The 57671-nt window shown below is 62.2% G+C and carries 47 protein-coding genes, 1 tRNA gene and 1 pseudogene (2 of these 49 cut by a window edge); 22 read left to right on the top strand and 27 right to left on the bottom strand.

Annotated elements, in window-relative coordinates; genetic code table 11:
• A protein-coding gene (locus IB238_RS20540) for an O-antigen ligase (protein ID WP_192251479.1) crosses the window boundary here: on the top strand, positions 1 to 134 show its 3' end. The gene continues 1201 nt to the left of window position 1, outside the view; only the last 134 of its 1335 coding nucleotides appear in the window; the start codon falls outside the window, past its left edge; its stop codon occupies positions 132 to 134.
• Between the two features lie 135 nt (positions 135 to 269).
• Here the strand turns inward: IB238_RS20540 and IB238_RS20545 are convergent, their stop codons facing one another.
• The 3 genes from IB238_RS20545 to IB238_RS20555 all read right to left on the bottom strand — a co-directional run bounded on the left by IB238_RS20545 (position 270) and on the right by IB238_RS20555 (position 2487).
• Positions 270 to 506, bottom strand: coding sequence for a hypothetical protein (locus tag IB238_RS20545; RefSeq protein WP_192251482.1), 237 nt, complete (start codon positions 504 to 506; stop codon positions 270 to 272).
• A 49-nt stretch (positions 507 to 555) separates the two neighbouring features.
• Entirely contained in the window at positions 556 to 1461 is a 906-nt protein-coding gene (locus IB238_RS20550; RefSeq protein WP_281414485.1) for a WecB/TagA/CpsF family glycosyltransferase, read from the bottom strand.
• A 108-nt stretch (positions 1462 to 1569) separates the two neighbouring features.
• A complete protein-coding gene (locus IB238_RS20555) occupies positions 1570 to 2487 on the bottom strand; it encodes a glycosyltransferase (RefSeq protein WP_192251485.1) in 918 nt (305 codons plus the stop codon).
• Between the two features lie 442 nt (positions 2488 to 2929).
• Here IB238_RS20555 and IB238_RS20560 point away from each other — a divergent pair, with 442 nt between their 5' ends.
• Entirely contained in the window at positions 2930 to 3874 is a 945-nt protein-coding gene (locus tag IB238_RS20560) for a glycosyltransferase family 2 protein (RefSeq protein WP_192251487.1), read from the top strand.
• 165 nt (positions 3875 to 4039) lie between these two features.
• Here the strand turns inward: IB238_RS20560 and IB238_RS20565 are convergent, their stop codons facing one another.
• The 5 genes from IB238_RS20565 to IB238_RS20585 all read right to left on the bottom strand — a co-directional run bounded on the left by IB238_RS20565 (position 4040) and on the right by IB238_RS20585 (position 9689).
• The gene (locus IB238_RS20565; protein ID WP_192251490.1) at positions 4040 to 5671 is read right to left on the bottom strand and encodes an FGGY-family carbohydrate kinase; all 1632 of its coding nucleotides are present in this window, start codon (positions 5669 to 5671) and stop codon (positions 4040 to 4042) included.
• Between the two features lie 64 nt (positions 5672 to 5735).
• Positions 5736 to 6464 (bottom strand): SDR family oxidoreductase, encoded by a 729-nt coding sequence (locus IB238_RS20570; RefSeq protein WP_192251493.1) that lies wholly within the window; start codon positions 6462 to 6464, stop codon positions 5736 to 5738.
• A 28-nt stretch (positions 6465 to 6492) separates the two neighbouring features.
• Positions 6493 to 7755, bottom strand: coding sequence for a sugar ABC transporter permease (locus IB238_RS20575; protein WP_192251496.1), 1263 nt, complete (start codon positions 7753 to 7755; stop codon positions 6493 to 6495).
• Positions 7752 to 8573: an ATP-binding cassette domain-containing protein gene (locus IB238_RS20580; RefSeq protein ID WP_192251499.1), complete on the bottom strand. Its 822-nt coding sequence runs from the start codon at positions 8571 to 8573 to the stop codon at positions 7752 to 7754. The genes IB238_RS20575 and IB238_RS20580 overlap by 4 nt, the downstream gene beginning before the upstream one ends.
• A 69-nt stretch (positions 8574 to 8642) precedes the next feature.
• Positions 8643 to 9689: a sugar ABC transporter substrate-binding protein gene (locus tag IB238_RS20585; RefSeq protein ID WP_192251502.1), complete on the bottom strand. Its 1047-nt coding sequence runs from the start codon at positions 9687 to 9689 to the stop codon at positions 8643 to 8645.
• A gap of 292 nt (positions 9690 to 9981) precedes the next feature.
• On the opposite strand from IB238_RS20585, the gene IB238_RS20590 reads away from it, so the two are divergent.
• Positions 9982 to 11001, top strand: coding sequence for a LacI family DNA-binding transcriptional regulator (locus IB238_RS20590; protein ID WP_192251505.1), 1020 nt, complete (start codon positions 9982 to 9984; stop codon positions 10999 to 11001).
• A 38-nt stretch (positions 11002 to 11039) separates the two neighbouring features.
• On the opposite strand, the gene IB238_RS20595 is transcribed toward IB238_RS20590, so the two are convergent.
• Positions 11040 to 12398, bottom strand: a complete 1359-nt coding sequence (locus tag IB238_RS20595; protein ID WP_192251508.1) for an ATP-binding protein — start codon at positions 12396 to 12398, stop codon at positions 11040 to 11042.
• Positions 12398 to 13057 carry a response regulator transcription factor gene (locus IB238_RS20600; protein WP_192251511.1) on the bottom strand — a complete coding sequence of 220 codons (660 nt, stop codon included), beginning with the start codon at positions 13055 to 13057 and terminating at the stop codon, positions 12398 to 12400. The genes IB238_RS20595 and IB238_RS20600 overlap by 1 nt, the downstream gene beginning before the upstream one ends.
• Positions 13058 to 13204: 147 nt before the next feature.
• Here IB238_RS20600 and IB238_RS20605 point away from each other — a divergent pair, with 147 nt between their 5' ends.
• The 10 genes from IB238_RS20605 to IB238_RS20650 all read left to right on the top strand — a co-directional run bounded on the left by IB238_RS20605 (position 13205) and on the right by IB238_RS20650 (position 23578).
• Positions 13205 to 13606, top strand: a complete 402-nt coding sequence (locus tag IB238_RS20605; RefSeq protein ID WP_192251514.1) for a PepSY domain-containing protein — start codon at positions 13205 to 13207, stop codon at positions 13604 to 13606.
• 176 nt (positions 13607 to 13782) lie between these two features.
• Positions 13783 to 14253: a DUF2271 domain-containing protein gene (locus IB238_RS20610; protein ID WP_192252430.1), complete on the top strand. Its 471-nt coding sequence runs from the start codon at positions 13783 to 13785 to the stop codon at positions 14251 to 14253.
• A gap of 23 nt (positions 14254 to 14276) precedes the next feature.
• Positions 14277 to 16478 carry a PepSY domain-containing protein gene (locus tag IB238_RS20615; protein ID WP_192251517.1) on the top strand — a complete coding sequence of 734 codons (2202 nt, stop codon included), beginning with the start codon at positions 14277 to 14279 and terminating at the stop codon, positions 16476 to 16478.
• Complete coding sequence (locus IB238_RS20620; RefSeq protein WP_281414486.1) at positions 16468 to 17418, top strand: FAD:protein FMN transferase; 951 nt, start codon at positions 16468 to 16470, stop codon at positions 17416 to 17418. Before IB238_RS20615 ends, IB238_RS20620 begins: the two co-directional genes overlap by 11 nt.
• Before the next feature lie 166 nt (positions 17419 to 17584).
• On the top strand, positions 17585 to 18253 hold the full coding sequence (locus tag IB238_RS20625) for a GntR family transcriptional regulator (RefSeq protein ID WP_192251523.1): 669 nt from the start codon (positions 17585 to 17587) through the stop codon (positions 18251 to 18253).
• 337 nt (positions 18254 to 18590) lie between these two features.
• The gene (bioB, locus tag IB238_RS20630) at positions 18591 to 19550 is read left to right on the top strand and encodes a biotin synthase BioB (protein WP_246723770.1); all 960 of its coding nucleotides are present in this window, start codon (positions 18591 to 18593) and stop codon (positions 19548 to 19550) included.
• On the top strand, positions 19547 to 20692 hold the full coding sequence (locus tag IB238_RS20635; RefSeq protein WP_192251528.1) for an 8-amino-7-oxononanoate synthase: 1146 nt from the start codon (positions 19547 to 19549) through the stop codon (positions 20690 to 20692). The genes bioB and IB238_RS20635 overlap by 4 nt, the downstream gene beginning before the upstream one ends.
• Complete coding sequence (bioD, locus tag IB238_RS20640) at positions 20689 to 21327, top strand: dethiobiotin synthase (protein ID WP_192251532.1); 639 nt, start codon at positions 20689 to 20691, stop codon at positions 21325 to 21327. The genes IB238_RS20635 and bioD overlap by 4 nt, the downstream gene beginning before the upstream one ends.
• A complete protein-coding gene (locus IB238_RS20645; RefSeq protein WP_192251535.1) occupies positions 21324 to 22592 on the top strand; it encodes an adenosylmethionine--8-amino-7-oxononanoate transaminase in 1269 nt (422 codons plus the stop codon). The genes bioD and IB238_RS20645 overlap by 4 nt, the downstream gene beginning before the upstream one ends.
• Positions 22589 to 23578, top strand: coding sequence for a beta-ketoacyl-ACP synthase III (locus IB238_RS20650; RefSeq protein ID WP_192251538.1), 990 nt, complete (start codon positions 22589 to 22591; stop codon positions 23576 to 23578). Before IB238_RS20645 ends, IB238_RS20650 begins: the two co-directional genes overlap by 4 nt.
• A 42-nt stretch (positions 23579 to 23620) precedes the next feature.
• On the opposite strand, the gene IB238_RS20655 is transcribed toward IB238_RS20650, so the two are convergent.
• The 9 genes from IB238_RS20655 to IB238_RS20695 all read right to left on the bottom strand — a co-directional run bounded on the left by IB238_RS20655 (position 23621) and on the right by IB238_RS20695 (position 35996).
• A complete protein-coding gene (locus tag IB238_RS20655; RefSeq protein ID WP_192251542.1) occupies positions 23621 to 26767 on the bottom strand; it encodes an efflux RND transporter permease subunit in 3147 nt (1048 codons plus the stop codon).
• A 28-nt stretch (positions 26768 to 26795) separates the two neighbouring features.
• Positions 26796 to 27935 (bottom strand): efflux RND transporter periplasmic adaptor subunit, encoded by a 1140-nt coding sequence (locus IB238_RS20660; RefSeq protein WP_192251544.1) that lies wholly within the window; start codon positions 27933 to 27935, stop codon positions 26796 to 26798.
• A gap of 51 nt (positions 27936 to 27986) precedes the next feature.
• A complete protein-coding gene (locus IB238_RS20665) occupies positions 27987 to 28592 on the bottom strand; it encodes a TetR/AcrR family transcriptional regulator (protein ID WP_192251547.1) in 606 nt (201 codons plus the stop codon).
• A gap of 160 nt (positions 28593 to 28752) precedes the next feature.
• Complete coding sequence (locus IB238_RS20670) at positions 28753 to 29379, bottom strand: dual specificity protein phosphatase (protein WP_192251550.1); 627 nt, start codon at positions 29377 to 29379, stop codon at positions 28753 to 28755.
• A gap of 113 nt (positions 29380 to 29492) precedes the next feature.
• On the bottom strand, positions 29493 to 30416 hold the full coding sequence (locus IB238_RS20675; RefSeq protein ID WP_192251553.1) for an inositol monophosphatase family protein: 924 nt from the start codon (positions 30414 to 30416) through the stop codon (positions 29493 to 29495).
• A 66-nt stretch (positions 30417 to 30482) separates the two neighbouring features.
• Positions 30483 to 31562: an ABC transporter substrate-binding protein gene (locus tag IB238_RS20680; RefSeq protein WP_246723771.1), complete on the bottom strand. Its 1080-nt coding sequence runs from the start codon at positions 31560 to 31562 to the stop codon at positions 30483 to 30485.
• A 278-nt stretch (positions 31563 to 31840) separates the two neighbouring features.
• Entirely contained in the window at positions 31841 to 32968 is a 1128-nt protein-coding gene (locus IB238_RS20685) for an ABC transporter substrate-binding protein (protein WP_192251559.1), read from the bottom strand.
• 41 nt (positions 32969 to 33009) lie between these two features.
• Complete coding sequence (locus IB238_RS20690; protein ID WP_192251562.1) at positions 33010 to 34143, bottom strand: ABC transporter ATP-binding protein; 1134 nt, start codon at positions 34141 to 34143, stop codon at positions 33010 to 33012.
• A complete protein-coding gene (locus IB238_RS20695) occupies positions 34143 to 35996 on the bottom strand; it encodes an iron ABC transporter permease (protein ID WP_192251565.1) in 1854 nt (617 codons plus the stop codon). The genes IB238_RS20690 and IB238_RS20695 overlap by 1 nt, the downstream gene beginning before the upstream one ends.
• Before the next feature lie 603 nt (positions 35997 to 36599).
• On the opposite strand from IB238_RS20695, the gene IB238_RS20700 reads away from it, so the two are divergent.
• Positions 36600 to 37586: a LacI family DNA-binding transcriptional regulator gene (locus IB238_RS20700; protein WP_192251568.1), complete on the top strand. Its 987-nt coding sequence runs from the start codon at positions 36600 to 36602 to the stop codon at positions 37584 to 37586.
• A gap of 17 nt (positions 37587 to 37603) precedes the next feature.
• On the opposite strand, the gene IB238_RS20705 is transcribed toward IB238_RS20700, so the two are convergent.
• From IB238_RS20705 to selD, 4 genes are all read right to left on the bottom strand, one after another.
• A complete protein-coding gene (locus IB238_RS20705) occupies positions 37604 to 39322 on the bottom strand; it encodes a metallophosphoesterase (protein ID WP_192252433.1) in 1719 nt (572 codons plus the stop codon).
• The gene (locus IB238_RS20710; protein WP_192251571.1) at positions 39319 to 39930 is read right to left on the bottom strand and encodes a dual specificity protein phosphatase; all 612 of its coding nucleotides are present in this window, start codon (positions 39928 to 39930) and stop codon (positions 39319 to 39321) included. Before IB238_RS20710 ends, IB238_RS20705 begins: the two co-directional genes overlap by 4 nt.
• Positions 39931 to 40053: 123 nt before the next feature.
• Complete coding sequence (locus IB238_RS20715) at positions 40054 to 40893, bottom strand: inositol monophosphatase (RefSeq protein WP_192251574.1); 840 nt, start codon at positions 40891 to 40893, stop codon at positions 40054 to 40056.
• A gap of 210 nt (positions 40894 to 41103) precedes the next feature.
• Positions 41104 to 42156, bottom strand: a complete 1053-nt coding sequence (gene selD, locus IB238_RS20720; RefSeq protein WP_192251576.1) for a selenide, water dikinase SelD — start codon at positions 42154 to 42156, stop codon at positions 41104 to 41106.
• A gap of 298 nt (positions 42157 to 42454) precedes the next feature.
• On the opposite strand from selD, the gene fdnG reads away from it, so the two are divergent.
• The 8 genes and pseudogenes from fdnG to IB238_RS20760 all read left to right on the top strand — a co-directional run bounded on the left by fdnG (position 42455) and on the right by IB238_RS20760 (position 52474).
• Entirely contained in the window at positions 42455 to 45541 is a 3087-nt protein-coding gene (gene fdnG, locus IB238_RS20725) for a formate dehydrogenase-N subunit alpha (protein ID WP_192251578.1), read from the top strand.
• Positions 45542 to 45553: 12 nt separating this feature from the next.
• Positions 45554 to 46495 carry a formate dehydrogenase subunit beta gene (fdxH, locus tag IB238_RS20730; RefSeq protein WP_192251580.1) on the top strand — a complete coding sequence of 314 codons (942 nt, stop codon included), beginning with the start codon at positions 45554 to 45556 and terminating at the stop codon, positions 46493 to 46495.
• Positions 46492 to 47196 carry a formate dehydrogenase subunit gamma gene (locus IB238_RS20735; RefSeq protein WP_192251582.1) on the top strand — a complete coding sequence of 235 codons (705 nt, stop codon included), beginning with the start codon at positions 46492 to 46494 and terminating at the stop codon, positions 47194 to 47196. The genes fdxH and IB238_RS20735 overlap by 4 nt, the downstream gene beginning before the upstream one ends.
• Before the next feature lie 104 nt (positions 47197 to 47300).
• Complete coding sequence (gene fdhE / locus IB238_RS20740; protein ID WP_192251583.1) at positions 47301 to 48209, top strand: formate dehydrogenase accessory protein FdhE; 909 nt, start codon at positions 47301 to 47303, stop codon at positions 48207 to 48209.
• 8 nt (positions 48210 to 48217) lie between these two features.
• Positions 48218 to 49666 carry an L-seryl-tRNA(Sec) selenium transferase gene (gene selA / locus IB238_RS20745; protein WP_192251585.1) on the top strand — a complete coding sequence of 483 codons (1449 nt, stop codon included), beginning with the start codon at positions 48218 to 48220 and terminating at the stop codon, positions 49664 to 49666.
• Positions 49653 to 50432, top strand: coding sequence for a tetratricopeptide repeat protein (locus IB238_RS20750; protein ID WP_192252436.1), 780 nt, complete (start codon positions 49653 to 49655; stop codon positions 50430 to 50432). The genes selA and IB238_RS20750 overlap by 14 nt, the downstream gene beginning before the upstream one ends.
• Positions 50429 to 52264: pseudogene (selB, locus tag IB238_RS20755) on the top strand (selenocysteine-specific translation elongation factor); the annotation flags it as partial. The gene IB238_RS20750 and the pseudogene selB, both read left to right, overlap by 4 nt.
• A 114-nt stretch (positions 52265 to 52378) precedes the next feature.
• Positions 52379 to 52474 (top strand) — tRNA-Sec (locus IB238_RS20760).
• A gap of 44 nt (positions 52475 to 52518) precedes the next feature.
• Here IB238_RS20760 and IB238_RS20765 read toward each other — a convergent pair.
• From IB238_RS20765 to IB238_RS20785, 4 genes are all read right to left on the bottom strand, one after another.
• Positions 52519 to 53904: a coniferyl aldehyde dehydrogenase gene (locus IB238_RS20765; protein WP_192251587.1), complete on the bottom strand. Its 1386-nt coding sequence runs from the start codon at positions 53902 to 53904 to the stop codon at positions 52519 to 52521.
• Between the two features lie 159 nt (positions 53905 to 54063).
• The gene (locus tag IB238_RS20770) at positions 54064 to 55344 is read right to left on the bottom strand and encodes an alanine racemase (RefSeq protein ID WP_192251589.1); all 1281 of its coding nucleotides are present in this window, start codon (positions 55342 to 55344) and stop codon (positions 54064 to 54066) included.
• Positions 55337 to 56815 carry a D-arabinono-1,4-lactone oxidase gene (locus IB238_RS20775; protein ID WP_348648276.1) on the bottom strand — a complete coding sequence of 493 codons (1479 nt, stop codon included), beginning with the start codon at positions 56813 to 56815 and terminating at the stop codon, positions 55337 to 55339. Before IB238_RS20775 ends, IB238_RS20770 begins: the two co-directional genes overlap by 8 nt.
• 556 nt (positions 56816 to 57371) lie before the next feature.
• Positions 57372 to 57671: the end of a TetR/AcrR family transcriptional regulator gene (locus tag IB238_RS20785; protein ID WP_192251596.1), read on the bottom strand. 339 nt of this gene lie beyond the right edge of the window; the window shows 300 of its 639 coding nt (coding positions 340-639); its start codon lies off the right edge, out of view — the gene reads right to left on this strand; it ends in the stop codon at positions 57372 to 57374.

Genomic DNA, 57671 nt, shown 5'->3' on the forward strand with positions numbered 1-57671 from the left:
ACAACAGCGGCCCAATCTGGTTCACGATGCTGATTTCCGTATTCGGCCTCAGACTTCAAGCCTATGCCTACCTCACAAAGGCCCCTTCGCTTGGCACGATAAAACGCGCCCCGCTCAATCTGGCGACGACTTGAATTGTGCTGTGTGATCTGTGTTCAGGAAGAGTGAAAGCGAAACGCGTGATACGCATGACCGCTCTACCGGCCTAGTCTTGATCAGCGATCAAGCGTCAGCATCAAGCACGGTTCACGGCATTGAGCTATCGAGAACTATTTCTCGCCGCCGATAACGTCGGCTGCATACGCGCGACCAGATACGGCCGTGCCTTCTGCACGAAATATCCAGACGTAGGCGATCACGAGCGGCCAGATGGTCGAAGCGGCCAGCCCGATTACGCGGTGAAGGTCCCACGCAGGAATGCGCCGCGTTCCTTCGAAATAGGTGCAGACAAAGAAAAAAAGCGCAACGGCAAAGTATACGGTGAATACCAAGGGCAACCAAAGCATCCTTGCTTCCTTGCAGGTCAGCCGGGCTGTCACACCCGAACCGGCCTCACTAATTCGAGTTCAAAAGGATCTGCCGCAGCGCCGCCGGATTGGTCGTCAGATATCGAAGCGCCAATCTGCGCGGCTCCAGGATCGTGCGGTATACCCATTCCAGGCCGACGCTTTGCATCCATTTCGGCGCGCGACTATTCTTGCCTGCGAGGAAATCGAACAGCCCGCCCGCTGTTTTGATCACACCGACCCCGCGCAGCTTTTCGCGGTTCCGCGCCACAAACTTCTGTTCATAGGGCACACCCATGCCAATCCAGAGGATATCAGGCTTTAGTCGGGCGATTTCAGCCACGACTTCCCGCTCCTGCTGCTCGGACAGATACCCGTGGGAGGCGCCGGCAAAGCTCAGCTTCGGATATTTCTCGCGCATCCTTGCAACGGCACGCTTATTGATCTCGGCAGTTGCGCCGAGGAAATAGAAACTGAGGCCTTCTTTCTCGGACGCCTCCGCCACGGCATGCACGAGATCGGTAGTCGCAACGCGTTCGCTTAGCGGATTGCGCGTCAGCATTCGTGACAGCAATACCATCGGCATGCCGTCCGCATGAATCTGATCGGCTGCAAGCAAGAGGTCCCGGAATTCCGGATCGCGGGAAGCCAAGGCAATGACTTGGCCGTTTGCCGAGGTCGAGTAGTAGGGAATCTCGTCGCGCCCTCTGGCTTCAAGGGTTATCCTGACGAATTCGTCCGCAGACTGCTGCATGCCGATGACCGTGATCGGAAGCCCCCCAAGCAAAGTAGTCGACCAGGCGCCGTCCCCCTCCTTCTTGGAGGGTTCGTCGATCTGCGCAGACATCGCGGAATTCTCCCAGCACGCAATACTCATGGGAGGCCTATGCACCTTAAGGGGGAATAATGTCAAACTTGGAGTGGCATCGTCGTTAAAAAACAGCAGCAATTTCAATTGCTTCTGTAATATTTGACTCAAATTTTAACAATTTCTAATTGCCGTTTGGAAATTGCCGTCAAAGCGTCCGAGATCTGCACGAAGGCGGCTTTGGAAAGCTGTTGGCTACTTCTGAACCGCGTCGAGCCGTTCGACGATCCTCTTCCACAAATCGTCGAGCTGGCCTTCGAAATCAAGCATTCCAGCCTTGCTTTCGAAGGCCAGACCGATTTCGCTCGCCATGGTACACGGATCCGCATCGGTTGCAGCCAGACGGATATTGCCATTGGCGATCATCGCCCGGAACAGGTCGTGATGGGCCAAGGATGAAGCATCCCGCGGGGCATTGGTCACGACACACCTGCCGGACATGGCAGCGGCCAGCACGCTGCCGCGGCGGGATGTCAGCCCCTCGGTGAATTTGTAGCAAACCACATCGAGTTCGCGCAGCGCTGCGAAAACATGGTTGTCCTCGGCAATGTATCCGGTGACCAGCACGCGCCCTTCCAGCCCATGTTGCCGCACCTGCGCATGAAACTCCTCCTCGACATTGTCCATCGCCTTGATGAACGATCCGATGAATGCGACGGCGATATCCTGTCCTGCTTTGCGCAGCTCGGCTGCGATGGCGAACAGTTCGGCGCAGTTTTTTTTCGGATAAATGGAGCCGAACTGGCCGATGATCTTGGTTCCATCCCGCCGAAGCGCCCGGATTGAGTGGGCGGCTGGGGCATCGGAGATGGACGACGATGGAAGGAGATTTGGAGGGATTGGAATTAGCCCGAGCCTGGCGCGGTTGGCGCCAGCGCCTTGCAGCCATTCATCTCTGATCTCGGGAGCCGAAAACAGGATCGCATCGGCGAGCTTGATGACCGGAAGGAGGACAAGCCGACGCTTCCAGTCGAGGCTCGCCCATTCATGAAGGACGACCGTTAGCCGTTTGCTCCGAAGCTTTGTAAGCACCGCCACGACCAAAGGCTCGATGAGCCGCTTTTTCCAAGCGACGATCGGAAAGTTGAGGACGACGCCGTCGCACTGTCCCAAAGCCTTCGCCAGTCGCCGGGGACCCGCGCCAATGGATAGCACGTCACCCCGAGTTCCAAGGCGCGTTGCCAAGTGCCTGGTGAAAGCTTCGACTCCACACGGATTGGCCGCTTCGGAAATGAGGACTAGATAGCGTTTCATTGGGGCAGTTTCGTCGCGCTGGCCGCGGCCGCCCCGCTGTGGCGGTTAGCTGTATCCATCTGGCTGGTCGCTCCTTTGGGCTTTTGAAGAAGCGAGCTTTCCCCGCGGTTTGAGAGTGATCCGGCATGGGACGCAATTCAGGACCCGATACGCGGCGACAATAGCGGGGCAGGTGTTTTCGGACGGTTAAAGAGCGCCATTAACTCGTCTTTTAAGTTGCAGCACTAGTGTGCGCAGGCCCGGTCTGACCCGCGGTGAGTACCCGATTGCGCAAGCAATCGCCAAATTGCGGTAGGATGCGATGAACGAGCCCACCCGTGATGCAGCGATCGAAGCGGTTGTCTGCATACCGACCTTCCGCCGGCCGGAGTGGCTGCGGAAGACCCTTTTGTCAGTGCTGGCGCAGAAGACCGATTTTCCGTTCGCGCTCGTTGTGATCGACAATGATGGTGCCAGTCCCGCTGGTGCCCTGGTGGCGCGCGAAATTTTAGGCGAGCGCAGCATTGCCCATGTGGTCGAAGTCGAGCACGAGCAGGGGAATTGCCATGCCATCAACACCGCATTCCGGCTTGCGCTCGAGCGCTATTCGAGCGCCCGCTACCTGCTCATGATCGACGATGACGAGACAGCGGATGGCGCATGGCTGCAGAACATGGTCCATGCCGCGCGAGAGAACGGAGCCGACATCGTCGGCGGGCCGGTCTTCCGCACATTCGAAACCCCGGCATCGTCAGCAATACGCAATCACAGTCTGTTCAGCTCGATCGACGGCATTAGCCGCGCCGTGCCGATGATCCACGGGTCTGGGAACTGCCTCATTGGCCGCCATGTCTTCGAGCGCACGTCTTTTCCCTTCTTCGACCTGCGCTTCAACTTCCTTGGCGGCGGCGATATGGAATTCTTCACCCGCTGCCGCCTGGCCGGTTATCGTTTCTGGTGGTGCGCCGAAGCGCTAATCGATGAGATTGTGCCGGCGGATCGCGCCAATGCGAAATGGCTGATGACACGCTCCATCCGGACAGGCAGCATCAATTGCGTCATCGACCGCTTGCACATGGGCAGGTATGTAGCACCGAAGGTGATCGCCAAGAACCTCGTCAGCCTCAGCCTCGGCCTTGTGCGCTCGCTGACGATCCTGGCGAGCACGGGCCAATTTCTGCCCGCCACTCATCCCTTCCTCATGTCGGTCGGACGGATGGCCCCTCTGCTCGGGCTCCTACCGAAACCGTATCAGGCAAAAAGCTAGCTTAAGGGATATTGATTACGGGGACCAAGCAGTTGGGTGGTGCTGCCCCCAAGGAGCAGCGTGGCTCGCCTCCTTGACCTACCGCAATAATGAGGTCAGGCTCAACATCACGAAGTGCTCAGTCAGGCGCAGCAGCCGAACTGCTCGATCCGATCATTTGCGGACTTATCGAATTTCCCGGGCGAGCGCTTGAAGCTTCTTGAAGGCTTCGTATCTTCGCGCATGCAGCCCGGCGATTTCACTCTCTGCGGGCTTGTAGACACGATCGGTGCGGGAGAGCTTTGCCATCGCCAACCGAGCGTCCGGGAACACGCCAGACGCCACACTTCCAAGAATCGCCGCGCCCAGCAGAACCGGCTCCTCCGATTGCGTGGCAAGCACCGGCTTTCCGGTTGCGTCAGCAAGAAGCTGGCGGACGAGGTCGAGTTGCCCCGCGCCCCCGCTGATGACGATCTTATCGATCGGCGCACCGGACAATGCCTGCACCTCGATGATCTGGCGCAATCCGTATCCGATGCCAGAGAGGCCGGCGATATAGAGCGAGACGAGATTGCCGATATCGCGCTCCATGCCGAGCCCGGCAACGACAGCGCGCGCATGTGGATCGGCGAAAGGAGCACGGTTGCCGAGGAATTCCGGCACGACATGAAGACCGTCCGCAAGTTCGACCGACTGGGAAAGGTCTTCAACTTTCTCCGCGGCCAGTTCGGCAAGCAGCACCGGAAGTGATACGCCCCGCGCCTTTGCCTGTTCCTCTGCTTCGCCAGCGGCCGGGTGGAATGACAGCAGTTGTTCGACTGCGGCCCCCGCCGCCGACTGGCCTCCCTCGTTCAGCCACATCCCCGGCACCATGGCGGAATAGTAAGGGCCCCAGACCCCCGGCACGAAGACGGGCTCCGAGGTCGAGGTCATGGTGCAGGAAGACGTGCCGAAGACGTATCCGAGGTTGCTCTCAGGCGACCCGTCGATACCCACCGTGCCGATCCCGCCGGCGTGGGCGTCGATCATGCCGGCGCCAACCGGCGTGCCGACGGGAAGGCCGAGTTCCATGGCCGCACGCTCGGTCAGACCGTTCCCGACCGGCGTTCCGGGCTCAACCACGTTCTGGCCGATGCGGGCAAAATCCTCATCCGCGAGTACGCCGAGGCCGATTTGGTGGAAATAGCTCGGATCCCAGCGCTTCTCATGCGCCAGATAGGTCCATTTGCAGGTTACCGTGCAGGTCGAACGGGCAAGATCGCCGGTCGCGCGCCAGGTGAGAAAATCGGCGAGATCGAAGAATTGCCAGGCGGCATCGAACACCTGTGGCCGGTTCTCGCGCAGCCAGAGTAGCTTTGGCGTTTCCATCTCCGGCGAGATGCGGCCACCGACGTAGCGCAGCACGTCGTGACCTTGGGCATTGATGCGCTCCGCCTGCTCAACGGCGCGGTGGTCCATCCACACGATGATGTCGCGTTGCGGATCCTCCGAGGGGCCAACGGGCAGCGAGGAACCATTTTCGCCCAGAACCACCAATGAGCAGGTCGCGTCGAAGCCGATACCGGCGACGCTATGCGGATCGACGCCGGCCTTCGTGACAGCCTCGCGGACCGAGGCACAAACTGCTGACCAGATCTCCGTGCTCGACTGCTCGACGATCGAACCGGCCTCGCGATACAGCGAGATGTCGCGCTTGCCCGATGCCAACATATGGCCGTTCAGGTCGAAAATGCCTGCTCTGGCGCTTCCGGTTCCGACATCGACGCCGATGAGATACCGTTCGCCGCGCGCGGGGCGTGCGGGGGAGGTGTTGGTCATGGTTCTACCGCCTGCTGACAGGAGCTTGGTTGAGCGCAAGGCCGCAGCCTTGCGCCGGTGCACATCAGAGATCGACGCTGTTGGGCAGGATCACCAGGTCCCGGATCGTGACGTTGCGCGGACGCGTCAGCATGAACAGCACCGCGTCGGCCACTTCCTTCGGCTGCATCAAGCTGCCGTTGGCGAGCGCCTCGTCCATCTTCTCCTTCGGCCAATCGTCGAGCAGTGCCGTGACAACGGGGCCTGGCAGGACCGCGCCGACGCGAACGCCATGCGGGGCGACTTGCCGGCGCGTGCTGTGCACAAAGGCTTGAACGGCGAACTTCGATGCCGTGTAGATCGGCTCCCAGATGACCGGGACGACGCCGGCGATCGAGCTGGTGAAGAGGATGTCGCCCGACTTCTGCTCGATCATGTAGGGCAACACCGCGTGGACCGAGCGGAAGGCCGCGTTGATGTTGAGGTTCAACATCCGGTCCCACGCATCCGGATCGCCTTCGGCAACAGGGCCGCCGATATAAGCGCCGGCATTTACATGAAACACATCGAGCTTGCCTGCGATTTCGAGGATGCGCGGCAGCATGCCGGAGACTTCGGCCGGCTTCAGCAGATCGACGACCAGCGGCAGGGCGTTCGGCCCCAGCTCCTTGCAAAGTTGCTCCAGCTTGTCCTGCGCGCGGTCGACGAGAACGACCTTTGCACCTTCGGAAAGAAGCGTGCGGGCGCACTCAAGTCCGATGCCGGAGGCCGCGCCGGTGATGGCGGCGACTTTACCCTTCATGAGGTCTGCCATTTTGAGAACTCCATTCCGATGTGTTGGATCAGGCGCGACCGTGGCTGACGCGCGAGCGCCGGGCCAGCGAGTCGACGATGACCGCGATGGCGAGCACGCCGCCCGTGATCATGTAGCGCAGCGACGAACTGAGGTTCAGTAGCGTCAGGCCGTTCGAGATCGCCTGGATCACGATGATGCCGAGAAGGGCCGAATAGGCGCTTCCGCGTCCGCCGAAAAGGCTGGTACCGCCGATGACCGCGGCTGCGATCGCGTTGAGGTTGATGTCGCCAGTACCCGCCTGCTGGCTTGACGAGGCGAGGCGCGAGGCCGACAGAATACCGCCAAGCGCTGCAAGCGTGGAGCAGAGCACGAAGGCGCTCATATAGATCCGCTTCACGTTGATGCCCGAGCGGCGCGCGGCTTCCTTGTTGCCGCCGACCGCAAACATCGAGCGGCCCCATTTTGTCCGTGTCAGCGCGTAGTTCAGGATAACGGCAAGGGCGACGAACAGGGCAAACATCCACGGCACGCCGCGGCCGAGATTCAGATAGAACACGGCTAGCTCAAGAGCGACCGTCAACACCACCGCCTTCAGAACCAAAGCGCGAAGTGGTTGCGCGGAGAGGTTCGCGTCCTGGCGCTGGCGCATTGTCCGCAACCCCTTGCCGATCATCACGAGGCCCGGCACGAGTGCCAACCCGTGCGACAGCCAGTCAGGCATGATCAGGACCTGGCCGAAGCGAACGAGCGGGGATGCATAGGGAAGGTTGATCGAGCCGCTCGGACCGAGGATGTAAAGCTGCAGGCCCAACAGCGCCAAAAGGCCGGCAAGCGTCGCGATGAAGCTCGGCATCCCAAGACGGTTGTAGAGTGTTGCGTAGAGCAACCCGACTAGGGCACCAACAACAAGTGCCACGATGATCGCACCGGCGACCGGCCAGCCCATATTGACCCACAGCACACCGACGATGGCCGAGGCCAGGCCACTCATCGAGCCGACCGACAGGTCAATTTCACCGAGCACCAGCACGCAGATGATCCCGAGCGAAATCACGCCGACGGTGGCGCAATCGAAAAGCAGGTTGACCAAGTTGTTGGGCGCAAGGAAGACCGGGTTCAGGGTCGAGAAGACCACGGAGATGACAATGAGACCGACAGCGACCGGCAGCATGCCGAGATCGCCGGAGCGAACGCGATCGATGAACCCGCGCACCATGCCGAGGATCCCCTCGTCGTGGCGCACGCGTTCATCGCTGCGGTCCAGCTTCTGCTGGCCTTGGGAGGAGGTGTTCGAAAGGTTCTGGCTCATGCGGCTCCCCCGCTTGTCTCGTTGACCAGGCCGGCCTTGCGGTCGAGGCGGCGCGAAACGGAGTTATCCGTCGCGCCGGTGATTGCCGAAACCAGTTCCTGGTTCGATGAATCCGGTGAAAAGACACCATTGTTGCGACCGAGGCGCAACACGACGATGCGGTCCGCAACGGCGCGCACGTCTTCCATGTTGTGACTGATGATGATGACGCCGAGACCGCGATCTTTAACGCGCTCGATGAGGTTGAGAACCTCGGCGGTCTGTGCCACGCCCAAGGCCGCCGTCGGCTCGTCAAGCATGATGACCTTCGGGTCGAGTAACAGCGAACGCGCGATCGCCACCGTCTGGCGCTGGCCGCCGGATAGCGAGGCGATCGGCTCACGGACGGATGGGATCCGGGCAGCAAGCTCGCGCAGCAGCGTCCAGGCGCGCACTTCCATGGCGACTTCGTCGAGGTGCCACGGCGACAGCTCGTGCCCGAGGAAGAGATTGGCGACGACATCGAGGTTTTCGCACAGGGCGAGATCCTGGAATACCGTGGCGATTCCAAGGTCGAGTGCCTTGGCCGGATTGTCGAGCGTCACGCCTTTTCCGCAGAATTCGATCGTGCCCGAGGACGGCTGGTGCACGCCGGCAAGCACCTTTACGAGCGTCGACTTGCCGGCGCCGTTATCGCCCACAAGGGCAACGACCTCGCCGGCATTGACGTCGAGATCGATATCGGTGAGCGCGGAGACGGCGCCGAAATTTTTGGAGATGCCGCGAAGCCGCAGCACTGGCTCGCCGTTAGCGGGGATATTCTGGTTGCTAGCTGTCATGGTCTTGTGACCTCTCGACCGAAAAGGGCGCCCGGCCGCAAATCACGCGGCCGGACGCAATAGTAGGCGTCAGTTCATGATGCCAAGTTTGCGGCAGCCTTCAACATACTCGCCGGTGCAAACTTCTTCCGGCTTGTTGATGCCCTTGTCGAAGATTTCCGCCTTGATGTTTTCGGCCGTAACAACTGCCGGGACGAACAGCTGGGAAGGTGTGTTGTAGAGCGTGTTGGGCGCTTCCGGCGTTTCACCCTTCAGCAGCTTCACGGCAACGTTGGCAGCAGCGGCAGCCACGATTTCGGAGGGCTTCGAGATCGTGTTGTACTGGTCGCCGGAAATGATCAGTTGTAACGCCGCGATCGTCGCGTCGTTGCCGGTGACCGGCGGAACCGGCTTGACGCCAGCAGCCTTCAATGCGGCGACCGCGCCACCACCCGTGCCGTCGTTCGCAGCGACGATGCCCTTGATCTGGTCGCCAAAGCGAGTGATCTGGCCGGCAGCCCATTCCTGTGCCTTCGGCGGCGCCCAATCCGGCGTGTCGAATTCGGCAAGCGTCTTGTAGGCGGATGCGTCGAGGGCGGAATCGATGCCGTCGCGGATCAGGCCAGCAGCCGCATCGGTTGGCGAACCGTTGATCTGGAGCACGCCGGCGCCATCGGCAACGCCAGTAGCCTTCAGGTGATCGACAAGCGACTGAGCAATTGCGCGGCCGATGCCTTCATTGTCGAAGGATACGTAGTAGTCAGCCGGCTTGTCCGGGATCGGACGGTCATAGGCAATGACCTTGACGTCCTGGGACTGAGCGATTTCAACGAGCGCTGCGGCTGCAGCGGAATCGACCGGATCAAGGACGATGACCTTGGCGCCCTGGGCGATAACGGAGTTGAACTGCTGCTGCTGTAGCGCCACGTCGGCATTGGCGTTCTGGTAGATGACCGTGCAGCTCGGGCAGAGCTTCTCCATTTCCGCCTTGAAGCCGGGATAGTCATGCTGCTCGTAGCGGGTCGAAGCCTGGTCCGGCATGAGGAAGGCCACGGTGGCCGCGTCCTGCGCAAAAGCAGCGCCGCCGAGTGACACGGCCAGTCCGGTCGAGGCAAGCAAGTAAGTAAGCGTCTTCATAAGTTCCTCCACAAATGATTTGCGCCCGCGAACTGAAGCTTCTGAAGGGTAAATGTCCCCCAATCCAGAGAGGTTGCTCCAGGTCTTGCCGCACACCTTTTGGACGCACGAAATCGCTCGTTGCAGCTCGCGCCGCCGCGTCGAAAGTCTCGGAACCTGTTTCGACTTCTCCCTGTGTCAGCTTGGCTTTGCTGGCAACTTCATCGATTGTGCAACGTTGCTCAATCGATGAAGCAGAATTGCCACTTATCCTCATTGATGTCAAGGTGACGCGCAAAGCGGAGACCAAACTGTGAAGCGTGCGATTCAAACGAAAAGGACAACGATCTACGACCTGGCCGAACTGGCCGGGACCTCGGCGAGTGCGGTCAGCGCCGTTTTGAACGGCAACTGGAAGAAGCGCCGCATCAGCAGCCAGCTGGCGGAAAGGATTACACGCCTGGCCGAGGAGCAGGGCTACGCACTGAACATGCAGGCAAGCGTCCTGCGGCGCGAGCGATCAAAGATCATCGGCATGATCGTCCCGAAGTACGACAATCGTTACTTCGGCTCCATCGTCGAACAGTTCGAAGCCATGGCTCGCGAGAGGGGGCTGTTTCCGATCGTCACCTGCACGCGGCGTGACCCCGCGCTGGAGATTGAAGCGGCGCGCGCGATGCTTTCCTACCAGGTCGACTGCCTGATCGCGACAGGCGCAACCGATCCGGACCGGATTGTGGAATTGTGCTCAGCGGCGGGCGTGCGGACCGTGAACCTCGACCTGCCGGGGTCACTTGCGCCGTCGGTGATTTCCGACAACTTCGGCGGGGCACTCGAACTCACGCGGCGCGTCCTCGCAAATTGCCAGAGGGAATTTGGCGAGAGGACACCGCTTCTATTCGTGGGCGGCCGCGGAACGGACCACAATACGTCCGAGCGCGTCAGGGGGTTCCGCGCTGCCCATGCCGAAGCCGGTATCGAAGTGGACGAAACGCTGGTGCTGACTTGCGGCTACGCTCCTGAAAAGGCGGAGAATGCCATGCGGCAGCTTGCGGACAGAGCCGGCGCTCTGCCGCGGGGCATGTTCGTCAATTCGACCATTTCGCTTGAAGGCGTGATGCGTTGGATCCGCCGCTCCGGCCAGTATGCTGACCGCATGCCGCACCTCGGTTGCTTCGACTGGGATCCCTTTGTCGCGATGCTTGGCGACCACATCGAGATGGTTCGCCAGGATGTTCCGGGCATGCTTCACGCCGTCTTCGAGATCATCGACTCCGGCAGCTCGGAGCTCAAAGTTGTTGAGATTCCGCCGGTCGTCGAGAAAATCGGGTAATGACCGTGCTGGCGGGCGACGTGCCGACAGCAGCCAAGTCACCGTGCATCTTCCAGTTTTCCCGGGTGTTTCAGCGCGGAATTTTCGAACTTCGCTTCGAAGCCACTTGTCTGCCCCGGCAGCGGCGAGACGAGCGTTAGACTCCCGCCGACGCCGGAAGCAATGGCATTTGCGATGGCCAGACCAAGCCCGGAGCCGCTGGCGTGCGTATCCCCCCGTTCGAATGGCCGGGCGAGGCGCGCCAGCGTTTCCGGCGGCACCGCTTCACCAGCATTGGCCACCGCGAGCCCGCCGTCTTCCGACAGGATAACCCGGACAGCTTCATCGGGCGCTCCGTGTTTCAAGGCATTCTCGATCAGGTTTCGCGCCAGAATGGCAAAGGCATCGGGGTCGATCCTGGACATGACCGGTCGGGGCGGGAGAGTCAGTTCGATCCGGTCAGCGCCATCCTTGGCCATTTCCCTGACAATCATTCGAAGCACCGGTGCAACATCGACCGCCTGTTCCGCTTGAAGCCGCCCGCCCTCCGCCTTTGCCAGTTGCATCAGTTTTTCCGACAGGCGCGCAAGCCGCCGCAAGGCCGTCTCGATCTGCGTTGCCCGCTCCAGCGTCGAGGCATCGGTCGTCTCGGAAATCAGCCGCTGAGTCTGGGCAAGGGCTGCGGCCACCGGTGTGCGCAGCTCATGGGCGGAACTCGCCGTGAAGCTGCGTTCGGCTTCCAGGGTGCGCCGCAGCCGATCGAGAAGACTGTTCAGCGCGCCTGCGATCGGCTCGATTTCTGAGGGAAGTGCCGCGGCCGATATCGGTGTGAGATCTCCGCCGCCGCGCTGTTCGATCCCCGAGCGAAAGGCCCGAATGGGTACCATCGACAGCCGTACGATGACCCAGACGCCCAGGAAGCTGAGCAGCACGAGTGGACCGAAGGCGAGCATGAGCCCGAAGAACGCCTTACTGCCGACCGCCCGACGGTGCGCCAGCGGTTCGGCGACTGCAATCGTCACCGTGCCCTGCAAGGCGGCATCGAAATAGAGGCGATGGGTGGGCGAACTGGCAAAGCCCATCTGACTGAAGGGTGGGAACACGGAATCGTCGGCGCCGTGCGAGCGCAAAAGAACAGCGCCCTTGTCGTCCCGGACCACGTAGGTGAAATACTCGTCATGCGTGCGCAGCGTGGCCATGTCCTGGCTGGCGATGCCATCGTCTTCGCGACCGATGATTTCGAGGACGGCAAGGGGCAGGATTCGCTGTGCCGTCTCTTCCAGGGAGCTGTCAAAGACCGCATCCAACTCATGCCGCAGATTGTTCATCGTGACCAGCGCCGTCGCCAGCCACAGAAGCGCCATACCTGACCCGAGCCAAAGGGAAAGACGCCATTGCAGACTGCGGGGTGCCGTCATCAGGCGGTCCCAAGCCGGTAGCCCACACCCCGGACCGTGTCGATGGCGCCATGCCCCAGTTTCTTGCGCAACCGGCTGACATGCACTTCAATCGTATTGCTATCCACGTCGTCATTGAAGGAATAGAGACGCTCCTCCAGTTGCGACTTCGACATCAGTTGCCCCGGTCGCTGCAGGAAGGCCTCATAGAGAACCCATTCACGCGCCGTCAGGCCGACGTTCTTGCCGTTCCGCCTGATCGAGCGTGCGGCCAGGTCGATTTGCAGATCACCGATCTCGATCAGCGGGTTTGGGTTGCCGGCATAGCGGCGCGCAACCGCCTTGAGCCGGGAGGAGAGCTCAGACAGATCGAAGGGCTTGACCATGTAGTCGTCGGCCCCGGCGTCCAGCCCCTCGATGCGGTCGGAGACCTGGTCGAGCGCACTCAAGATGATCACCGGGGTGGTATCACCCCTTGCGCGGAGATTTCGAAGGAAGCCGATTCCCCGCCCGTCCGGCAGCATCAGGTCCAACAGAACGAGGTCGTAGACCGCGTTTCTGGCGTGGTCGGCCGCAGCGTCGAGCCGTGTCACCCAGTCCACGCAGTGGCCGTCCGCATTGATCTGGTCGCGTACAGCCGCCCCCAGGATAGTATCGTCTTCGATCAGCAGAATCCGCATCGGGCATTTCCATTGGTCTGTCGTGCAGCCTTACCACTACATCGCGAAGCTGACGCCCTGCTGAAGTGGAAATTCCACCAACTTCAGCTGTTCGTAAGGATGTGGCCTCAAAACAAGGCCACGACAAGCCTTTTGCGGAGCATAATCATGAAGAAAGCCATCCTGCTTGCTGCCATTCTCCTGGGCGGTTTGAGTGCCGGAGCCGCCATGGCGGATCACGACGACTGCAATGTGCCGATGACCAACTGGCAACCACGTGAGGCTGTGCAGAAAATGGCGGAGGCGCGCGGCTGGAAAATACAACGGATCAAGACCGATGACGGATGCTACAAGATCCGTGCCCAGGACAAGGATGGCCGCAATATCAAGGCCAAGATCGATCCCGGCACGCTCGCCGTCGTCAGCATGAAATTTGCCGACGATCGCGACAGAAAGGATCATCACCACCGTGATCGCGGCGGCAAACCGACGCAGTCAGGAACCACTACTCCACCCGACAACGGACTCTTCAACAACAAAGGCACCCCGCCGAAGGTCGAGGTCCAGTAATCCTCCGAGTGTCATGTCTTAGAGACCTTTCGCGCCCCGCCCTGTGCGGGGCGTTCTGCTGTCTGGGAGCTGGAAGCTGACGGCGAACTGAAGCAGATTTGCCCGAACCTTCAGCGAAACGTCAGTCCGCAGCCACAGTCTCCGAGGCACAACAACGACAAACGGAGATACCCATGCTGAAGTCACTTCTCGCCGGTCTGGTGCTGACCACATCGCTGACGCTGCCCGGACTGGCCATGGCCCGGCCGGTCACCTTGACGACGACGCTCGACAGTTACGGCGGCGATGGAGCCTATCTGGCGCTCTATGTCACCGACACGGCCGGCGCTTACAAGGGCACCCTGTGGATGGCCGGCGGCAAATCCAAGTACTACAACCATCTCAGCGACTGGGCACGCCTTTCGGGCGGAGACACGGGCCAGATCAGCGGCATCACCGGCGCAAGCGTTGGGGCTGGTCGAACGCTGAAGATCACCCTGGATCTCGCCGACGCCCTGTTCGACGCCGGCTATGAATTGCACATCGACGCGGCCGTCGAGGATATGCGCGACAGTCCCTCCGAGGTCGTCGTGCCCCTGACCACCGGCGGCAACAGGCAGGCGGCACCAGGTCGCCGCTATGTCCGCTCGTTCACCTACGACATGTAATGCGTGCATTTAGGATCGGCCCCATGTTGCGTCAGTTACACAAGTTTTCAGGGCTCGTTGCGGCCCTTCTCGTCAGCGTCCTCGCTATAAGCGGAGCGATACTGTCGGTATACCCGTCTCTCGATCGGGCCGGAGCAGTCAGCATTGCCGAAGGTCAGACAACCGTCGGTGAACTGGCTGGCCGGGTCGCCGAAGCGTTTCCGGGCGTGGAGCAGATCAGGAGAACGGCCTCGGGTCAGATCATCGTCTCTCACCTCGAGAACGACCGCCCGGTCACAGTCACCGTCGATCCCGTCAGCGGGCAGTATCTTGGCGGCTATGAGCGGTCGGGCTTCGAGCGATGGGTGAAAAACCTGCACCGTTCGCTCTTTCTCGGTGACGGCGGGCGGATTGTCACCGCTCTAGGCGCGCTGGCCATGCTCCTGCTGGTCCTAACGGGCCTGCAGATGACGGCGCGGCGTTTGGGCGGATGGCGCTACCTGTTCGGCCGTGTGCGCGGCAGCCGATCCCAGCGCCTGCATGTCGAGATGGGACGGCTTGCGGCTGCCGGCCTGTTCCTGTCCGCCCTCACCGCGCTCTACATGTCGGCAGGCACATTCGGGTTCGTCCCCAGCAAAGGCGCGAACACCCTTGATCCGACTGTCGAATTGAATGGCGGCCCGCACATGCCGGTCGAGCAGAATTCGGCGCTGCAGGAAGTTGATCTCTCTCGCTTGCGTGAACTGACCTTCCCCAATGCGGGTGATCCGAAAGGCACATTCGAGCTTAAGACCGATGGCGGCGCGGGGCTTATCGACCCGGCAACCGGCGATTTGGTCGCCTGGCAGGATCGCCCACTGCCACAGCAGATCTATGGTTTCATTCGCATGCTGCACACCGGCCAGGGCCTCTGGTGGCTCGGGCTGGCTCTCGGCGCAAGTTCGCTCTCAGTACCAGCCTTCAGCGTCACCGGCGTAATCGTCTGGTGGCGCTCCCGTCAGGCACGTCCGCGGATTGCGGCGAACTCCACAGCAGCGGCGGCCGATACGATCATTCTGGTCGGCAGCGAAGGCGGAAGCACCTGGGGCTTTGCCGCGACACTGCACAAGGCGTTGGTTGCGGCTGGGCACAAGGTTCACACTGGCGTGATGGACGACCTGGCACCAACCTATCCGGCCTGCCGACGAATGTTTATCTTTGCGGCCACATACGGCAATGGCGAGGCTCCCGCCAATGCCCGCTCGTTTCTCAAGCGGCTAGAAACAATGGGAGCTCCGCCCACATTTCCGGTCGCCGTTCTAGGTTTCGGTGATCGACAGTTCCCGAAATTCTGCCAATTCTCACGTGACGTCGAGGCGGCACTCGCCCGCAAAGGCTGGACTTCGCTGATGCCAGCGGAAACGATCAATCGGCAGTGCCCGCAGGAATTTGCCCGCTGGGGACAGGCTGCCGTTGGCGAGGAGGTGGTCCTGGACCATAGGCCCGCGACACCGTCCACCCATACGCTGACGCTGATCTCGCGCCGCGACTACGGCGCAGAAGTACAGGCGCCGACTGCCATCCTCCGCTTTGCAATTCCGCAGCGGAGCTGGCTCGACCGCCTCAGCCGGCGGGGATGGCCGAGGTTTCACGCCGGCGATCTCGTCGGCATCGTCCCGCCCGGCAGCGCCGTGCCGCGCTACTATTCGCTGGCCTCGTCGACGTCTGACGGTTTCCTCGAGATCTGCGTGCGCAAGCATCCCGGCGGCCTGTGCTCAGGTTACCTTTACGCACTGCGGCCAGGCGACACGGTTGCGGGCTTCCTCAAGCCCAATCCGGAATTCCGGCCTCGGCGCGGGAAGGTCCCGGTCATCCTGATCGGGGCGGGCACCGGTGTCGGACCGCTCGCCGGAACCATCCGTGCCAATGCCGACACGCGGCCGATGCATCTCTATTTCGGCGGTCGTGATCCGCAATCGGATTTCCTCTATCAGGATGAAATCGAGCGCTGGCTCGGCGATAAGCGGCTGACAAGCCTGCGGACGGCCTTTTCGCGGGTTTCTGGTCGCAGCTACGTGCAGGATCGTCTTCGGGACGACGCCGGGCGCCTCCGGGGCATGGTTGCCGGTGGCGCGCAGATCATGGTGTGCGGCGGACGTGAGATGGCAGCGGGTGTCATGGCTGCACTTGCCGACATTCTCGCGCCAACAAACCTCGATCCCGTCGTGCTGAAGGCTCAAGGGAGATATGTCGAAGATGTCTTCTGACCTGTGCCGTCACGCCCTGAACGGGCCGACCATGGGAACACGTTGGTCGGCGCTGTTCTACGCGCCTCCAGGTCTGGATGTTACAGCCCTGGAGGTGGCACTGGCCGAATCCGTCGATCGCGTCGATCGCCAGATGTCCACATGGAAGCCGGAGAGCGACCTGATGCGCTTCAATTCGGCTCGGCCAGAAGACTGGGTATCCCTGCCCGCCGAGCTCATGCGGGTCCTTGGGCGGGGGCTGGAGATCGGGCGCGCCTCAGGCGGAGCCTTTGACATTGGCCTTGGCTCGCTGGTCAATGCCTGGGGCTTCGGACCAAGCGGCTCCGAGCCTGATGTGGAGGCGATCCGGCAATCGCTTCGCATGCGGCTTTCGCCAACTCATGACGTGCTGGAATTGGACCAGCCGCGGGGCCGGGCGCGCAAGCATGCCGCCATCTCACTCGATTTGTCCGGGATCGCCAAGGGCTTCGCGGTTGACGAGATGATGCGGACGGTCGAGGCATTCGGCGTCTCGGCTGCCCTGGTAAGCCTCGACGGAGAGGTGAAGGCGTGCGGCGCCACGGCGGACGGAACGCCTTGGCTCGTGGCGGTGGAAAAGCCCGACTTCGAAACGCGCAGCCCGCTTGGTGTGATTGCGTTGCGCGATGCTGCTGTCGCCACCTCGGGTGACTACCGGCACTGGGTCGATGTCGGCGAAAAGCGTCTGTCACACACCATGGACCGGATGCGTGGAGGCCCGGCCGACAATGGAACTGCCTCCGTCTCGGTTATCACCGAGAGCTGCATGGATGCCGACGCCTGGGCTACGGCGCTCATGGTCCTGGGGTCGGCGGCGGGAAAAGAGCTCGCGCTGAGACAGGGGCTTGACGCATTGTTCGTTCAACGCAGCGGCGATGAACTCACCCGGATCCAGGTTGGCGAGGTATTCCAGGTTGCTTAGGCGGAATGGACGGGAATGTGTTCCAAGATCCGACACATCGGGTGAAGGAACCAAGGATCTTTGCGTTGCAGGACTCGCCCCGGCCGTGACAATCTGGCATCAAGGCAGTGTACAGGTTCGAGACGAGTGTGCTGGAACCTATCCACAAGTCGCTGATCAATAGACCATGGCCGCACCGAACGACGACACAATTGCCAGCCGCATCAGCCGCATCCTCGCCGACCGGATCGTCACCGGCCAGCTTGCGCCGGGGATGAAGCTGCGGCAGGACCATTTTGCCGAGGAATTCGGTGCGAGCCACGTGCCGGTGCGCGAGGCCTTCCGCCGGCTCGAAGCGCAGGGTCTGGTCGTCAGCGAACCTCGTCGCGGCGTCCGCGTTGCTTCCTTCGACCTGAAGGAAGTCCGGGAAGTGGCAGAAATGCGCGCGGCTCTCGAGGGGCTTGCGCTCCGACATGCAGCGCCGCACCTGACACCGTCCATTCTCGATGAGGCCGAGCAGGCGACCGTTGCCGGCGACAATTCGCGCGACGTCCGTTCCTGGGAAGACGCAAACCGGCGCTTTCACAGGCTGATCCTCACCCCTTGCGGCATGCCGCGCCTGCTCGCCGCCATCGACGACCTTCATGCCGCGAGTGCGCGTTTTCTGTTTGCGACCTGGCGGTCCGAGTGGGAAGTGCGGACCGATCACGACCATCGAGCGATCCTTGCATTTCTGCGTCAGGGAAAGATCGACAACGCCGTGGCGGTGCTGGAGCGTCACGTGCAGTGGATCGGGCAACGACCCGTCAAGAGCGCCTCCGGCGTGACGCGCGATGTCTTTGCCATCGTCGGCTGACCACTCTTCCCCCGACTTTTTCTGACGATCAAGCATGCCTCCCGATTATGGAAAGCCATCTCGGGAAGAGACTTATGCAAAACGTCCCGAAGCTTGGAACGCGTGCCTGAAGATCGCGGTTTAGCGCGACGATCTTGCGTCTCCGGCCCGTTCGTCAAGTCCTGCCAACTCCTCCGATAGTTGAATTGTGAGAGCCGTTCGCGAGATGGGCGCTTGCGCGCTCCCACGCGGCAAGAAATTATAGATAAAGTGAGTTTTTATCGATATCAACTCCACGCAGAAAGGGAGAGGCATGCCGAAACAGCCTGATGGAACCGTTGAAAGCAACCAGACGTCGATGGGAACTGTGGAACCCTGCAGTTTTTCAGCGGCAAAAATTATCTATAATTTGCCGTTCAATGATCTGCTGTTTCGTGCGCACAGCGCCCACCGGGCGCATTTTGATCCCAATGCCGTGCAGATGAGCCGGCTGCTTTCGATCAAGACCGGTGGCTGTGCAGAGGACTGCGGCTATTGCAGCCAGTCGGCGCACTACCCGACCGGGCTGAAGGCTTCGAAGCTGATGGAGGTCGACAGGGTCGTTTCCGAGGCGCAGAAGGCCAAGGATGGCGGCGCGACGCGCTACTGCATGGGCGCGGCCTGGCGCAGCCCGAAGGACCGCGACATGGAGACAATTATTGCCATGGTTCGCGGCGTAAAGGCGCTCGGCATGGAGACCTGCATGACGCTCGGTATGCTGTCGCCGGCGCAGAGCGCCGCACTCGCCGATGCCGGCCTCGACTACTACAACCACAACATCGATACCTCGGAGCGCTTCTACAGCGAGATCATCACGACCCGGACCTTTGCCGACCGGCTGGAGACGCTCTCGAACGTGCGCGACGCGGGAATCAAGGTCTGCGCCGGCGGCATCCTCGGCATGGGAGAAACGGCCGATGACCGTATCTCGATGCTGGTGACCCTCGCCAATCTGCCTTACCCTCCCGAAAGCGTGCCCATCAACATGCTCATTCCGATCCCCGGGTCGAAATTGGCCGACGCAGCTCCGGTCGATCCTGTAGATTTCGTTCGCACGATTGCGCTTGCCCGGATCCTGATGCCGCGATCCCATGTTCGCCTGTCGGCCGGGCGAACGGAGATGAGCGACGAGATGCAGGCGCTCTGTTTCTTTGCCGGCGCCAATTCGATTTTCGTCGGCGAAACGCTACTGACAGCGGAAAACCCGGGAGAGGATCATGATACCACCCTCTTCCGTCGCCTCGGCCTGAAGCCGATGGAGTTGGAGCCACACGCATGATCCGCGACGGTCTGGCCCGCTACGAGCGGACATTGGCCGGGCTGGAGCGCAAGGGAAGGCGCCGTGGGCTGCTGCCACAGGGCGGCGTCGACTTCACCTCAAACGACTACCTCGCCCTTGCCGAGGCGCCGCGCCTCAAAGCTGCCATTACCTCGGCCATCGAACGGGGCGTGCCGCCAGGCGCCGGCGGCTCGCGGCTCTTGCGCGGCAATCATCCGGAACATGAAGCGCTGGAAGCCGAAGCCGCCGCCTATTTCGGGTCGGAGCGCTGCCTCTATTTCGGCAGCGGCTATGCCGCCAATACCGCGCTTTTCTCCACCCTGCCACAACGCGACGATCTCATCGTCCACGACGCGCTCATCCATGCGAGCGTGCATGAGGGTATTTCAGCGAGCAAGGCGCCATCGGTCAGCGTGCCGCACAACGATGTCGACGCCTGTGCCGAGGCCATCCGAAACTGGCGGAAGGCTGGCGGCACCGGCCATCCCTGGATTGCCGGCGAGAGCCTCTACTCTATGGATGGCGACCGTGCCCCGCTGGCTGAGCTTGCGGAAATTGCCGAGCAAAATGACGGTATCCTCGTGATTGACGAGGCCCATGCGACCGGTGTTTTCGGACCCGGCGGACGCGGCTTTGCCGCCTCGCTGGACCGGCGGGAAAACATCATCGTGCTTCACACCTGCGGCAAGGCGCTCGGGCTTTCGGGCGCGCTGGTGGGCGCCAGCGCGACGCTCTGTGACTATCTGGTCAACCGCGCGCGCGGCTTCATCTATTCGACAGCACCGTCGCCACTGATGGCGGCAGGTGTGCGCGAGGCACTAAAGGTGCTCGCGGATGAGCCGGAGCGGCGGGAAGCCCTGGAGGCACTGCAGCGCTTCGCCAACGTCGAGCTCGCCCGGGTGCTCGGCATGGAAGGCAGCGGATCGCAGATTTTGCCAGTCCGGATCGGCGACAACGCCCTGTCGGTTAAGATCGCAGCACGCATGCGCGAAAAGGGTTTCGATATCCGCGCCATCCGACCGCCAACTGTTCCGGAAGGGACAGCACGCTTAAGGATCGCGATCACCCTCAACGTCGACAAGCCGATGATCTCGCGCATGTTTGCCGAGCTTGCGGCGATCATGGCGGAGGAGATGCCATGAGCCCGCGCTTCGTGATCACCGGCACCGATACCGGCATTGGCAAGACAGTCTTCTCCGCCGCCCTGACCGATGCGCTCGGCGCGCACTACTGGAAACCAGTACAGTCCGGGCTTGAGGAGGAAATGGATAGCGAAACCGTCCAGCGGCTCGGCGAAATTCCTGCCGAACGTATCCTGCCCGAAGCCTACCGCCTGCGGACACCGGCCTCGCCGCATCTTGCGGCCAGAGTCGACAACGTGCAGATCGAGGCCGAAGCGCTCACCCCACCGCAGATAGGCGCGCCATTGGTCATCGAGGGGGCCGGCGGGTTGCTGGTTCCCCTCACCGAGCGGGTTGTCTTTGCCGACGTCTTTGCCCGCTGGCAGATACCGGTCATCCTCTGCGCCCGCACGGGACTTGGAACGATCAATCACACGCTGCTGTCGCTGGAAGCGCTGCGGACGCGCTCCATACCGGTCTTCGGCGTCGCCTTCATCGGCGAGCCACATGAGGACACGCAAGCCATCATTTCTGAACTCGGGGGCGTTCGATCACTCGGCCGCCTGCCAAAACTGACCTCCGTGACCCCGGACATGCTGCGGCAGCGCTTCCGGGAAAATTTCGACATCGACCTTTTCCGGAAGGAGCCGGCATGACGCGCTCGCCCGTATGGCACCCCTTCACCCAGCATGCGCTGGAACCGCCGATGAAGCGGATCGCAAGGACGGATGGGGCCTATCTCGTCGACGAGGATGGCACCGCCATTCTCGACGCGATCTCCTCCTGGTGGGTGATAACCCACGGTCACCGCCATCCGGATATCATGGATGCGATCCAAAGAGCGTGTGAAACCTACGACCAGATCATTTTCGCCGAGTATTCGCATGAACCGGCGGAAGAACTAGCCCGCGGCCTGATCGACGTCGCGCCCGCGGGCCTGAGCCATGTCTTTTATTCCGACAGCGGATCGACCGCGGTCGAGGTCGCATTGAAGATGGCACTCGGCTTTTTCCACAATACCGGCAGGCCCCGCAGCCGTATCGCGGTGATGGAGAACGGCTACCACGGCGATACGATCGGCACCATGTCGACCGGCGAGCGCGGCGTGTTCAATGCGGCCTATGAACCGCTGCTGTTCGAGGTCGACAGACTGCCCTTTCCCGAGGTGGGCGATGAACAGGTCACGCTCGATGCCTTCGAGGCTGCCTGCAAATCGGGCCAGGTGGCGGCACTCCTCATCGAACCGCTGGTCCTCGGCGCCGGCGGCATGAAGATGTACGGGGCGACGCTGCTGAGAGAACTCAAACGCATCGCCGAGCGATACGGCACGCTGATGATCGCCGACGAGGTGATGACCGGCTGGGGCCGGACCGGAACACTCTTCGCCTGCGAACAGGCGCAAATCACGCCAGATATCCTTTGCACCTCCAAGGGCTTGACGGGTGGAGCGCTTCCGCTGGCGGCGACCCTTTGCGCCGCCGAGATTTTTCAGGCGCATCTGTCCACAGACCGGCGCAAGACCTTCTTCCACTCCAGTTCCTACACGGCCAACCCGATCGCTTGTGCGGCCGCCGTCGCCAACCTGAATGTCTGGCGGAGCGAGCCTGTCGGCGAACGGATTGCGACACTCGCGGAGCTTCAGCGTAAGCGGCTGGCCCATTTCGATGCCGACGCGCGCTTCGCCAATGTTCGCCAGACCGGAACGATCGCCGCTCTCGACCTCGTGGCACCGAGCGGCGGCTACCTGTCGGAGGTCGGACCGCGCTTGCGCGCCTTCTTCCGTGCACAAAACCTGCTGATCCGTCCGCTCGGCAATGTCATCTACCTGATGCCCCCCTATTGCATCACAGGGGCCGAACTCGACCGGGCCTATGAGGCGATCGCCGAAGCGGCGCGCCTCCTCGAAAACGGGCAACTATGAGCGGCGCACGGTCTTCATTCCTGGCGGGACTGGGCCATGCCGTTCCATCCCGCCGCGTCGAAAATGCCGAGATCGAAATAGGACTTGGCCTGGAACCGGGCTGGATCGAACGGCGGACAGGGATACGAACGCGGCACTGGGTCGAGGACACCGACACCCTGAGCGGGCTTGCGGCAGGGGCTGGAGAGGCCGCGTTCAACGATACCGGCATTGCCAGAGGCGACATCGCCTTGACCCTACTTGCCACTTCGACCCCCGATCATCTTCTGCCGCCTTCGGCGCCGCTTCTGGCTCATCGTCTTGGGCTGGCAAACAGCGGCGCGATCGATCTTGCCGGCGCCTGTTCTGGCTTTCTATACGCATTGACGCTCGCCGACGGCTTCGTGCGTTCCCAGGGAAAGCCGGTCCTGATCGTGGCAGCCAATATCCTCAGCCGGCGGATCAATCCGGCGGAACGGGCAAGCGCGGTTCTCTTCGCCGATGCCGCGGGCGCGGTTGTTCTTGCACCGTCGGACGACGCGGAGAAAGGCATTCTCGGCGTGGACCTTGCCTCTGATGGCAGCCGCTACGATCTGATCTCCATTCCGGCCGGCGGCAGCAACAAGCCCTTCGCTCCCGGCATGGCGGCAGAGGAGTTTCTGATGACCATGCGAGACGGCCGCGAGATGTTTACGCAGGCCGTAGAGATGATGGCCGGCTGCGGTGCTCGCGCACTTGCCGATGCCGGTCTGGATGCGGCCCGGATCGATCGCTTCGTCCCGCACCAGGCAAACGCCCGCATTTTCGACGCCGTTGCCGGCAAACTCGGAATTGACCCGCAAAAGACCGTTCGCACGATCGAAAGCTATGGAAACTCGTCAGCCGCAACGATTGCCCTTTCGCTATCGATCGCACATCGCACAAGGCCGCTTGCGTCGGGCGAAAAGCTGCTGCTCACGGCAGCTGGAGCGGGATTGACGGCAGGCGGTGTCGTCTTTGGCATATAGATGGTTGCGAGGGGGGTCGCGCTCCCCCTCCGCACGTGTCACTCATTCCGCCGCGACGGGCAGAGCGCGTGGCTTCTGGTCCTGCTGCTCAACGTCGGCGCCCGAAGCCGGCGTTTTCTTCGGCTCACGACCGAAGAACAGGGCATAGCCGGCCGGCAGCACCAGTATTGTAAGGACCGTTGCCACGAGGATTCCGCCCATCATCGCATAGGCGAGAGGCCCCCAAAACAGCCCGCGTGAGATCGGGATCAGGGCGAGGACGGCGACGAGCGCAGTCAGCATGATTGGGCGGAAGCGGCGGACCGCCGCACCCACGATTGCTTCGCGTCGCTCCATTCCCGAGGCGATGTCCTGATCGATCTGGTCGACAAGGATGATCGAGTTGCGGATGATGATACCTAGCAGGGCAATGACGCCGAGAATGGCTACGAAGCCAAAAGGTGCACCGGTGAAAAGCAACGCCATGGCCGCACCGATGATGCCGAGCGGGCCGGTCGCCAGCACAAGCATTGCCTTGCCGAAGTGCTGCAGCTGGATCATCAGCAGCGCCACGATGACGAAGAGCATGATCGGGGCCTTGGCAGCAATCGAGGCCTGGCTTTCGGCGGCATCCTCCGCGCCCCCCTGGATCTCGATCTTGTAGCCGGGCGGCAGCGCGCTGCGCAAATCCTCCATGCCCTGATAGAGCTTCATCGCGACGTCGTTCGGTTCTACCCCATCCGGCACGGTGGCCTTGATGGAAATGGCCGGTTGGCGATTGCGGCGCCATTCAATGCCGTTTTCCTGCATCGGCTCGACGCGAGCGATCTGCGACACGGGCACGAAGGTCCCGTTATCGGTGGGGATATAGACCGACTCCACCGCGGTCAGCAGATTGCGGCTCCCCTCCGGCTCGCGGGCGACGATCGAAACCGTCTCCTCGCCATCCCGGAACTGGTCGAGTTCGACGCCGGACATGCTGGCATAAAGCATCTGGCGTACGCGCTGAGAGGAGACGCCAAGCGCACGGGCGCGGTCCTGGTCGATGACGAGTTTCATTGTCGTCACCGGCTCAAGCCAGTCGTCATGCACGGTGTCGAGCAACGGGTTGTCGCTGAACCGAACCTTCACCTGATTGGCGATCTGGCGAACCTTTTCTCGATCGGGACCGACGACGCGCATCTGCACGGCCCAGCCGACGGGTGGGCCAAGGAAGAGGCGATCGACCTTGCCGCGAACCTGCGGAAAATCGTCCGCCAGGATCTTGCGCAGTTTGATGATCAGCCGTTCCCGCTCCTCCAGACCGTTCGACATCACCAGCAGTTGGGCGAAGTTCGGATTGCGCAACTGCTGGTCCAGCGGAAGGAAGAAGCGTGGGGCACCCTCACCAATGAAGGTGGCGACGAACTTCTTGTCCGGGTCGTCCATGATCCTGGATTCCAGTGCCTTTGCCTGCCGCTCGACCTCCCCGATCGCGGTGCCTTCCGGCAGCCACATATCGACGAGAATCTCCGGGCGCGACGACTGCGGGAAGAAGCTCTGCGGAATGAATTTGAAGGCGTAGAGGCTGCCGACGAAGACCATCGCTGTGAGCGTCAACACGGCCAACCGGTGCTGGACGGCCCAGGAAACGGTGGCGCGAAGGCTGCGATAGAAGCGCGTGTCGTAGACATCGTGATGCGAACCTACATGCGGACGCTGCTTCAGGATCATGTAGCCGAGCCAGGGCGTGAAATAGACCGCGACGAACCACGACGTCACGAGCGCCAGGCCGACCACGTAGAACAGCGATCGGACATATTCACCAGCCGTCGAGTCGGCGAATCCAACCGGAATGAAGCCCGCTGTCGTGATCAACGTACCGGTCAGCATGGGAAAGGCGGTGGAACTGTAGGCGAAGGTGGCAGCGTCAAGCTTTTCCAGCCCCTCCTCCAGCTTGCGCTCCATCATTTCGACCACGATCATGGCATCGTCCACGAGCAGGCCAAGCGCGATGATGAGCGCACCAAGCGAGATGCGCTGCAACTCGATACCGAGCTCGTACATCAACGCCAGCGTAGCAGCGAGGACGAGGGGGATGGAAATGGCGATGACGATGCCTGAGCGCCAGCCGATCGACAGCAGCGAGACGACGAGCACGATGACGAGCGCCTCAAGGAGCGCCTTGGCGAACTCGCCAACTGCCTCCTCGACAACCTCGGGCTGGTTTGAGATCTGTTCGACGGCCACTCCGACCGGCAGGGAGGCTTCGAGCCGGTCGTAGGTTTCCTGAACCCATTTGCCGACATCGGTGACCTTGAAGCCGTTCTGCATCACGACACCGACTTCAACGGCATCCTTGCCGTTGAAGCGGAACTTCCGCTCGTAAGGCTCAACCAGCCCTTTCGTGACCATAGCGATATCGCCGAGGCGGAAGACCTGGCCACCGCTTCTGATCCGCAGCTCGCGAATGTCCTCCGGTGTCCGCACCCCGCCCTCGACCGAGATGCGGACGGACCGCGTGGCGGTCTCGACGCTTCCTGCTGGATCGATATTGTTCTGTCCGGCCAGAGCGGCCTGGATGTCGCTCAGAGTGAGCCCGCGCTCGGCAAGCACCTTTGAAGAGATATCGATGTAGATTTTCTCCGGCTGGTCACCGAGGATCGAAACTTTTTCGACGCCAGGCGTGGCGAGAAGCATGTCGCGTGCCTGGATTGCGAAATCCTTCAGCTCCGGATAGCCGTAGCCGTCGCCGGTAATGGCGTGCAGTGTGATGTAGGTATCGCCAAACTCATCATTGAAATACGGGCCGAACAGCCCGTCTGGCAGCTCCTGTTCGATGTCGGCAATCTTCTTGCGCACCTGATAGAAGGCGTCGGCGACTTCTTCGGCGTTGGTATCGCCCTTGATCTGGAGGGTGGTGATCGAACTCCCTGCACGAGTGTAGGATTTCACCCAGTCCAGATGCGGCGTTTCCTGCAGCTTGCGCTCGATCTTGTTGACGACCTGGTCCTGCATCTCCTCGATCGAGGCGCCGGGCCAGACAGCCTGGATCACCATGACGCGGAAGGTGAAGTCCGGGTCCTCCTTCTGCCCCATGTTGAAGATGCCGAGCCCGCCAATGATGATGATGAGGCCGAAGAGGAAACGTCCGATGCTGGGGTGGGCGATCGCCCAGCGCGAGAGGTTGAAGTGCTGCTTGCCCGAGGGAAACTGGCGGGAGGCGCTCATGTCCGATTTTCCTCCTTGCGTCAGACGTTTAGGATGCTGCCGGCGGAGCTGCTTCAACGACCTCGCCCGCTCTCTGCATGTCGCCCTCGAAAAGGTGAACCTTCATATCCGGCTGCATGAACTGCGTGCCGGCGGCGACCACGAGATCGCCGGCGGCGACACCCTCCGTCACGCGGACACCGTCATCGGAGAAGCCAGCGACCACCACCGGACGGAGACGAACCGTTTCCGTCTGCGGGTCCACCAGCCAGACAGCCGGCTTGCCGTCCTGCTTCGACAGCGCCGACAGCGGGAGCACATAGGCCGGGACTGCATCGTCCCCCTTGGCCGTCACGGTGGCCGTCATGCCAAGCAGCAGGCGCGGGTCGTCCGGCAGGCTGACGCGAACGGCAAAGGTGCGGGAGCGGCTATCCGCGCTGCCAGCCACTTCGCGTACCTTTCCGTCCAGCTTGAGATCGCTGTTCGCCCAGAGGTGGGCCTTGACGGCCTTGCCCGGCTTGAACACGGCAATGTCAACTTCGGGTACGGCAATCTCGACCTCCATCGAACCGGCGGCCGCGACCGACACCACCGGCGTTCCCGCGGCAACCACCTGCCCCGCCTCGGCGCTGACGGCGGTAACGATGCCGTCGACTTCCGACTTGAGGGAGGAATAGGCAACCTTGTTGCGCGTCTGCTCGAGCACGGAGGCCGCCGCAGCACGGAGGGAAACCGCCTGTTCAAAGGCAAGCTGGCTCTGTTCAAGGGCGGATTGCGACGTCGCACTCTTTCCCTGCAGGAACTCGGCGCGACGCAGCGCGCGTTGCGCGATCTCGACCTGCTTCTCGGCAGACGCCAACTCGGCTTCCGCCTGGCGGACGGACAGTTCGTAGTCGACCGAATCGAGACGGGCGAGCACTTCACCCGGCTTGACGCTTTGACCGATATCGACGAATCGCTCGACGATCTTTCCGTCCACCCGGAAACCCATGGCGATCTCCGTCTTCGACCGAATCGCGCCGGAGTACTGCATGATGCGACCCTGGTCGGGAGTCGTGACCTCCACGACCTTGACCGGCCGTATCGGCGTTTCGCCGGCGACCTTCTCTTCCGCGCAGCCGGCCAGCGTCGCCGACATGGTCAGGACCATTGTGATAGTCGTGAGTGAGATCTTCTGGGTGAAGGCCATTTTAGGCTCCTACCGAATACAAGGGCGCGACCGCACGGTCCACCCAACCTGTTACCTGAGGGCACGAAGAACAAACTCGGCGACGTCCAGCGGCTCCGCCACCTCGTCCTGCGAGATTCTCTTGGAAACGATTTGAGGGTGGCACAAAGCCGCTCCGCAATTTATGAAGCACTCTGCGGCCACGACCGGGTTTTGCTCACGGAATTCCCCAGCCGCGATACCCTGCTCGATCAGACCCTGCACAAGCTTCCGCAGATCCACCAGGTGCTCCTGGATGACCGACCACTGCTGGTCCATGGCGACCAGCACCATCTCGTGCACCTTTTCCTCGTCCATCATGGTTTCCACCGTCATCCGGTTCTGCAGCAGCAGATGGTCGCGCAGGCGATCAGAGGCAGACAGCGGACGCGCGGCGTTGCCGGCCAGCACTTCGTACTGCGCCTGAAGCATGCGGCGGGCGAGTGCCTGGTGGATTTCGGACTTGGACGAGAAGAAGCGGTAGATGTTGGCGGGCGACATCTGAAGGTCGCGCGCGATGTCGGCCACGTTGGTCTTTGTGTAGCCGTAGTGCCTGAAGAGGCGTTCCGCCGCATCAAGGATCCGCTGGACATTTTCAAGACGGGCCGCTTCGGCAGCCTGAGCAGAAAGGTCGGCCATGATGAGTTCCGAATAATGACTGACGAATTTTGAATTTCGTCAGTCATAACACATCAGGAGTCTTTGTCAAACTGCTGCACAGAGGGCACGCCCGGATCCAGGGAGGTCGGCCATCGCCTATCCCGCAAATTCGGACAATTTAGGCTGGAACGTCAGTGCTTTAGGGATTGTCGGTACGGTCTATGACGCGAGACCATTCTGCCGCGCGCTTTGCCGCTTCGACCAGGACTGGCTTCGGGGCTTTGTACCACTCGCCCGCCGGAATGCGACGCCGGTCCCGGACGAAGCTGATAGCCGCCTCGAGCGAAGGGAACTCCCGGGGCAGCGTCAGGTGAAGGAACAACGCCACGACAACGACCGAGCGTGACCGGCCGCCACGGCAGTTTATGAGCACGCTTCCGCGCTCGCGTCGTGGGTAGGAGGGCTTGTCCGGCAGCACCTGCTCCAGCGCGGCCCGCAGGATGTAGTGCGCCGCCACCATTTGCGTATCCGGATTGCCGGCTCCGTCGATAAGCCCGACCTTGTAGTACCGGATCTCTCCCGGCCCATAGACGCTGCCTTCATGATCGGACACGACCTGCGGCTGCAGGACATAGTTGAAATCGAGATTGACGGCGCAATTGACGACCGTCGTGATGCCGTGCCGCCGCAGCAAATCGAGATCGCTCGCGCCTTCCTTGCCGGCAATGAAGAGATCGACCCCATATAGCGGATGCTTCTCGTAAATCAGGCTCAACCTGGGCAGGTCGCCAGACGCCGTTCCGAGTTCGCGTTCCGATTGCTGCATGATCTTACCTCACCGGTCGCCCCTGCCGGGGGGCGGAATTTTCCGTCGCTTTGCGGCGTCGAGCTGCGGGGCCGGCACCCGTAATGTCATAGGTCCCAACGCGCGTGCACGCGTCAACCATCATCGATGACTGATGCCGTTTCCTTTGATGCGGCCGGGGCGCGACTTGCGATGCGCGAATTGGAGATCAAGCGCGCGACACGTTCCAGTGTCGGATAGTTGGCCCCCTTGCCCGTGGCAATGTACCCAGGACACATGAAATCCGGCGCCTCATCGCCAACCTTGCCGAGGGTCAGCGGCTCGTAGCGTCCGCCGGCGTTCTTGAGGATCAACGTTGCGGCGGCCACGTCCCAGGCGTTGACGCCAAAACCGGCGGCCGCGTCCGCCCAGCCTGCCGCGACGTGGGCGATGCTGAGCGCCGCGCTGCCGGGCCGGCGAAGGGTTGAAAACGTCTCCGTCAACGCCGCAAAGTTCCCGAGGGCCGCGTCGCGACCGTCGAGGCGGAAGTCACGGGCAACCGGATAGCCGGTGATCAGCGTCGCCCGCGTCTCCTCGGGGACCGATCGCGAGACGAGCGGCCTGCCGTTGAGAAAGGCGCCTTCGAGATCGGCTGAGAACATCATGTCGGCAACAGGATCATAGACCACACCGGCGAGAACCGTCCTGCCCTCGACGGCAGCGACGGAAACGCACCAGAAGGCAAGGCCGCGGGCGAAGTTTGCCGTCCCGTCGATCGGATCGACGTACCATTGGATATCGCCGTCGCCGACCTGACCACCTTCCTCGCCCATGATCGCCGAGTTCGGTTCCTGCTCAAGAATGTAGGCACGAATGGTCGCTTCGGCGCGCTTGTCATGGACGGTTACGACGTCGTGCAGGTCAACCTTGTAGTCGACGCTCATTTCCGAGCGAAATGCATCGAGCAAGGCGCCCCGAACCGCCACTGCCGCACCCTTGGCGATCTCCGCAAGGCGCCTTGATCGCGCCAGTCCACTTTCCGGGGGGGGCTGGGGTACGGCGGACAGGGAGCTTGGCATTTCGCATCCATTTCAGTTTGGGGACAGAAGTGTCCGGCGCGACCGTTCAGGCCGCGCCGGCATTGCTCATTTGCTGTAGTTCACACGCCAGAAATCCTGCCATTCCTCGCGGCGATCGAAATCGCTGAGCCCAGTGGAGGAGTCGTAGCCAAAAAGCTTGTCCGCCAACGCCATCAGGCCCGAAGGTTCGTCCTCGGGCATCTTGATGTCTGTGCTGGTCGGCAGCTTGCCATCCTTCATCTGCGGCGCGATGCCTTCCTCGGTCAGGACATAATGGATGAACAGCTTCGCTGTGTTCGGGCTCTGCGTCTTCGACGCGATCAGCCCGAGCTTGATGTAGGTCCAGCCAACCCAGGGATCGAGATCCTTGCAGATCCCGAGTTTGTAGCCCTTCGCTTCGTTGTCACGAAACTTGGCTGAACTCAAAAGGCCGAAGAAGGGCTCCTTTTGGCCGGGCGCCCCGACCGCTTCGGCAACCGGGTCGTCGCCATCGGTGGCAAGCGGCGCGTTCTGGGCCAGCGCCTTGATCCACGCTGCTGACGCGCTTTTCTCTTCCGTCTGCAGATCCTTGCCGAACTGGGCCTTGTAGGCCGCGGCCACCTTGTCGTCGCCATGCGCCTCCATCTGGTTGAACCAGTCGGTATAGGTTCCCTTCGTCAGCGGATCGACGATTGCAACCTTGCCCTTCCATTTCGGCTCGGTCAGCTCCCAGATGTTGGAAACCGGGCACTTATCGTAGGCCTCGGTGTTGTAGGCCCAGACATTGGCATTGGTCGAGATCGCCAGCGGGTTCCGGAACTGCGCCGGGATCTTGGCCGTCATATCGGCCGGCAGGTAGTTCTCGACGAACCCTTCCGGCAGCAACTGCGCAAGGGCCGCTGGGGCATCCGTGATCAGCGCGACGTCGCCCTGCACGTTGTTCGATTGCCCCTCCCGGATGATCATCTCGAGCTGGCTGTTCGCCGACACCTTCACACCCGTCGCCTTCAGGCCGTACTTGGCGCTGAAGTTTTCCGCCATCTCGACGATCTTGCCGGTGCTGTCATAGATGTTGATCGGCTTTTCCTGTTTCGCAGCCGCGATCAACGCGTCAAGGTCGGTTGGGTCCTGTGCATTGGCTTGCCCGGCGAATGAACCGGCCATCATGGTGGCCGCTATCATTGCCAGCATATGCGCACTCCTGATCTGCCCTTTCATCGCTCCCTCCCATGGAAATGGTGTCGGCAGGCTCGCGCCTGCCGATCCGTGATCTGTGGCACGTACTTCGCAGCTTCGATCAAGGCGTCCTGAACGTATCCTCTGCTTCACCTGCCTCGCCGACGCGAGTGATCCGAAGACGCTGCATGCTGCAGCCGCGGAGATCCCGCGGCTGCAGTTGATTTTCTATTCAAGTCCTTGCATGTCGCAATTCTCCCGGCCTCGCATCACTTCTGGTAGTTCACGCGCCAGAAGTCCTGCCAGGTCTCGCGAGCATCCCAGTCGTCCAGGCTGGTCGACATCTGGTAGGGCATGACCTGGTCGAGCGCCGACCCGATGCCCGAGGGCTCGTCCGCCGGCAGGCCGACCTCCTTGTTGGTCGACATCTTTCCGTCTTCCGTCTGCGGGGCAATGCCCTCGGCGGTCATGACGTAGTGGATGAACAGGCGCGCGGCATTGGGGCTGTCGGTGCCCTTGGTGATGAGGCCGACGCCAGGATAGAGCCAGCCGAGCCAGGGCTTCAGGTCCTTGCACAGGCCGAGCTTCATGCCCTTCTCGGCGTTATCGCGGAACTTGGCCGAGGCCATCAGCCCCATGAACGGCTCGGACTGGCCGGGTGCGCCAACGGCGTCGGCAGCGGCCGCATCCGCGTCGGTCAGAAGCGGCGCGTTGGCAGCGAGCGCTTTCACCCAGGCTGCGGTGGCGCTGGCTTCCTCGGTCTGCAGGTCTTTACCGAAGTGCTCCTTGTAGGCGGCTGCAACCTTGTCGTCGCCGTGCTTTGCCATCTGGTTGAACCAGTCGACGTAGGACGGCTTGCCGAGCGGATCCTGCATGGCGACCTTGCCCTTCCACTTGGGCTCGGTCAGTTCCCAGATATTCGAGACTGGGCACTTGTCGAAAAGTTCCGTGTTGTAGGCCCAGACGTTGGCGCTGGTGACGACCGTCAGCGGGTCCTGGTATTCCGCCGGAATGTTTTCGGCGAGATCCGGCGGCAGCCAGCTTTCGGCAAAACCCTGCGGGATGAGCTGGGCCATGGCGGCGGGCGCATCGCTAATGATCGAGACGTCGCCCTGAACGTTGTTGGCACGCGCCTCGCGAATGATCATTTCCAGCTGGGCGGTGGCCTTGACCTTGGAGCCCTCGGCAGTGAGGCCGTATTTCGCGGCAAAGTTCTTCGCCATGTCGACGATCTTGCCGGTGCTGTCATAGACGGTGATCGGTTTTTCCTTGCGTGCCGCCTCGATCAGGCCGTTCAGGTCGAAAGGCTCCTCCGCCCTTGCCTGGCCGGCCAGCGCTGCCAGCAACGCCGTTGCGCAAAGCAGGTATGCCCTGCTCTTTGATATATTCCGCTTCATACTGTTCCTCCCTCAGTAAGTTGCTTCTATTTGGTACGCGTTCAGTTGTAGGTGGGGCTCCGCAGCAGGGTATCTGCGTGATCGATCCGCTGGCCTGCGGGATCGAAGACGTGCAGGGCCTCCGGCGGCGCGAAGAAGAAGACGCGGGCGCAGTTGTCGACGCGCGGCAATGCATGCGTCGTCAAAAACAGCGTGTGGTTCTCGCTCCTCAATTCGAGAATCCAACTGCCGCCGGTCGGCAGCACACCCGTCACTTTCATCTCGCCGAAAAAGCTACCCTGCGGCACGTCTTCCAGCTTCGTTGTGTAGCCGATCGCCTCGGGCCGGATGCCGACAGAGCCAATGCCGCGCAGTTGTGGAAACCGTGCCGCCAGATAGGCCTCGGCCTTGTCCGCCACGTCGGAGGTTCCCGGCTTGCCGAAGGTCATAATATTGATCGGCGGGCTACCGACGAACTCGGCGACGAAACGGTTGGCGGGATGGTCGTAGATGTCGTTGGGTGTCCCCATCTGCTGCAGTGTGCCCTCGTTCATGACGGCGATGGTGGTCGCAAGCGTCATCGCCTCCCACTGGTCGTGGGTGACGAAGACGATGGTCGTCTTGAACTCCTTGTGCAGCCGCTTCAGTTCCGCCCGCATTTCGAGACGCAGCCGCGCGTCGAGGTTGGAGAGCGGCTCATCGAGCAGAAGCACGCCCGGATTGACGGCCAGCATGCGGGCCAACGCCACTCGCTGCTGCTGCCCGCCCGAAAGTTGCGAGGGGTAGCGATCGCGATATTTCGCGATGTCGAGTGCCTGCATGACACGCTCGACGCGCGCCTCACGCTCCGCCTTCGGCAGCTTGCGTAAGCGGAGGCCGAAGTCGGTGTTCCTCTCAATCGTCAGGTGGGGCCAGAGCGCGTAGCTCTGAAACACCAGCCCCATCTCCCGCTTTTCCGGCGGCACGAAGACACCGTCCATGATGGAGTCCACCACCCGTTCGCCGATGCGGATCTCGCCGCCCGACAGGTTCTCCAGGCCGGCGATCATGCGCAATGTCGTGGTCTTGCCGCAGCCGGATGGCCCCAGAAGGCACATGAATTCCCCGTCGCGGATCTCGAGGTCGAGGTCGGAAACAGCGTTGGCGGAATTCACGCCATAGTTCTTCTGCGCGCCGCGCAGGTTGATCGTGGGCATCAGCTTCCAAGTCCTTCTGCAAGATTTGTCCGGGTCAGCTTCTGGGCCAGCAGGGTGCCGAGGTAGGCGATTGCGGCGATGATCAGCACGACGGCGTTCGCCGCCTGGGTGTAGTGGTAGTCGACGAGCCGCAGCGAATAGGTCGTCAGTACGTCTGTGCTCGGTACTGCGAGGATGACGAAGAGGCTGAGCCCCTTGATCCCCGAGATGAACGGCAGCAGCACGCCGGTCACGAGCGATCCCTTTTGGATCGGGATGACGATCGAGATCATGCGGCGGAACCAGCCGGCGCCGGCGATCTGCGCGGCTTCCTCCGGATCCTTGCCGAGCTGTGTCATGGCGGAGATGCCGGCGCGCGAGGCATAGGGCATCTGGTCGGCGATCAGCGCGAGTACGAGGATGGTGACGGTGCCGTAGAGCGCCGGCATCGGACCACGGGGAACCGCGAACAGCGACAGATAGGCGGCGGCGAAGGCGATCCCCGGGACCAGATAGGGCAGGAACGTCACCTGGCGCAGGTAGACCGACAGCGCACGGACCGGCGTGCGGATCACGACATAACCGACCAGCAGCCCGAAGATGCCCGAGGTCAGTGACGCCAGCCCGACGATCATCAGCGTGTTCTTCGCCGCCGCCCACAGATCGGGGCTGAGAAGGATGCCGGTCTGCAGCGCAACCGTGTTGAGGTCGGTGCCGATCCAGTAGTCGAGGGTGAAGTTGTCGAGCGTGAACTGCGCCGGCATCTTCATGATCGTCGACAGGAACAGGGTGAGCAATGGCAGGCCGACGCTCAGCACGAAGATCGTCGCGGCGAAGCCAGTCGCAAGAAGGCGCATGCTGCCAAGCCGGCTCTGCCTGTTCATCGAGCCCTTCGAGCCGATGGTGACGAAGCGCCGGGCCTCACGCACCAGCCTGGCGTCGATCATCAGTGTGACGATGCCAATCAGCATGATCGAGGCTGCGACAACGCCTGCGACGCCCGTCTGTCGCGACGCGATGCTGCGAAAGAGCGAGGTTGAAAGCACCTCGAACTTGACCGGCAGGCCGAGCACATAGGGCACGCCGAATTCGCCGAGACACTTCGCGAAGATCAAGACCATCGACGATAGCAGCGCCGGACGCATTAGCGGCATGATGATCTGCAGCGCGACCTGATAGCGCTTCGCGCCGAGAATACGGGCGGAGTCCTCAAGCTGCGAGTCGAATCGGCGTAGCGCCGAGCCGAACAGCAAGATCACGAAAGGCGTGTAATGCAAGGCGAGTATAATCGTGATCGGGAAGCGGCCGTAGGCGACCCAATCCGGCGGCGTCAGCCCCATCGCCTCGAACCAGCCCGGCTGGCCGCCGACCGTTCGGTTCTTGAAAAGCGTGGTCCAGGCAAGCGCAAAGGTCCAGGCGGGCAGCATGTACGGGACGATCAGGGCGGTGGCGAACCACCGGCGTCCGAACATGTCCGTCCGGCTGATGAGCCAGGCAAGCACCGTTCCGATCAGCAGCGACAGCAAGATGGCGCCGAAGGCAACAGTTAGCGTATTGAAAAGCGGCTGCCAGAACAGGTCCGCCGACACCGGCGAAAAGAACGCCCGGTCGAGATAGTAGAGCGTCAGTTCGCCGACGTCCTTGTTCAGGCGCCGCTCGTGCCCGAATTGCACGCGAACGGCATCGAGCACGATCGAGATGATCGGCACAACGATCAGGTAGGTGAAGAGGAGCGCCGTGAACACCCCAATGAGGGTCGTCGGCTCGCGCATGGCCACCTTGAGCCGGTAGCGCCAGACCTGCCAGGCCGATGGCGTCGCGGCTGCTTTCGCCGCAACCGCCATAGCCTTCGCCGATTCACTTAGAAGAGCCATCATACCTCCCCATGGCCACTTTCATGTGCGACCTCCCGCCTTTACGGGGGCAGTGCGATACAGCCTCCTTCGAGGCCGCCTCTGCCTGACCGCGGTCGAGCTCGCGCTGGTCGCCTTCTTGCAGAGCAACGGGCGCCATCATCGGATCTCCCCGCGATTTGCTGCCCGGCGCCGTCGCGGCGCATCAGTCTCGCCCCACCTTCCGAGGAACAGTCGCACCGTATGCTCGATAAATTGGAATAAAAATTCCATTTCCTCCTTGCCGATGGAACATATGATCGATTCAGAATGGGAATTTGTCAACAATAAAATGCACACGCGATCACAACAAGATGTTATTGTTTTTCCTGCATTTTTTGTAACGGTTTCGCGTGCATTTTTTGATCGCGACGCCAACGCATGCCAGGGCAAAATGGAATGACCCTCGTGGCAGTGTGGATGTGGATGCTGCAAGTGTGCCTGCAGGTTGCGACTCAATGGACAGGATCAAGCGGCAGTCGCAGCGTTATCAGCAGCCGACCATTTTGCTGCCCGCAAATTTCATTGGAAATCAGCGCGGTTTATGGCCAGTGATAGTGGCAAGCTGATTCCTCAGGAGGATCGATGGCAAGGGGATTTGTAACGGCCGAGGAAGTTGCAAAGCGCGCGGGCGTTTCGCGTTCAGCTGTCTCGCGCACCTTCACCCCCGGCGGCAGCGTATCGAAAGTCGTGAGACGAAAGGTCTTGAAGGCCGCGCGCGAACTTGGTTACCGGGTCAATCGTCTGGCGCAGGGGCTGAACAGCGACCGCTCCAACTTGATCGGCGTTGTCGGCGCCAATCTCAGTTCACCCTTCATCTCCAAGCAGCTCGACCTGTTGAGCATCGGACTGCTGCGCCGGGGGCTGCAGTGCCTCCTGCTGAATGCTGCGGACGCACGTCAGGACATCGCGCCGCTGATCGAGCTACTCTTCGAGTTCCGAGCCCAAGCAATCGTTGTGCTTTCCGGCGAGCCGCCGGCATCAATCGTGGACGAGTGCATCGCCAACGGAGTTCGCCTCGTCCTCATGCACCAGCGACTGGATCGCACCGACATGAACATGGTGCTCAGTGACGATTCACACGGGGCCGATCTGGCTGCCATGCGGCTGATCGAAGCGAAATGCCGCAAGGTCGCTGTCGTCATGAGCGGCAGCCAGACACCGGCCCAGGTCCGCCGGGCAACTGCATTCACGCAGAAAATGCAGGCGGAAAGGATCGAAGTGGTTCCGTGGTGTGGTGGCCCGACGAGTTATGATAGCGGCCTTCGGGCGGGACGCGAACTTCTGGCTGACAAGGCAATCGACGGCGCCTTCTGTGTCACCGACCTTCTGGCGCTCGGTTTTCTCGACGCTGCCCGCCTCGAAATGGGCCGCCGCGTGCCGCAGGACATTTCCATCATCGGCTTCGACGACATTCCGCAAGCCGGCTGGAAGGGCTACGAGCTGACGACCATTGCCCAGTCCTTCGACGCGCTGGCCGATAAGGTACTTTCTGCCCTCGAGAGCGATGAGCCTGAGACCAGGTTGCAGGTGGTGCCGGTCGCCCTGGTGGAACGGAAAACTGTGCGCTGACCGGCGGGCGGGCGAATTCACGCCACTGCGTCTTCCCGTACCAGGTTCGACATGACCGTCAGTTGCGCAGCACCCCTTTCCGCGCGATCAAGGAACAACCCGAGCGCTTCGAGGAAAATGGCGAGAAAGCCCTGGAGCGAGTCGGCCTGCGCGGCACTTGGCTTCCGCCCGAACTCCCTTGCAAGGAACCGGTAAAGCCCAAGTCGGCGCTCTCCAATGTGGGGCAAGGACAGTGAACCGCCCTGCCTCAGGCAGTACCAGTCGGCAATCAGCTGGAGCAGCGGAAACCCGCGAAGCTCCTCGATGTCAACCGGGGCAGCCTGCGCAAGCACCTGCAATGTTGTGACAACCCCCTGCTCGCCGGACAGGAGGATACACATCTCTCCGACCGTCAGATCGGACACCTGCTCGGCGATCGCAACCGGCCATTCCTTGGGGAAATAGCGGTGCTGAACCAGCGCCAGTGTGTGCCAGCGCAGGAAGGCGCCATAGTCAGCAGCCCGGAACGCGGGATCCGGCTTCGCACGCAGAGCCGCAGTCTCCAGACCATAGCCTTCAGAGAGGGCAACGTTGACCGGCAGGTCGGACAACTCGACCGTTTCGACCCCGATTTGGTCATGGGCGGGATGCACGATTTTGAACGCCGGCGGAAAGGCGACCAGCGATGGAACAGCAACATTGGTCAGAGGACGACTGTCCCTGCCCCGGCGCGTCACACCCTCCACATGGAGATGCCCGCTGAAATGAAGGGACAGTCCGACTGCGACAAGCGCCTCTTCCACCTCTGCCTTCGGCGTACGTTTGGCAACGTTCGTTTCGCCGAAAAGCACCCGCTCAGCACCGGTTGTGCCATCGAACGGATCGAGCGCCGGGTAGTGCGAAAAGGCGAGCAGTGTTTTGGCGAGTTTGCGGGCACGCCTGCTGATATCGGCAATCCAGGTGAGGATGAAGGGCTTGCATCGCAGCATGGCGTTCCAGCCGCCCGCGGTGCTGTCGATGAAGGCAGCCTCCTCGGCCCGTACATACTCGCCATCGCGCGGCTCGAACACGTTGGCATCGATCATCAGCAACCAGAGACCCGGCTCCGGCTCGACCAGGTAGGAGGCATCCATCAGCCGGTAGCGGTTCCGGCCATCCGGCGAGGCGACCTCGTATTGGCGGTCTTCGACCGCATCGGAGGCCCCGAACGGCGTTTCCCAGTGGAGATACTCCGGCCGACGGAAATATCCGAAGTCTGCCATCGGATCGAGCCCGACCGGATAGCCTTCACAATACATGCGCTCGCTGACAACGGTGCCGGGACCCGCCTTGCGGGGATCGCTCGTCACCAGGACGCCCTCGCCGCCTTCGGCGAGAAACTGCTTGGTGTGGTGGCGGCCGCGCGGCCCGAAGATATCGTGGTTGCCTGGCAGCGCGTAGAAGGCCATGCCGAATTCGTCGGCATGGTGCCGGAGTATGCCCGTCAAAGTCTCGGTCGTGGCGCGCTGGCCATCGTCTGTGTAGTCACCGAGCAGCACCACATGGCGGATGCCCCGGCGGCGCACATTATCCAGCGCCGCCATAAGCGCATCCGCGCTTTCATTGAAGACACGCGTGGACTCGCGAGTGTCCGCCCAGCTGCGCATCGTCAGCCTTCGGCCATCCACCGTGATCCCCGGAAAGCCGAAATCCGCATCAAGGTCATGGAAATGGGCGTCGGCAATGACCGCGACCGCCGGCAGCGTGCGCGTCATCAGAGGGTTCCCTGCCTGCGTCCCTCGACCAGGTCGATCCAGTCCGAAGCTCGCCTTGCCGCTTCGTAGAGCATCGGCTTGGGCGTCTCGAACCATTCGTCCGGGCGCAGTTCACGGCGCTCTCGAATGACAGCGAGCGCGTCGTCAAGCGTCGGATAGAGGTGCGGCTGCTGCTTGTGCAGGAACAGCGCCACCAGCGAGACGGAGCGGCTTCGGCCGCCCCGGCAATTGACGAGCACATTGCCGCCGTCTTGGAAAGGATAGGTGGCCCGCTTCGGCATCGACTGGCGGAGCGCTCCGTCCAGGATGTAGTAGGCACCAAGCATCATCGTGTCCGGGCTACCCTCGCCATCGATCATGCCCAGCTTGTAATAGCGGATGTCGGCAAAACCGTCAGCGCACAGGTCGCCATCGGTTGCTGATGATGGCGAGCGGACAAAGTTGATGTCGAGATTGACGGCGCAGTTGACGACGGTGGTGATGCCATGGCGGCGCAACAACCCAAGATCACGCGCCCCGTCGCTGCCGCCGATATAGAGTGTGGCTCGATGCGGCCCGAGCCCCTCGGCGATCAGGCTGATTGCTGGGCGGGCGTAGACCGGCGCATCCATTTCGTCTCCTTCTCGCGGCCAACGCCGCACCAATTTCCGAACCGCGTTGTGTCATATCCGAGCGGTTTAAATCTACTTCCGGACCGTCCGAGCTCAGGCCCCCATCCCGACGATCCGCCAAAATCAAGCCGGCGCTTTCTGCCTGTCCAGGCTGTGTGTGAACCCGGCAAGCGGTATCTTGGATGCTTGGCTCGCGCCAGCCGCCACGCCCGGCGCCACCGCAAGAACCGGACCCCCATCCTGCAGGCTGCCGATTTCCAGAAACGGGCAGACCAGTCCGCCGGCCTCGCTGACCAGCAAAAAACCAGCCAGGCAGTCCCAGGAGTTCATGTGAAGTTCGATGTAACCGTCGGACCGGCCGTCTGCGACATAGGCGAGCGCGAGAGCACCGGATCCGGCACGCCGCACGTTGGCGCCCATGCCCAGCAGCGCTTCGACGACGCCGAGATACACTGCATTCGGAACGCGCGTGGACCACCCCATTTCAAGCGACGCGGCATCAAAGCGATCCGTTTGCGCGACGCGTATCGGCGCGCCGTTGAGCGTCGCGCCCTGACCTCTCCGGGCGAAGTAGAGCTCGTCCAGCGCAGGATTGTAGATCGCGCCGATCTCGGTCCGGCCGCCTTCGACATAAGCGATCGAAATGCAGAAGTGCGGGATACCACGGGCGAAATTTGCGGTGCCGTCAATCGGATCCACGACCCAGACGCGCTCGCTGATGGCGCCCCCACTTTCTTCGCCGAAGAAACTGTCGCCGGGAAAATGTTCTGCAAGCTTCTCGCGAATGTGGGACTCCGAGGCGGCGTCCGAGAGCGTCAGGAAATCCTGCGGTCCCTTCATCGAAAAGGCCCGCGTCGTCTCGCCACGGAACCCTTGCAACACCAACTCGCCGGCTGATCGAATGACCTCGCGACAGAGCGCGGCACGACTGTCGAGATCATCTGCATATTTTGAAAGTCCCACGGGGCGTACTCATCGCAGAAAATTGCACACGTGACCAGCATTTGCACGCGCGTTCATTTCGTTCAAGTCCTGCCGCGCGTTTTTCTGCATCGTGCGAGGAGCTTAGCTGGTGAGGTCACCGGTTGAAAGGCACGCAGAGCTTTTGCGTCGCCCGTCCGGGGCAGGAGATACGCAATGACCGAGGCTCTCGAGAGACGGCACCGTATCTCACTAGGCGAGGACGGTCAGTCCGCCGCCTGCCGGATCAACCGTTCCAATAATCGCCGCGCGCCCATATCCTGCTGTCTGTATGGTTCGCTGCAATCCGTCCACACGGCGATGATCACAGGCAACCAGCAGTCCGCCCGACGTCTGTGGATCGGTCAGCAACTGCCGCTTCCACGGCGGAAGATCGGTCGGCAAATCGACCTCGGCGCCATAGCTTGCCCAATTGCGATTGGACGCACCGGTGACGAACCCCTGTTCGGCGAGGGCCTCCGCCTCCCGGAGGAATGGAAGAGCGGCATAGCGCAGCGTCATGCCGACACCCGAGCCGCGCGCCATTTCCAGGCCATGACCAAGGATGCCGAAGCCGGTGACATCGGTGATGGCGTGAACTGCCGGGTCCTTGCCCAACTCCGCCCCGATCCGGTTCAACAAGGTCACCGAACCCATCAACTCGCTGTAAGCCTCGGAGCCGAGCTTCTGTTTCTTGAAGGCAGCGGAGTAGACGCCGACACCCAAAGGCTTTGTCAAGATGAGCGCATCGCCCGGCCTGGCACCGCTATTTTTTCGCAAATTCGCAGGCTTGCAGGTGCCGATCACCGCAAGGCCATAGATTGGTTCCGGAGCGTCGATGGAGTGGCCACCGGCCACCGGAATGCCGGCCTCAGCGCAAATGCTCGCACCGCCTTTGAGAATGGCGCGGATCATGTCGGCGGGGACCTTGTCCACGGGCATGCCGAGGATCGCCAGCGCCATGATCGGCGTTCCACCCATGGCATAGATATCGGAAATGGCATTGGTGGCGGCAATCCGGCCAAAATCGAACGGATCGTCCACCATCGGCATGAAGAAATCCGTCGTGGCGATTACACAGTTATCATCGTCGAGCTGCCATACCGCGGCGTCATCGCCGGTCTCCGTGCCGACGAGCAGTTGCTTGAACGGCAGCACAGCCGGCTGGTCCGCGAGCAATTCTTGCAGCACCGAGGGAGCAAGCTTGCAACCGCACCCGCCCCCATGGGCAAGTGTGCTCAGACGGATCGGCGAACTGGTGTCCATGACAGCCTCCGGAAGCGGTCAGTCGGTATGGTCAGGTAGGCCGCAGGCATCGAACGGCGCCCCATAACCCGAGAACAGGCAGCGAAGTTCACCGCCTCAATCTGGGTCGTTTGGGCCGCCACGTCAATGCGCGGCCGTCCGCTCCATAGCGTCATGACGACACGTCACTCTTCCGACGCGCATAGCGATGTTGACAGGCCTTGGTTATTGCGGTGAAGTGCTGATACGTACCGAGTTATGTGATTGCCTGGACTTGCCTAAATGCCGCTCGCGGCAGCATCAGCGGAGGTGTCATGCAATGAACGTGGAACTCTCTCGCCGGCAGTTTCTCGGCGGGGTCGGGGCGACAGCAGCCGCGACGGCGATGGGTTCATTCGGCTTTGGCGCAGTGGAAAGCGCCTATGCCGCAGCGATCCGTCCCTTCAAGCTGACCAACACGACCGAAACCCGAAACACCTGTCCCTATTGCTCGGTCGCCTGTGGCGTCATCCTCTATTCCAAGGGTGACGTGAAGAAGGGCGAGAAAGCCGAACTCATCCATATCGAAGGCGACACGGATCATCCGACCAACCGCGGCACGCTCTGCCCCAAGGGCGCGGCGCTCAAGGACTTCGTCAAGGCGCAGACCCGGCTCCAATACCCGATGGTGCGCAAGCCCGGCTCCGACAAATTCGAGCAGATCTCCTGGGAAGACGCGCTCGACCGGATCGCCCGGCACCTGAAGGACGATCGCGACGCGAATTTCATCGCGAAGAACGACGCCGGCGTCACGGTGAACCGCTGGACCTCCACCGGTTTTCTGGCAGCTTCCGCCACCACCAACGAAACGGCATTTCTCACCTACAAGGTGGTGCGCAGCACAGGGATAGTTGCATTCGATAACCAGGCACGCGTCTGACACGGCCCGACGGTGGCGAGTCTCGCCCCAACATTTGGCCGCGGAGCAATGACCAACTCCTGGACCGACATCAAGAACACCGATCTTGTCGTCGTCATGGGCGGCAATGCGGCGGAAGCCCATCCTTGCGGTTTCAAATGGGTGACGGAGGCCAAGGCCAATCGTGGCGCGCGGCTGATCGTAGTCGATCCGCGCTTTACCCGCACAGCCTCGGTCGCCGATTTCTACGCCCCGATCCGGCAAGGTTCGGACATCGCCTTCCTGCTTGGCGTGATCAAGTACTGCATCGATAACGACAAGGTGCAGTGGGAGTACGTCAAGGCGTTCACCAATGCGAGCTACATCGTCAAGGACGGGTTCGACTACAAGGACGGCTTGTTCACCGGCTATGACGAGGCGCGACGCGACTACGACCGCTCGAGCTGGGACTATGTCATCGGCGAAGACGGCTTTGCGACGGTAGACGACACGCTGCAGCATCCGCGTTGCGTCTGGAACCTTTTGAAGAAGCATGTTTCCGTCTTCACCCCGGAAATGGTCGAGCGCATCTGCGGCACGCCGAAGGAGAAATTCCTGAAGGTGGCCGAGATGATCTCGGAGTGCTCGTCACCGACCAAGACGATGACGTCGATGTATGCGCTCGGCTGGACGCAGCATTCGAAGGGGTCGCAGAACATCCGCTGCATGGCGATGCTGCAATTGATCCTCGGCAATATCGGCGTGCGCGGCGGCGGCATGAACGCCTTGCGCGGCCACTCCAACATCCAGGGTCTGACCGACGTCGGGCTGATGTCGAACCTGTTGCCGGGCTACATGAACATCCCGACCGAAAAGGAGGTCGACCTCGAGACCTACATGTCGACGCGGGCCTACAAACCGCTTCGACCGAACCAGACAAGCTACTGGCAGAACTACAAAAAATTCTTCGTTAGCTTCCAGAAGGCGATGTGGGGGCCGGCGGCGACGCCGGAAAACAGCTTCGCCTATGACTGGCTGCCCAAGCTCGACGTGCCGAACTACGACATGCTGCGCATCTTCGACATGATGAACGCGGGCAAGGTCAACGGCTATGTCTGCCAGGGGTTCAATCCGCTGTTGGCGGCGCCGAACCGCCAGAAGATGACGGATGCCCTGTCGAAGCTGAAGTTCCTTGTGACGATGGATCCGCTGGAAACGGAGACCTCGCGCTTTTGGGAGAACCACGGCGCCTACAACGACGTCGACACTACCTCGATCCAGACCGAGGTGTTCCAGCTTCCGTCCACCTGCTTTGCCGAGGACGAGGGCTCGCTCACCAATTCCGGCCGCTGGCTGCAATGGCACTGGCCGGGGGCGACGCCTCCGGGCGAGGCGAAGACCGACAACTGGATCATGGGGCAGCTCTACATCAGGCTCAGGGACCTTTATCGCAAGGAGGGCGGCGCCTTTCCCGATGCGATCCTCAATCTCCAATGGGAATATGAGGATGAGGGCGAGCCGCGCGCCGACGAACTGGCCAAAGAACTGAACGGCCGGGCGCTGACGACGCTGATGGATCCGACCGACCCGACCAAGGTCGTGCTGGAGGCCGGCAAGCAGGTGCCGGGCTTTGCGGTGCTGCGCGACGACGGCTCGACGGCCAGCGGCTGCTGGATCTATGCCGGCTGCTTCACGGAAGCCGGCAACAACATGGCCCGCCGCGACAACCACGACCCGGACGAGGCTGGCATCTATCAGAACTGGGCTTGGGCCTGGCCGGTCAACCGCCGCATCCTCTACAACCGTGCCTCGGCCGATCTCAACGGCAAGGCCTGGGATCCAAGCCGCAAACTCATCGAGTGGAATGGCGAGAAATGGAGCGGCTACGACGTTCCCGACATCGCACCGACCGCCAAGCCGGGCGAGGTCGGACCGTTTATCATGAACGCGGAAGGCGTCTCGCGCCTGTTCTCGCGCGGGATGATGCGCGACGGGCCGTTCCCGGCGCACTACGAGCCGTTCGAATCGCCGGTCGCCAACGTGATCGCGCCGAACGTTCGCGGCAATCCGGTGGCCCGCGTCTTCGACGACGACTTCAAGCAGTTCGCCGAGACGGCATCGGAGGAGTTCCCCTATGCCGCGACCTCGTATCGCCTGACCGAGCATTTCCACTACTGGACCAAGCACGTCACCGTGAATGCGGTGCTGCAGCCGGAGTTCTTCGTGGAAATCTCGGAGGAACTGGCAGGCGAAAAGGGCATCGCCAAGGGCGACTGGGTGCGCGTCTGGTCGAAGCGCGGCGAAGTCAGGGCGAAGGCGGTGGTGACCAAGCGCATCAAGCCGCTCATCTGCGACGGCAAGACGATCCATGTGGTCGGCATACCCTTGCATTGGGGCTTCACGGGTGCAGCCCGAAAGGGGTTTGGGCCGAATTCGCTCACCCCGGTCGTTGGCGACGCCAACATCGAGACACCGGAGTTCAAGGCGTTCCTCGTCAACATCGAGCGCAGCACGGCGCCGGTGGCGTAAGGAGGGAAAGTGATGTTTGCACCCGTTCCCAACCCCGACACCGCGCCGCAGCAACCGCGCTTCGGCGAGAAGGACCTGATGCGGCGGTCGGCATCGACGGTGACGCCGCCCGCCCAACGCCAGACCGAAGTCGCCAAGCTGATCGACGTCACGAAATGCATCGGCTGCAAGGCGTGCCAGGCGGCCTGCGCCGAATGGAACGACACGCATGAGGAGGTCGGCATCAATGTCGGCGTCTATGACAACCCGCTCGACCTGACGCCGGACACCTTCACGCTGATGCGGTTCACCGAATGGGACAACCCGGAAACCGGCAATCTCGAATGGCTGATCCGCAAGGACGGCTGCATGCACTGCGAGGACCCGGGCTGCCTCAAGGCCTGCCCCGCCCCGGGCGCCATCGTGCAATACTCCAACGGCATCGTCGACTTCGTCCACGAGAACTGCATCGGCTGCGGCTATTGCGTCAAGGGCTGCCCGTTCAACATCCCGCGCATCTCCGAGGTCACCCACACCGCCTACAAGTGCACGCTCTGTTCCGACCGCATCGCCGTCGGCCAGGGGCCGGCCTGCGCCAAGGCCTGTCCGACGCAAGCCATCGTCTATGGCACGAAGGACGAAATGAAGCAGTGGGCCGAGGGACGCATCGAGGACCTGAAGTCGCGCGGCTTTGCCAACGCCGGCCTCTACGATCCGCCGGGCGTCGGCGGCACGCATGTCATGTATGTGCTGCACCACGCCGACAAACCGGAAATCTATGCCGGCCTGCCCAGGGATCCGCATATCAGCCGGGTGGTCGAAGTCTGGAAAGGTGCTACGAAATACGCGGGCATGGCGGCTATGGGCTTTGTCGCCGCAGCCGGCCTGCTGCACTACCTGTTCCGCGGTCCGAACGTCGTGACCGAGAATGACGAGGAGCAGGCCGAACGGCTCACGGGAGATGGACGCTCATGAGCAAAGAGGAATACGACGTCGAGCGCGGCGACAGCATCGAACCCGGCCGGCCGGTAAAGGTGCACCGCTATTCGGGCGGAGCGCGCGTCAATCACTGGATCACCGCCACCAGCCTGGTGCTTTTGGCCCTCTCCGGCATGGCGATGTTCCATCCTGCGCTGTTTTTCCTCTCCGGCCTGTTCGGCGGCGGGCAATGGGCCCGTACCATCCATCCCTGGATCGGCGTCGTCCTCTTCTTCAGCTTCCTCGGACTGTTCCTGCGCTTCTGGAGCGCCAACCTGTGGCAGCGCGTCGATAGCCAGTGGCTGGCGCAAGCCAATGACGTCCTTGCTGGCCACGAGGAGAAGCTGCCGGAGGTTGGCAAATATAATGCCGGCCAGAAGGTCGTCTTCTGGTCGATGTCGCTCCTGATCATCGTGCTGATCGCGTCGGGAATGATCATCTGGCAACAGTATTTTGGCGTCTACACCACCATCGAGCAGCAACGCTGGGCGTTGTTGATCCATTCGATTGCCGCCGTTATCGCGATCTGCGTCTGGATCGTGCACGTCTACGCCGCCATCTGGGTGCGCGGCACGATCAGCGCCATGACGCGCGGCACCGTTACCGGCGGCTGGGCCTGGCGCCATCATCGAAAATGGCTGCGCGAATTGGTTTCGCGGCAGAAGCACAAGCCGACGGGATCGACACCCGCTGAATGACGCCGGTGGGAAACCACCGGCTCTTCCCGGAGGGCAAATTTCCGGGCATGATACAGAATGTCGATGCAATTCCACGTGGCCCGTCGGGTTCGTGAGGGAGTGATATGACAGGCAAGACAGAGCTGACGCCCGACCCGACGGTGATTGGTGACGTTTCCTCCCCGCCCTTCGTGCGATTGCCTGAACCTTCCACGCTTTTTACCGGTCGTGCGGCACGACTGCGCCAACTTGCCGAATTAAGCCCTCTCAAGTCCTTTCTCGTCTTCGTTGCGGCGCTGACCGATGCGCAAGGCCTTGTCGAGTTGGAGTTGCCCCCGGCCCAAGCGCCCGATCCGGACGCGATAAACCGCGCTCGCGAATTCGGCATGCCTCTCATCGACCGTCACAAGGCGGCGAGCGACGGTGGTCTCGAACGCATCTTCGACCGGCTTTTCGCCGAGGTCGCGCAGATCGAAATGCCGCAGGATGCAGCGACGGCGCTCGCGAAAACGGCCAATGCGGGCCGGCCGGAGCGTCTCGCGATGGTCGACGCGATCTTCACCGGCGCGCTGCCCCCGGATGCGATCGCGGAGCACATCTATGTCTGGGCCGGGCTCCAGCTTCACTTTTCCCATCTGGCGTCGGTGCTGGATCCGAAGACTGCGCGGCCGGTTGCCGACGGCCTGTGCCCCATCTGCGGAAGTCTGCCTTCCGCCTCCATGGTTGTCGGCTGGCCCGGTGCACGGTTCTGCGCCTGTTCGCTGTGTAATTCGATGTGGCATTATGTGCGCATCAAATGCACCTGCTGCGGCTCTACCAAGGGCATCGGCTACAAGGAGGTCGAGGGCGGAGACGGCGTGGTCAAGGCGGAGACCTGCGACGAATGCCAAAGCTGGACGAAGATCATCTATCAGCAGAAATCTAGCGGTGCCGAGCCCATCGCCGACGACGTCGGCAGCCTCGGCATCGACCTTCTGATGCGCGCGCAGCCTTATCACCGCGGCGGTTTTTCACCGCTTCTTGCCGGATTGTGAGAACTGCCATGGAGCAGAGAAACACCGAGCGTGGCGACATCCAGGCGGCACTGCGCCGACTTCCCTCCGTCGACCTGGTGCTGCAGTCGGCGCAGGCTTGCGAGCCGATGGCGCGGTTCGGCCGCGCCGCCATGATCGATGCGGCGCGTCAAGCTCTTGCGACGCTGCGGGAGGCGGTGAAGGCTGGAGCGCCGCCCTTATCAGCAAATGCAGTGGCCGAGCGGGCGGTGGCTCTGCTCGAAACGGCCGCGCGCTCCACCCTCTCCCCTCTTTTCAATCTCACCGGCACGGTGCTTCACACCAATCTCGGGCGGGCGGCGCTGGCGGAAGCGGCGATCGAAGCCGCTTCAATAGTCATGCGCGAAGCGGTGGCGTTGGAATTTGACCTTGCGACAGGCAAGCGCGGCGAGCGCGACGTTCATCTGCGCGACCTCGTCTGTGAGTTGACCGGTGCCGAAGACGCGACCATCGTCAACAACAATGCCGCCGCCGTTCTCCTTGTGCTGAACAGCCTCGCCCTTGGCAAGGACGCGATCGTCTCGCGCGGCGAGTTGATCGAGATCGGCGGGGCCTTTCGCATGCCCGACATCATGACCCGCGCCGGCGCCCGGCTGGTCGAGGTCGGAACCACCAACCGCACCCACCCACGCGACTATGCCGACGCAATCAACGACCAAACCGGGTTGGTGCTGAAGGTCCATACCTCCAATTACCGGATCGAAGGCTTTACCCGCGAGGTCGACGCGGCGGAACTGGCAGTGATTGCGAAGGAAAAAGGCGTCCCGCTCGTCAACGACCTCGGGTCCGGCACGCTGACGGATCTGACCGCCTTCGGGCTGTCGCATGAGCCGACTGTGCGCGAGGCGGTGGCCGAGGGCGCCGACATCGTCACTTTTTCCGGCGACAAACTGCTGGGTGGACCGCAGGGGGGCTTTATCGTCGGGCGCCGCGACCTGCTCGCTCGGATCAACAAGAACCCGATGAAGCGGGCACTACGGGTGGACAAGATCAGGCTTGCCGCCCTCGAGGCGACGCTGAAGCTCTACCGCGACCCGGAGCGGCTTGCCGAGCGCCTGCCGACGATGCGCTTCCTGTCGCGAAAAACGGACGAGATAAGAGCGCTGGCCGAAAGGCTAAGTGCTGCGATCAGGCCGATGCTGGGGCCGGATTTCGACGTCGGCGCTGTCCACTGCCAAAGCCAGATCGGTTCGGGCGCGCTGCCGCTTTCGACCATCGCCAGCGCGGGTCTGACGATTGCGCCGAAGGATGGCAGCGGCTCGGCGCTAGCAAGCCTGGCGGCCGCGCTGCGACGGCTCCCGATGCCGGTGATTGGCCGGGTCGAGCGCGGTGCGCTCATCCTCGATCTGCGCTGTCTGGAGGACGAGGAGCGATTCATCGCCAATCTCTCCAGCCTTTCCGCGGAAATGGGCAGGCCTGCCGATGATGCGGATCGCTGATCTCTTCACCCGCAAGCCGAAGACGGACACGGTCGCCGACGCGCTGCAGCGTGCTCTCGACGCCGCCAAGGCCGGCGACTACGCGACCGCTCTTTCCATCTGGGAGCCGCTCGCGCGCGAGGGGCACCCGCGGGCGCAGAACAATATCGGCGCCTGCTTTGCCGGCGGGCTCGGAGTTGAGCGCGACGCGGAACTCGCCCGGCGTTGGCTTGCACTGTCGGCCGGGGCCGGCGATCCGTCCGGCCAGCGCAACCTCGCCTCGCTTCTTTTCAACGGCCAGGGGGGTGAACCGGACCATGCTGAAGCCGCACGTCTCTACCGGCTTGCCGCGGAGCAGGGCGACGGGCAGGCACAGGACATGCTGAGCTGGATGCTGCTGGAGGGTGAAGCCATCCCCCCCGATCCGGTCGAGGCGCGGCATTGGGCAATGAAGGCAGCCGACGGCGGTGTGCCGGCAGCTATGACCCGGCTCGGCATGATCCACCACAATGCGCTCGGCGTTCCGCGCGACCCACAAGAGGCGGTACACTGGTGGCGGAAGGGCGCCGAGGGGGGCGATGCCGATGGCCAGGCCATGCTGGGCGCAGCCCTGCATCTCGGCACCGGAGCCGAACGCGATCCACTCTCGGCTTACGTCTGGCTGCTGCGCGCGGGAAAGGGCGGGAGCAAGCTCGCCGCCCCTTTCATCGCAACTGCGCGTGACGCGCTCACCGATGATGAGCGGCGCACCGCTGAGGCGGAGGCCGAAAGGGCCGATCCGCCATGATCGTCGGAACGGCAGGCCATATCGATCACGGCAAGACCTCTCTGGTGAAGGCGCTGACGCAGGTCGACACCGATCGCCTCAAGGAGGAGAAAGCGCGCGGCATCTCGATCGATCTCGGCTTCGCCTATCTGCCGCTGCCAGACAATCCGGATATCATCCTCGGCTTCGTCGACGTTCCCGGACACGAGAAGTTCATCCACACGATGCTGGCCGGTGCGGCCAGCATCGACTTCGTCATGCTGGTGGTCGCGGCCGACGACGGCGTGATGCCGCAGACGCGCGAGCATCTGGCGATCATCGATCTTCTCGGCGTGTCTCAGGGCGTGGCCGTGATCACCAAAACCGATCTCGCGTCGCCAGCGCGGATCGCCAAGGTCGAAGCCGACATCCGCGCCGAGCTCAGCGCCACGACGCTGGCCGCGATCCCCATCATGCCGGTCTCGACCCTTACCGGCGCGGGCGTGCCGCAATTGCAGGCAGCGCTCGCGCTAGCGGCGCGCGGCTTCGAGCATCGCCATGCCGTCGGACGTTTCCGCCTCGCTGTCGATCGCTCCTTCACCATTCAGGGCATCGGCACCGTGGTCACCGGCTCGGCGCTGTCGGGCAGTGTCAGGGTCGGCGATCAGCTTATCGTCAGCCCGTCGGGCACTGCGGCGCGCGTCCGTTCACTGCACGCCCAGAACCGCGAAAGCGAAGTCGGCCAGGCCGGCGATCGCTGTGCCCTCAATCTTACCGGCGACGGTGTATCGAAAGAGGCGATCGGCCGCGGCGACATGGTAGTCGCTTCCAGCCTCCATTCGCCGGCCGACCGCATCGATGCGACACTGCGGCTGCTTGCATCGGAGCGAAAGCCGCTTGGCCAGTGGTTTCCGGCGCGCCTGCACCACGCTTCGACCGAAGTCGGCGCCCGGATTGTATTGTTGGGCGACGAGGATCGGCCCGGCGCCGAAGACCGTGTTCAGCTGGTGCTGGACCGCCCCATCGCTGCGGCCGCCGGCGACCGCTACGTTATCCGCGATGTCTCCGCCCGGCGCACCATCGGCGGCGGGCGGTTTCTCGACCTTCGCGCCCCGCAACGCAAACGGCGAAGTGAGCAACGCTTGGCCCAGCTCGCCGCCCACGCGCTCGCCGACCCCGTTGCTACGGCAAAGGCGCTGCTGGCAATCGAGCCGTACCACCTGGACGCGCCGGCTTTCCTGCGCGACCGCGCCCTGCCCGAAGACGTCGCCGCCTTCGCGCGGGATCTCGATGCCGTCATGCTTCCGCATGGCGCATCGACGCTCCTGATGCTGCCGCCCCAATGGCAGTCCTTCCGCGCCGCGCTTCTGGAGCGGCTCGCGCTGTTCCATGCCGACCATCCCGACCTTGCCGGCTTGGGGCTGGAGCGCTTGCGGCAATCGCTCCAGCCGCGGCTACCCGCCTCAGCGTTCCGCGCCGCGATAAACCGCATGATCGCCGAAGGGCTGGTCGCGCTCGACGGCGCCTGGTTGCGACTTCGCGGTCACGAGGCGACGATGAGCGATGCGGACGAGGCGCTCTGGCAGCGAATGGCGCCGCTCATCAGCGGCGAGGCGCGATTTCGGCCGCTGCGCGTCCGCGATATCGCCGGCGCGCTGGCCCACCGGGAAGCCGATATCCGTCACCTTCTGAAGTTGGCGAGCCGCATGGGCCGGGCGCACGAGGTGGCGCAGGACCGGTTCTTCCTGCGGGGGACGATCGCGGAGATGGTCGGCATCCTCGTCGCGATGGACGCCAACCTCGAAAGCGGGTGGTTCACTGCCGCTTGCTTCCGAGACCACGTCAACAGCGGGCGAAAGGTGGCGATCCATATCCTCGAGTTCTTCGATCGCAACAGCGTCACCATTCGGCGCGGCGACAGGCGCCGGCTAAACCGCCAGAAGCTGGACTTGTTCGGCGATCTGACGCAGGCTGACACAACGAGCAGTGGAAGAGAGTCGTCCCTGGTGGGGCGTCCGGACTTCAAATCCGGGAGGGGCCGTTAGACGGTCTTTGGTGGGTTCGACTCCCATTCTCTTCCGCCAAACCTCCAGACTATCTGGTCACAGGCTACCCTTTGCCGGACTTATCAATTGCGCATCATGAAGCGTTGAAGCCATGCGGCCAACTTGCCGTAAGGGGGCATGGCGAGCCTTGATGGGTTAAAGAGGCGCACTTCAGCAATGCCCCTGGCGTGCGAGAAACGTCGGAATCCGTCTTTGCCATGATACGCCCCGATCCCGCTTGGGCCGATCCCGCCAAACGGCAGGTCGTTCTGGGCTATGTGAAGCAAGGTGCCGTTGATCGTGACATTGCCGGAATGGGTCTGCGCCAGCAGTTTGCGCGTAAGCGACGATTGTTTCGAGAATATGTAAAGGGCCAACGGACGTGGACGCTCGTTGATGAAGGCTATTGCAGCATCGATGTCGTCGTACGGCACAAGCGGCAGGACGGGACCGAAGATCTCTTCCTGCATGAGCAGGCAGCCGACGGGTGGATCAAGAACAATCGTCGGCGCTACGCGATGACCATTTCCTGCCAGGACGCTTTCATGGCTGAGCACTGTGCACCCGGAAACGCGACATTCCTCGACAGCATCGACCATCCGCGTGAAATTTCGCGCTCCGACGAGGCTCGTATAGTCCGCCTGGCCGCTCCCAACCGGGTAGAACGACTTTGCTTGCGAGAGAATGGCCTCCGCGATATCCCGCAGCCTGTCGCGGGGAGCCAGGACGTAGTCCGGCGCGATGCAGGTCTGCCCGGCATTCATCAGCTTGCCAAAGGCAATATCGCGGGCGGCCGTCTCGATCGGATAGTCCGGCGTGAACACGACCGGCGACTTGCCGCCAAGCTCGAGGGTCAGAGGTGTCAGGTTCCTCGCCGCCGCCGCCATGACCTTCCTGCCAACTGCCGTCGACCCGGTGAAAACGAGATGGTCGAAAGGCAGAGATGAGAATGCTTCTGCCACATCGACACCGCCGTTGACCACGGCGACTTCATCCGCCTTGAAGAACTCAGCGATGCTTTGCTCAAGGAGGTCCGCGGTCTCCGGCAGAAGTTCGGAGGGCTTGATCATGGCTCGGTTGCCGGCGGCCAGCACGTCGATCAAAGGGCCGAATGTCAGCATCAAGGGATAGTTCCACGGCACCAGGATGCCGACGACGCCGAGCGGCTGATACTCCACGCGGTTCTTCATCTGGAGGAATTCCAATGAACTGCCGCGGCGTTCGGGCCGCATCCAGCGGCGCAGATGGGAGCGAGTGTGCCGCAGCGCCGCCATGATGGGGGCCAGTTCCAGCAGGCTGGTCTCGTGCGGTGACCTCTGGCCGAAATCCCGGGATATGGCCTCGCAGAAGGCTTGCCCGTGCTTTTCGATCAGTTTGGCGATGCGATCCAACCGGTCGCGTCGAACCTGAAGCGTCGGGTAGCGTTCGGCGGCAAACGCGGCTTGCTGTCCGGATAGAAATCGTTCCATGGATTCCAGATTCAAATTCGACAATGGACTGCTCCGCCAGGTGAGTATGTTGACCAGTGAAAGCTCGCAAATGCGGATGCATGGAGAACACGGTTCTGCGAACTTTCATCCATCATGCGCATTTGCTACCCATCATTGCATGAATGCCCCGGGCTCCGATCAGGCTGATACCGGGAAGGTCGGCCAATAGCCGGTGATATTCGTGCCGTCGAACAGGGCAATATCGCCGAACTGCAGGAACACGGCTTCGCTCTGGTTTGGGCGGAAGAAGACAAAATCGTCTGGCTTGAGTGCAATTCGATCCGATCCGGTGAGGAGTTCCTGATTGCTTGAGCGGCCGTAGAGGCTGTTGAACTCCAGGCCCGGCGGCGATTCCGGGGTCGCCAGCCAGTGGCCGCCGTATATGAAGAACGCGCGCTTCGTGTTCGGATCGATGAAATTGAGCGGGCCCGACAGCCATTCGTTGCCCGGCAGATGCATTCGGTCCAGCGCCTTGACCACTGGCGTCGCGATAAACGCGGCCGGCACGTGCTGTGCGAGTTCCGGCAGATCAAAATCGGCCGGCTTGGCGAAGGCCGACCCCACCGACACCTCGTTTGCCACCGTATTCTGTGCGTGTCTCGTATAGGTCGGGCTGCCCGCGCCGTTGAGCGTCAGCGTCGCGAGATCGATGCCAAGCACTTCGCCCATCACACCAATTGCGGCGCGATATTTGTCCTGCGCCTGATCATAAGCGGCGTCGGGATCCAGCATCTTCGGCACGTGGGGATCGTAGCCCATCAGGCCGGTGACAGCGATTTCGGGACTTTGCTTCGCAAGGTCCAATCCCGCGGCAAGCGCCTCTGTCGTCGGGAAGCCCCCCCGATGAAGTCCGATATCGATCTCGAAGTTCGTCCGCAGCTTTATGCTCTTCCCGCGCGCGATCTCCGCATATTTTTGAAGCCGGTCGGGGGTGTCGACCAGCCATTGCACGCGTCCCGCAGCGGCGGGCCCGAGCGCGTCCAGGAGCTCGGCGACTTGAGCTGCTGGAAGCGGTTTTCCGAGCAACAGATCCGCCTCAGCACGCTGGGCCATGGTTGCAAGCATCGCACCATTGAAAACCATGAAGCGATTGGTCGCCATGCCGCGGGCGACATGCTCTATTAGCCCTTGCGCCGGGAGTGACTTCACCACGACTCTCAAAGGCAGCCGCTTCGGTGCAAGCGCTTGGCGTGTCGCCGCGAGGTTGTGATCCAACCGGTTCACATCGATCACCAGCACCGGACGAGCAATGCCGGCCTGCCTCAGCGCGTTTGAAAGTGCTAGGAAATATTGATCGTGCGTGCCGCCGCGATCTTCCTTGCGTGCCGCGAGCAGTGCTGTGCCGCCGACGACTGCAGCCCCGCCGCCGATGATGAGCGCCCGGCGGGTCCAGCGTCGTGTTCGTCTCTCATCAGCCATCAAGGAATACTCCCTTCAAGTAGTCGTTGAGCAGACGACCTTGCGGGTCGATGGTCTGCCTCACTTCACCCGCCTCTTTCCAGCGCGGGTAAAGCTGCGCCAAATCCGGCGCCTTCAGCGTGTGCATCTTGCCCCAATGCGGACGGCCTCCATGACGGCGGAAGATCGGCTCGACGATACTGAAGAAGAAATCATGATCTTCCTTGTAGTAGGCATGGACAGCGATCGATCCGCACTCGCGCTCATGAAAGGGTGACAGCCATGCATCGTCTGCCGCAATCACGCGCACCTCGATTGGAAAGAAAACATCCGGCCGATGGGTTTCTATTGCCGCCAGTACCTCACGAAGCGCTGGTACTTGCGCGTCGATCGGCAGGTGGTATTCGATTTCCTTGAATCTGACCGGGCGTTCGTTTGAGAGCAGTTTCCAGCCATCATCGACCACCTCCTCAGGCTCAATTTTCGACAATTCTCCTTCGGCGATGCGGCGGCGGAGAGCGGGTGTGAACTCGAATATGTCGCGCAGCTGCTTAAGCGCCATCAGCGTTTCAACATCTCGATCCGGGCCTCGCGGCTTGACGGGCAGATCAGTGACGTCGTGGGTGATTAGGGCGGCGTACCCCGTGAAAGGGAGCACATAAAATTCCGCGTTGCGGTGCTTTTGCCTGAGCGTTGGCCAGTCCTCGAGCATCTCTTCGATCAAGCGCGCCTCAACCCGCTTCAGCACACGGCTGATCGGCTGGTTCTGTAGCGTCACCTCGGTGACAACTCCGAATGCGCCGAGCCCGACGCGCGCGGCGTTAAAGATCTCGGCGTTGGTCGTTGCGTCACAGTCGAGCAACTCACCCGTTGGCGTCGCCAACCGAATCTTGATGACCGAGCCATGCATCGCCTGGATGCCGCGCCCGGTGCCATGCGTGCCGGTGGCAATTGCACCGGCGATCGATTGCTTGTTGATGTCGGGCAGGTTGACCATTTCCTGCCCGATCGCGGCAAGCGCCGGGCCGAGGTCGGCAAGCCGGGTACCGCCTCGCACCACCGCGCAATGGGTCGCCGGGTCATGGGAGACAATGCCTGACATGCCGTCAAGCGTCAGCAGCGTGCCTTCAGTCGGGACAAGTGCAGTGAAGGAATGGCCAGAACCGACTGGCCGGATCGGTCCCGGTGCAGTCTTGAGGATATGTACGAGCTCGTCTTCACTTTGGGGGGCAGCTCGTTGTACGGGATAGGAGTGCGCCGTCCCCGCCCAGTTACTCCACACGAAGTGGCCCTGCGCATTTTGCATTTCCGGCGCTAGCGGTTCGCGGTCAAGCCACATCCGGCGCCCGGCCAGCCCGCCTGCACCAAGCGCGCCCGCCCCAAGAATCCCACCGCCGATCAGGGCTGCGCGCCTCGAAATTCCAGCCATCATTCCCTCCCAGCCATAAAGCGGATCAGCGCTTGAAAGTCGTTTGGCGAGCAGGCAAAACATTGGCCTCCCGCCGGCATGCCATTGAATCCACTCACGATACTTCTGAGCAATTCAGTCTCCCCCTTCTGCCACCTCGGTTCCCAGAGTGTGCGGTCGCCCGTCAGCGGCGCACCTGTATCCTTGACGGTGTGACATGACTTGCAGGCCTGATCGTACAGTCCAGCCAGCCTTGCATCGGCGGGCTTCAGTGCTGCACTCTGTTCAGGCGTCAAAGGCTGCGGCGCTGATTCAGATTCGCAGCCGGCGAGCAACAGCACGACCAGCGCGCTCGCCGCGCGCACTATCGGTCTGAATGTTGGATTTTCCCGCCTATCGGCACGGGTCAGCTCTGGGCGTGACCTCGCGAATCGATGCCGCAGTAACCGCGGTGCTCTCATTCCGCCCCTCCCAAGCAAAAACAATAGCTATGACTACATATTAGCCATGGCTATCGGTTGTCAATGCCAGACGGAATAGTTCGGAGGGTGGTTTGAGGGGCGATCGAACGATGCGACGGGGTGCAAAGCAGAAAAAAGATCGGAGCACAGCGTTGGCCGTCGAGGCCGAACGCTACGTCTCAATTGCGCGTGCCATCACTCTCGAAGAGCAAAGCCGAGCGTAGAATCCTGGCCGCCTCCGCGAAAATGACGTCCTTTGAGATGCCGTGCTCCTCGTGCAACAGCTCGTCGACCGCGTAGCCGAATTCCACCGCCATGCGGATCCGGTTCCACAAGGCGTCGCGCGACAGTTGCGGCAAATGGGGCATACTTGCGTCTGTGAGCAGATCGGTCACGTACCGATGCGATTGGACGCGTATATGGACTAGCCTCGGGGCCGCATGCAGCGCACGCTCGATCCAGACCCCGCCCGGCTCTGT

This window comes from Rhizobium sp. ARZ01, from assembly GCF_014851675.1.
Classification (GTDB): Bacteria; Pseudomonadota; Alphaproteobacteria; order Rhizobiales; family Rhizobiaceae; genus Mycoplana.

Coding starts and splice junctions, on each gene's coding strand:
- IB238_RS20710 (WP_192251571.1), bottom strand. CDS start 39,930: ATGGATGCGCCGGTCTACGCCCGCCCAGCAATCAGCCTGATCGCCGAG.
- IB238_RS20625 (WP_192251523.1), top strand. CDS start 17,585: ATGGCCGCACCGAACGACGACACAATTGCCAGCCGCATCAGCCGCATC.
- IB238_RS20645 (WP_192251535.1), top strand. CDS start 21,324: ATGACGCGCTCGCCCGTATGGCACCCCTTCACCCAGCATGCGCTGGAA.
- IB238_RS20665 (WP_192251547.1), bottom strand. CDS start 28,592: ATGGCCGACCTTTCTGCTCAGGCTGCCGAAGCGGCCCGTCTTGAAAAT.
- IB238_RS20735 (WP_192251582.1), top strand. CDS start 46,492: ATGAGCAAAGAGGAATACGACGTCGAGCGCGGCGACAGCATCGAACCC.
- IB238_RS20560 (WP_192251487.1), top strand. CDS start 2,930: ATGAACGAGCCCACCCGTGATGCAGCGATCGAAGCGGTTGTCTGCATA.
- IB238_RS20750 (WP_192252436.1), top strand. CDS start 49,653: ATGCGGATCGCTGATCTCTTCACCCGCAAGCCGAAGACGGACACGGTC.
- IB238_RS20695 (WP_192251565.1), bottom strand. CDS start 35,996: ATGGCTCTTCTAAGTGAATCGGCGAAGGCTATGGCGGTTGCGGCGAAA.
- IB238_RS20585 (WP_192251502.1), bottom strand. CDS start 9,689: ATGAAGACGCTTACTTACTTGCTTGCCTCGACCGGACTGGCCGTGTCA.
- selD (WP_192251576.1), bottom strand. CDS start 42,156: ATGGACACCAGTTCGCCGATCCGTCTGAGCACACTTGCCCATGGGGGC.
- IB238_RS20580 (WP_192251499.1), bottom strand. CDS start 8,573: ATGACAGCTAGCAACCAGAATATCCCCGCTAACGGCGAGCCAGTGCTG.
- IB238_RS20570 (WP_192251493.1), bottom strand. CDS start 6,464: ATGGCAGACCTCATGAAGGGTAAAGTCGCCGCCATCACCGGCGCGGCC.
- IB238_RS20685 (WP_192251559.1), bottom strand. CDS start 32,968: ATGAAGCGGAATATATCAAAGAGCAGGGCATACCTGCTTTGCGCAACG.
- IB238_RS20700 (WP_192251568.1), top strand. CDS start 36,600: ATGGCAAGGGGATTTGTAACGGCCGAGGAAGTTGCAAAGCGCGCGGGC.
- IB238_RS20690 (WP_192251562.1), bottom strand. CDS start 34,143: ATGCCCACGATCAACCTGCGCGGCGCGCAGAAGAACTATGGCGTGAAT.
- IB238_RS20770 (WP_192251589.1), bottom strand. CDS start 55,344: ATGGCTGATGAGAGACGAACACGACGCTGGACCCGCCGGGCGCTCATC.
- bioB (WP_246723770.1), top strand. CDS start 18,591: ATGGGAACTGTGGAACCCTGCAGTTTTTCAGCGGCAAAAATTATCTAT.
- IB238_RS20620 (WP_281414486.1), top strand. CDS start 16,468: ATGTCTTCTGACCTGTGCCGTCACGCCCTGAACGGGCCGACCATGGGA.
- IB238_RS20575 (WP_192251496.1), bottom strand. CDS start 7,755: ATGAGCCAGAACCTTTCGAACACCTCCTCCCAAGGCCAGCAGAAGCTG.
- bioD (WP_192251532.1), top strand. CDS start 20,689: ATGAGCCCGCGCTTCGTGATCACCGGCACCGATACCGGCATTGGCAAG.
- IB238_RS20765 (WP_192251587.1), bottom strand. CDS start 53,904: ATGGAACGATTTCTATCCGGACAGCAAGCCGCGTTTGCCGCCGAACGC.
- IB238_RS20635 (WP_192251528.1), top strand. CDS start 19,547: ATGATCCGCGACGGTCTGGCCCGCTACGAGCGGACATTGGCCGGGCTG.
- IB238_RS20545 (WP_192251482.1), bottom strand. CDS start 506: ATGCTTTGGTTGCCCTTGGTATTCACCGTATACTTTGCCGTTGCGCTT.
- IB238_RS20775 (WP_348648276.1), bottom strand. CDS start 56,815: ATGTTTTGCCTGCTCGCCAAACGACTTTCAAGCGCTGATCCGCTTTAT.
- IB238_RS20595 (WP_192251508.1), bottom strand. CDS start 12,398: ATGACGGCACCCCGCAGTCTGCAATGGCGTCTTTCCCTTTGGCTCGGG.
- IB238_RS20650 (WP_192251538.1), top strand. CDS start 22,589: ATGAGCGGCGCACGGTCTTCATTCCTGGCGGGACTGGGCCATGCCGTT.
- IB238_RS20660 (WP_192251544.1), bottom strand. CDS start 27,935: ATGGCCTTCACCCAGAAGATCTCACTCACGACTATCACAATGGTCCTG.
- fdhE (WP_192251583.1), top strand. CDS start 47,301: ATGACAGGCAAGACAGAGCTGACGCCCGACCCGACGGTGATTGGTGAC.
- fdxH (WP_192251580.1), top strand. CDS start 45,554: ATGTTTGCACCCGTTCCCAACCCCGACACCGCGCCGCAGCAACCGCGC.
- IB238_RS20675 (WP_192251553.1), bottom strand. CDS start 30,416: ATGCCAAGCTCCCTGTCCGCCGTACCCCAGCCCCCCCCGGAAAGTGGA.
- selA (WP_192251585.1), top strand. CDS start 48,218: ATGGAGCAGAGAAACACCGAGCGTGGCGACATCCAGGCGGCACTGCGC.
- IB238_RS20615 (WP_192251517.1), top strand. CDS start 14,277: ATGTTGCGTCAGTTACACAAGTTTTCAGGGCTCGTTGCGGCCCTTCTC.
- IB238_RS20605 (WP_192251514.1), top strand. CDS start 13,205: ATGAAGAAAGCCATCCTGCTTGCTGCCATTCTCCTGGGCGGTTTGAGT.
- IB238_RS20600 (WP_192251511.1), bottom strand. CDS start 13,057: ATGCGGATTCTGCTGATCGAAGACGATACTATCCTGGGGGCGGCTGTA.
- IB238_RS20565 (WP_192251490.1), bottom strand. CDS start 5,671: ATGACCAACACCTCCCCCGCACGCCCCGCGCGCGGCGAACGGTATCTC.
- IB238_RS20670 (WP_192251550.1), bottom strand. CDS start 29,379: ATGCAGCAATCGGAACGCGAACTCGGAACGGCGTCTGGCGACCTGCCC.
- IB238_RS20655 (WP_192251542.1), bottom strand. CDS start 26,767: ATGAGCGCCTCCCGCCAGTTTCCCTCGGGCAAGCAGCACTTCAACCTC.
- IB238_RS20680 (WP_246723771.1), bottom strand. CDS start 31,562: ATGATGGCCGGTTCATTCGCCGGGCAAGCCAATGCACAGGACCCAACC.